This is a genomic window from Mycobacterium toneyamaense (assembly GCF_055384815.1).
Map to the genome: position 1 here is coordinate 3,049,396 of NZ_AP040333.1, position 57,671 is coordinate 3,107,066.

General features: G+C 67.0%; 43 protein-coding genes and 1 pseudogene (2 of these 44 only partly in view). 28 read left to right on the forward strand and 16 right to left on the reverse strand.

The genetic code is table 11. The annotated features are described in order from the left end of the window. The 6 genes from ripB to ACZ5IQ_RS14825 all read left to right on the forward strand — a co-directional run. A protein-coding gene (ripB, locus tag ACZ5IQ_RS14800; RefSeq protein ID WP_064981214.1) for an NlpC/P60 family peptidoglycan endopeptidase RipB crosses the window boundary here: on the forward strand, positions 1–664 show its 3' portion. 59 nt of this gene lie to the left of the window's left edge; only the last 664 of its 723 coding nucleotides appear in the window; its start codon lies off the left edge, out of view; it ends in the stop codon at positions 662–664. A gap of 149 nt (positions 665–813) precedes the next feature. Continuing rightward, a complete protein-coding gene (moxR1, locus tag ACZ5IQ_RS14805) occupies positions 814–1,962 on the forward strand; it encodes a chaperone MoxR1 (RefSeq protein ID WP_061000857.1) in 1,149 nt (382 codons plus the stop codon). Positions 1,963–2,015: 53 nt separating this feature from the next. Beyond that, positions 2,016–2,936, forward strand: coding sequence for a DUF58 domain-containing protein (locus ACZ5IQ_RS14810; protein WP_464481472.1), 921 nt, complete (start codon positions 2,016–2,018; stop codon positions 2,934–2,936). An 88-nt stretch (positions 2,937–3,024) separates the two neighbouring features. Then, entirely contained in the window at positions 3,025–3,777 is a 753-nt protein-coding gene (gene fabG1, locus ACZ5IQ_RS14815) for a 3-oxoacyl-ACP reductase FabG1 (protein ID WP_409429953.1), read from the forward strand. Positions 3,778–3,827: 50 nt separating this feature from the next. Next, entirely contained in the window at positions 3,828–4,637 is an 810-nt protein-coding gene (gene inhA / locus ACZ5IQ_RS14820; RefSeq protein WP_061000853.1) for an NADH-dependent enoyl-ACP reductase InhA, read from the forward strand. A gap of 84 nt (positions 4,638–4,721) precedes the next feature. Then, on the forward strand, positions 4,722–5,723 hold the full coding sequence (locus ACZ5IQ_RS14825) for a ferrochelatase (RefSeq protein WP_409429952.1): 1,002 nt from the start codon (positions 4,722–4,724) through the stop codon (positions 5,721–5,723). 148 nt (positions 5,724–5,871) lie between these two features. Here the strand turns inward: ACZ5IQ_RS14825 and ACZ5IQ_RS14830 are convergent, their stop codons facing one another. Next, complete coding sequence (locus ACZ5IQ_RS14830) at positions 5,872–6,708, reverse strand: hypothetical protein (protein WP_464481401.1); 837 nt, start codon at positions 6,706–6,708, stop codon at positions 5,872–5,874. Positions 6,709–6,767: 59 nt separating this feature from the next. On the opposite strand from ACZ5IQ_RS14830, the gene ACZ5IQ_RS14835 reads away from it, so the two are divergent. Genes ACZ5IQ_RS14835 through ACZ5IQ_RS14845 form a run of 3 tightly spaced genes read left to right on the forward strand, consistent with a single transcriptional unit; the run spans position 6,768 to position 8,770 of the window. Beyond that, entirely contained in the window at positions 6,768–7,199 is a 432-nt protein-coding gene (locus tag ACZ5IQ_RS14835) for an NfeD family protein (RefSeq protein WP_061000847.1), read from the forward strand. An 18-nt stretch (positions 7,200–7,217) separates the two neighbouring features. Continuing rightward, positions 7,218–8,405 (forward strand): SPFH domain-containing protein, encoded by a 1,188-nt coding sequence (locus tag ACZ5IQ_RS14840; protein WP_061000845.1) that lies wholly within the window; start codon positions 7,218–7,220, stop codon positions 8,403–8,405. 2 nt (positions 8,406–8,407) lie between these two features. Next, positions 8,408–8,770: a DoxX family protein gene (locus tag ACZ5IQ_RS14845; RefSeq protein ID WP_464481402.1), complete on the forward strand. Its 363-nt coding sequence runs from the start codon at positions 8,408–8,410 to the stop codon at positions 8,768–8,770. On the opposite strand, the gene ACZ5IQ_RS14850 is transcribed toward ACZ5IQ_RS14845, so the two are convergent. Both ACZ5IQ_RS14850 and ACZ5IQ_RS14855 read right to left on the reverse strand, forming a co-directional pair. Continuing rightward, entirely contained in the window at positions 8,767–9,237 is a 471-nt protein-coding gene (locus ACZ5IQ_RS14850; protein WP_464481403.1) for a nitroreductase family deazaflavin-dependent oxidoreductase, read from the reverse strand. The genes ACZ5IQ_RS14845 and ACZ5IQ_RS14850 overlap by 4 nt on opposite strands. Further along, entirely contained in the window at positions 9,234–9,953 is a 720-nt protein-coding gene (locus tag ACZ5IQ_RS14855) for a TVP38/TMEM64 family protein (RefSeq protein WP_464481404.1), read from the reverse strand. Before ACZ5IQ_RS14855 ends, ACZ5IQ_RS14850 begins: the two co-directional genes overlap by 4 nt. 223 nt (positions 9,954–10,176) lie before the next feature. Between ACZ5IQ_RS14855 and mutA the strand changes: the two genes are divergently transcribed. The 8 genes from mutA to ACZ5IQ_RS14895 all read left to right on the forward strand — a co-directional run bounded on the left by mutA (position 10,177) and on the right by ACZ5IQ_RS14895 (position 28,219). Beyond that, positions 10,177–12,015 carry a methylmalonyl-CoA mutase small subunit gene (gene mutA / locus ACZ5IQ_RS14860; protein WP_464481405.1) on the forward strand — a complete coding sequence of 613 codons (1,839 nt, stop codon included), beginning with the start codon at positions 10,177–10,179 and terminating at the stop codon, positions 12,013–12,015. A 2-nt stretch (positions 12,016–12,017) separates the two neighbouring features. Further along, positions 12,018–14,267, forward strand: coding sequence for a methylmalonyl-CoA mutase (gene scpA / locus ACZ5IQ_RS14865; RefSeq protein WP_133427698.1), 2,250 nt, complete (start codon positions 12,018–12,020; stop codon positions 14,265–14,267). A 10-nt stretch (positions 14,268–14,277) separates the two neighbouring features. Further along, complete coding sequence (gene meaB, locus ACZ5IQ_RS14870) at positions 14,278–15,252, forward strand: methylmalonyl Co-A mutase-associated GTPase MeaB (RefSeq protein ID WP_061000836.1); 975 nt, start codon at positions 14,278–14,280, stop codon at positions 15,250–15,252. 356 nt (positions 15,253–15,608) lie between these two features. Next, on the forward strand, positions 15,609–16,901 hold the full coding sequence (lipL, locus tag ACZ5IQ_RS14875; protein WP_061000834.1) for an esterase/beta-lactamase LipL: 1,293 nt from the start codon (positions 15,609–15,611) through the stop codon (positions 16,899–16,901). A 624-nt stretch (positions 16,902–17,525) separates the two neighbouring features. Then, a complete protein-coding gene (pks2, locus tag ACZ5IQ_RS14880) occupies positions 17,526–23,801 on the forward strand; it encodes a sulfolipid-1 biosynthesis phthioceranic/hydroxyphthioceranic acid synthase (RefSeq protein WP_464481406.1) in 6,276 nt (2,091 codons plus the stop codon). Positions 23,802–23,864: 63 nt separating this feature from the next. Beyond that, positions 23,865–25,334 carry a condensation domain-containing protein gene (locus ACZ5IQ_RS14885; protein ID WP_318984603.1) on the forward strand — a complete coding sequence of 490 codons (1,470 nt, stop codon included), beginning with the start codon at positions 23,865–23,867 and terminating at the stop codon, positions 25,332–25,334. A gap of 3 nt (positions 25,335–25,337) precedes the next feature. Beyond that, a complete protein-coding gene (locus ACZ5IQ_RS14890; RefSeq protein WP_464479994.1) occupies positions 25,338–26,750 on the forward strand; it encodes a hypothetical protein in 1,413 nt (470 codons plus the stop codon). 56 nt (positions 26,751–26,806) lie between these two features. Continuing rightward, positions 26,807–28,219: a hypothetical protein gene (locus ACZ5IQ_RS14895; RefSeq protein WP_318984605.1), complete on the forward strand. Its 1,413-nt coding sequence runs from the start codon at positions 26,807–26,809 to the stop codon at positions 28,217–28,219. A gap of 21 nt (positions 28,220–28,240) precedes the next feature. Here ACZ5IQ_RS14895 and ACZ5IQ_RS14900 read toward each other — a convergent pair whose 3' ends face one another. Further along, entirely contained in the window at positions 28,241–29,482 is a 1,242-nt protein-coding gene (locus ACZ5IQ_RS14900; RefSeq protein ID WP_464479995.1) for a glycosyltransferase, read from the reverse strand. 219 nt (positions 29,483–29,701) lie between these two features. Here ACZ5IQ_RS14900 and ACZ5IQ_RS14905 point away from each other — a divergent pair, with 219 nt between their 5' ends. Both ACZ5IQ_RS14905 and ACZ5IQ_RS14910 read left to right on the forward strand, forming a co-directional pair. Next, entirely contained in the window at positions 29,702–32,899 is a 3,198-nt protein-coding gene (locus ACZ5IQ_RS14905) for an MMPL/RND family transporter (protein WP_464479996.1), read from the forward strand. A gap of 149 nt (positions 32,900–33,048) precedes the next feature. Then, positions 33,049–33,888, forward strand: a complete 840-nt coding sequence (locus ACZ5IQ_RS14910) for an FkbM family methyltransferase (RefSeq protein WP_061000822.1) — start codon at positions 33,049–33,051, stop codon at positions 33,886–33,888. A gap of 60 nt (positions 33,889–33,948) precedes the next feature. Here the strand turns inward: ACZ5IQ_RS14910 and ACZ5IQ_RS14915 are convergent, their stop codons facing one another. From ACZ5IQ_RS14915 to ACZ5IQ_RS14925, 3 genes are all read right to left on the reverse strand, one after another. Beyond that, entirely contained in the window at positions 33,949–35,688 is a 1,740-nt protein-coding gene (locus ACZ5IQ_RS14915) for an AMP-binding protein (protein WP_073696517.1), read from the reverse strand. A 166-nt stretch (positions 35,689–35,854) separates the two neighbouring features. Further along, entirely contained in the window at positions 35,855–36,589 is a 735-nt protein-coding gene (locus ACZ5IQ_RS14920; protein ID WP_464479997.1) for a hypothetical protein, read from the reverse strand. A 45-nt stretch (positions 36,590–36,634) separates the two neighbouring features. Continuing rightward, positions 36,635–36,988, reverse strand: coding sequence for an XRE family transcriptional regulator (locus ACZ5IQ_RS14925; protein ID WP_464479998.1), 354 nt, complete (start codon positions 36,986–36,988; stop codon positions 36,635–36,637). Between the two features lie 134 nt (positions 36,989–37,122). Between ACZ5IQ_RS14925 and ACZ5IQ_RS14930 the strand changes: the two genes are divergently transcribed. Both ACZ5IQ_RS14930 and ileS read left to right on the forward strand, forming a co-directional pair. Then, a complete protein-coding gene (locus ACZ5IQ_RS14930) occupies positions 37,123–37,767 on the forward strand; it encodes a hypothetical protein (RefSeq protein ID WP_131808715.1) in 645 nt (214 codons plus the stop codon). Positions 37,768–38,059: 292 nt separating this feature from the next. Beyond that, entirely contained in the window at positions 38,060–41,206 is a 3,147-nt protein-coding gene (ileS, locus tag ACZ5IQ_RS14935; protein ID WP_061000817.1) for an isoleucine--tRNA ligase, read from the forward strand. Positions 41,207–41,222: 16 nt separating this feature from the next. On the opposite strand, the gene ACZ5IQ_RS14940 is transcribed toward ileS, so the two are convergent. Continuing rightward, positions 41,223–41,432, reverse strand: coding sequence for an RNA-binding S4 domain-containing protein (locus ACZ5IQ_RS14940; protein ID WP_061000815.1), 210 nt, complete (start codon positions 41,430–41,432; stop codon positions 41,223–41,225). A gap of 60 nt (positions 41,433–41,492) precedes the next feature. Here ACZ5IQ_RS14940 and ACZ5IQ_RS14945 point away from each other — a divergent pair, with 60 nt between their 5' ends. Continuing rightward, positions 41,493–42,830: a DNA polymerase IV gene (locus ACZ5IQ_RS14945; protein ID WP_464481473.1), complete on the forward strand. Its 1,338-nt coding sequence runs from the start codon at positions 41,493–41,495 to the stop codon at positions 42,828–42,830. Here ACZ5IQ_RS14945 and ACZ5IQ_RS14950 read toward each other — a convergent pair. Together ACZ5IQ_RS14950 and ACZ5IQ_RS14955 are read right to left on the reverse strand one after the other, a co-directional pair. Next, positions 42,827–44,860: an acyltransferase family protein gene (locus tag ACZ5IQ_RS14950; RefSeq protein ID WP_464479999.1), complete on the reverse strand. Its 2,034-nt coding sequence runs from the start codon at positions 44,858–44,860 to the stop codon at positions 42,827–42,829. The genes ACZ5IQ_RS14945 and ACZ5IQ_RS14950 overlap by 4 nt on opposite strands. Before the next feature lie 159 nt (positions 44,861–45,019). Further along, positions 45,020–45,943, reverse strand: a complete 924-nt coding sequence (locus ACZ5IQ_RS14955; protein ID WP_464480000.1) for an asparaginase — start codon at positions 45,941–45,943, stop codon at positions 45,020–45,022. A 141-nt stretch (positions 45,944–46,084) separates the two neighbouring features. On the opposite strand from ACZ5IQ_RS14955, the gene lspA reads away from it, so the two are divergent. From lspA to ACZ5IQ_RS14975, 4 genes are all read left to right on the forward strand, one after another. Continuing rightward, positions 46,085–46,696: a signal peptidase II gene (lspA, locus tag ACZ5IQ_RS14960; protein ID WP_464481474.1), complete on the forward strand. Its 612-nt coding sequence runs from the start codon at positions 46,085–46,087 to the stop codon at positions 46,694–46,696. Next, entirely contained in the window at positions 46,693–47,616 is a 924-nt protein-coding gene (locus tag ACZ5IQ_RS14965) for an RluA family pseudouridine synthase (protein WP_061000806.1), read from the forward strand. The genes lspA and ACZ5IQ_RS14965 overlap by 4 nt, the downstream gene beginning before the upstream one ends. Continuing rightward, on the forward strand, positions 47,613–48,554 hold the full coding sequence (rarD, locus tag ACZ5IQ_RS14970; RefSeq protein ID WP_464480001.1) for an EamA family transporter RarD: 942 nt from the start codon (positions 47,613–47,615) through the stop codon (positions 48,552–48,554). The genes ACZ5IQ_RS14965 and rarD overlap by 4 nt, the downstream gene beginning before the upstream one ends. A gap of 149 nt (positions 48,555–48,703) precedes the next feature. Beyond that, a complete protein-coding gene (locus ACZ5IQ_RS14975; RefSeq protein WP_346414682.1) occupies positions 48,704–50,383 on the forward strand; it encodes a glycosyltransferase family 39 protein in 1,680 nt (559 codons plus the stop codon). A gap of 572 nt (positions 50,384–50,955) precedes the next feature. On the opposite strand, the gene ACZ5IQ_RS14980 is transcribed toward ACZ5IQ_RS14975, so the two are convergent. The 3 genes and pseudogenes from ACZ5IQ_RS14980 to ACZ5IQ_RS14990 form a co-directional block, all read right to left on the reverse strand. Next, entirely contained in the window at positions 50,956–51,153 is a 198-nt protein-coding gene (locus ACZ5IQ_RS14980) for a hypothetical protein (protein WP_346414684.1), read from the reverse strand. A gap of 192 nt (positions 51,154–51,345) precedes the next feature. Then, a pseudogene (locus ACZ5IQ_RS14985) lies at positions 51,346–51,800 on the reverse strand (IS3 family transposase); the annotation flags it as partial. 208 nt (positions 51,801–52,008) lie between these two features. Next, complete coding sequence (locus tag ACZ5IQ_RS14990; protein WP_346414685.1) at positions 52,009–52,842, reverse strand: glycosyltransferase family 2 protein; 834 nt, start codon at positions 52,840–52,842, stop codon at positions 52,009–52,011. 331 nt (positions 52,843–53,173) lie between these two features. Here ACZ5IQ_RS14990 and ACZ5IQ_RS14995 point away from each other — a divergent pair, with 331 nt between their 5' ends. Next, the gene (locus ACZ5IQ_RS14995; RefSeq protein ID WP_406774528.1) at positions 53,174–54,475 is read left to right on the forward strand and encodes a UDP-glucose dehydrogenase family protein; all 1,302 of its coding nucleotides are present in this window, start codon (positions 53,174–53,176) and stop codon (positions 54,473–54,475) included. 26 nt (positions 54,476–54,501) lie between these two features. Here the strand turns inward: ACZ5IQ_RS14995 and ACZ5IQ_RS15000 are convergent, their stop codons facing one another. Genes ACZ5IQ_RS15000 through ACZ5IQ_RS15010 form a run of 3 tightly spaced genes read right to left on the reverse strand, consistent with a single transcriptional unit; the run spans position 54,502 to position 56,962 of the window. Continuing rightward, positions 54,502–55,299: an ABC transporter permease gene (locus ACZ5IQ_RS15000; protein WP_346414687.1), complete on the reverse strand. Its 798-nt coding sequence runs from the start codon at positions 55,297–55,299 to the stop codon at positions 54,502–54,504. Further along, complete coding sequence (locus ACZ5IQ_RS15005) at positions 55,296–56,033, reverse strand: ABC transporter permease (RefSeq protein ID WP_406774530.1); 738 nt, start codon at positions 56,031–56,033, stop codon at positions 55,296–55,298. Before ACZ5IQ_RS15005 ends, ACZ5IQ_RS15000 begins: the two co-directional genes overlap by 4 nt. Then, positions 56,030–56,962, reverse strand: a complete 933-nt coding sequence (locus tag ACZ5IQ_RS15010) for an ATP-binding cassette domain-containing protein (protein WP_464480002.1) — start codon at positions 56,960–56,962, stop codon at positions 56,030–56,032. Before ACZ5IQ_RS15010 ends, ACZ5IQ_RS15005 begins: the two co-directional genes overlap by 4 nt. Before the next feature lie 367 nt (positions 56,963–57,329). Between ACZ5IQ_RS15010 and ACZ5IQ_RS15015 the strand changes: the two genes are divergently transcribed. Beyond that, positions 57,330–57,671, forward strand: partial view of a TetR/AcrR family transcriptional regulator gene (locus tag ACZ5IQ_RS15015; RefSeq protein ID WP_464480003.1) — the 5' end (the start) only. The gene runs 366 nt beyond the window's last position; the window shows 342 of its 708 coding nt (coding positions 1–342); it begins with the start codon at positions 57,330–57,332; its stop codon lies beyond the right edge, outside the window.

The following is a 57,671-nucleotide window of genomic DNA, read 5'->3' on the forward strand; positions in this document are numbered from 1 at the left end:
GGCGCTCGCGTTCGGGCCTGCGCCGAGTGCGGTTGCCGAGCCCGACGGCGGGTGGGACCCGACACTGCCCATGCGGGCCAGCTCCGGCGCCCCCGGTGACCCGGTGGCCATCGCCAACGCGACGTTCCAGGCCAGCCAGCTCGCCCTGCAGACCACCCAGAACCTCGGCCAGAGCTTCCTGTCGAGCCTGGGCCTGGGCGGCAAGCCGAGCGGCGGTGGCGGTGGCAGCGCCACGATGATGCCGGGCGGCCGCGTCGGCGGTAAGCAGGCCATCGAATACGTCATCCGGCGCGGCGGCTCCCAGATGGGCGTCCCGTACTCGTGGGGCGGTGGCACCCTGACCGGTCCCGGGCCCGGCGTGGACTACGACGCCGGCAAGATCGGCTACGACTGTTCGGGTTTCACGCGCTACGCCTACGCGGGTGTCGGCGTCCAGATTCCCAAGTACTCGGGCGACCAGTACAACACCGGCCGCGCGATCCCGCCGTCGCAGGCCAAGCGTGGCGACCTGATCTTCTACGGCCCGGGTGGCAGCCAGCACGTCACGATCTACCTCGGCAACGGAAAGATGCTCGAGGCGTCCGGCAGTGCCGGCAAGGTGACGGTCAGTCCGGTCCGGACGGCCGGCATGTCGCCGCACCTGTCGCGCATCATCGAGACCTGATAATCACCTAAGTCCGTCGTGGCAACGTCGACGGATACGCAGCCGCCTGGAATAGTTGACTCCGGGCGCGCCGCTATATTGGCGGCTACCCGCTAGACCAGCGATTTTGTGCCGGACACCCGGCCGAAACAATTGTGGGAGGAAGCTAGATGACGTCACCGAGTGGGCCGCCCGACGGCGCCGGAGGCTACCCAGGCCCGGCACCCACGCAGGGTTACCCGCCCGGGGCGCACGCCGCCCCCGCCGCGCAGCAGCCCGTCAGCGCGTCGTTGCAGTCCGAGGTGCACACCCTCGAGCGCGCCATCTTCGAGGTCAAGCGGATCATCGTCGGCCAGGACCAGCTGGTCGAGCGGATGCTGGTCGGCCTGCTGGCCAAGGGCCACGTCCTGCTCGAAGGTGTGCCGGGTGTCGCCAAGACCCTCGCCGTGGAGACCTTCGCCAAGGTCGTCGGCGGCTCGTTCGCCCGTATCCAGTTCACCCCTGACCTGGTGCCCACCGACATCGTCGGTACCCGCATCTACCGCGTCGGCAAGGAAGAGTTCGACATCGAGCTCGGCCCGGTCATGGTGAACTTCCTGCTCGCCGACGAGATCAACCGCGCGCCCGCCAAGGTGCAGTCGGCGCTGCTGGAGGTCATGGCAGAGCGCAAGATCTCCATCGGCGGCAAGACCTTCCCGCTGCCCAGCCCCTTCCTGGTCATGGCGACCCAGAACCCGATCGAGCAGGAGGGCGTGTACCAGCTGCCCGAAGCGCAGCGCGACCGCTTCCTGTTCAAGCTCAACGTCGGCTACCCGTCGCCCGAGGAAGAGCGCGAGATCATCTACCGGATGGGCGTCAAGCCGCCGGAGCCCAAGCAGATCCTCACCACCGAGGACCTGCTGCGCCTGCAGGACGTGGCCGCCAACACCTTCGTGCACCACGCCCTCGTCGACTACGTGGTCCGCATCGTGACCGCCACCCGTGAGCCGGAGAAGTTCGGCATGCCCGACGCCAAGACGTGGATCGCCTACGGCGCCTCGCCGCGTGCCTCGCTCGGCATCATCAGCGCCTCGCGTGCGCTGGCGCTGGTGCGCGGCCGCGACTACGTCATCCCGCAGGACGTCGTCGAGGTCATCCCGGATGTGCTGCGGCACCGCCTCGTGCTCACCTACGACGCGCTCGCCGACGAGATTTCCGCCGAGACCGTCGTCAACCGCATCCTGCAGACCGTCGCGCTGCCGCAGGTGAATGCCATTCCGCAGCAAGGACATTCGGTTCCGCCCGTGATGGCCGGCGCAGCTGGGGCCTCTGGTCGGTGACCGCCCCCGGGTCTGATCGTTCGGCTTCGCCACAGACGGGCCGGTCCGTCGATCTGCCGTCACTGCAGCGCGGCCAGATTCGGGATCCCGAGCTGTCGGCCGCACTGCGCAAGCTGGAGCTCACCGTCCGGCGCAAGCTGGACGGTGTCCTCCACGGCGACCACCAGGGCCTGATTCCCGGGCCCGGCTCGGAGCCGGGGGAGTCGCGGCTCTACCAGCCCGGCGACGACGTCCGCCGGATGGACTGGTCCGTCACGGCCCGCACGACGCATCCGCACGTGCGGCAGATGATCGCGGACCGGGAGCTGGAGACCTGGCTCGTCGTCGACATGTCGGCGAGCCTGGATTTCGGCACCGCGGGCTGTGAGAAGCGTGATCTGGCGGTCGCCGCGGCGGCCTCCATCGCGTTCCTCAACAGCGGCGGCGGTAACCGGCTGGGCGCGGTCATCTCGAACGGCGACACCGTCCGCCGGGTACCGGCACTCTCCGGCCGGCTGCACGAGCAGGAGCTGCTGCGCGCCATCGCCACCACACCCAAGGCCCCGGCAGGGGTCCGCGGTGACCTGGCCGCGGCCATCGACGCCCTGCGCCGCCCGGAGCGGCGCCGCGGCATGGCGGTGATCATCAGTGACTTCCTCGGCCCCATCAACTGGATGCGGCCGCTGCGGGCCATCGCGGGGCGGCACGAGGTGCTGGGCATCGAGATCATCGACCCGCGTGACGTGGAGCTGCCGGCGGTCGGGGACGTGGTGTTGCAGGACGCCGAGTCCGGCATCACCAAGGAATTCACCATCGACGAGCAACTTCGGGACGACTTCGCCCGCGCCGCCCAGGCGCACCGCGACGAAGTGGCCCGCACGCTGCGCCGATGCGATGCCCCGCTGCTCACGCTGCGCACCGACCGCGACTGGATCGCCGACGTCGTCCGGTTCGTTGCGAACCGGCGCCGCGGTGCCATGGCAGCGGCTCGGTAGCTGTCAACACACAGAGTCCATTGGACGGCCCCGCCGTCGCGGCGAGCCGATTTCGGCCTGCACCGGCCGAGACGATAAGTTGACCAGCATGAGTGACAGTGCTGCCACTGAGGCTGCTCCCGGCCGTCCGGCCTTCGTTTCCCGTTCCGTGCTGGTCACCGGTGGTAACCGGGGTATCGGCCTGGCCATCGCGCAGCGCCTGGCCGCGGACGGACACAAGGTCGCGGTGACCCACCGCGGTTCCGGTGCCCCCGAGGGTCTGTTCGGCGTCGAGTGTGACGTCACCGACACCGAGGCCATCGACCGCGCGTTCAAAGAGGTCGAGGAGCACCAGGGCCCGGTCGAGGTGCTGGTGTCCAACGCCGGCATCTCGAAGGACGCGTTCCTGATGCGCATGACCGAGGAGCGGTTCACCGAGGTCATCAACGCCAACCTCACCGGCGCGTTCCGGGTGACGCAGCGCGCGTCACGCAGCATGCAGCGCAAGCGTTTCGGCCGCATCATCTACATCGGCTCGGTCTCGGGCATGTGGGGCATCGGCAACCAGGCCAACTACGCCGCGGCCAAGGCCGGCCTGATCGGCATGGCGCGCTCCATCTCGCGCGAGCTCTCCAAGGCCGGCGTCACCGCCAACGTCGTCGCCCCCGGTTACATCGACACCGAGATGACGCGGGCCCTCGACGAGCGCATCCAGGAAGGCGCGCTGGAGTTCATCCCGGCCAAGCGCGTCGGCACCGCCGAAGACGTCGCCGGTGCGGTGAGCTTCCTGGCCTCCGAGGACGCCGGCTACATCGCCGGTGCGGTCATCCCGGTCGATGGCGGCATGGGCATGGGTCACTGACCCGAAACTCTTTGGCTTACCCGAACTTTCGTTTAAAAGGAGTCAGCACAATGGCAGGTTTGCTCGAAGGCAAGCGGATCCTGGTCACCGGGATCATCACCGACTCGTCCATCGCGTTCCACATCGCGAAGGTCGCCCAGGAGCAGGGCGCCGAGCTGGTGCTCACCGGCTTCGACCGGATGAAGCTCATCCAGCGCATCGCCGACCGGCTGCCCAACCCGGCACCGCTGCTGGAGCTCGACGTGCAGAACGAGGAGCACCTGGCCTCGCTCGGTGAGCGTGTCACCGAGGTGATCGGCGCGGGCAACAAGCTCGACGGCGTCGTCCACTCCATCGGCTTCATGCCGCAGAGCGGCATGGGCATCAACCCGTTCTTCGACGCGCCCTACGAGGACGTCGCCAAGGGCATCCACATCTCGGCCTACTCGTACGCCTCGCTGGCCAAGGCGCTGCTGCCGATCATGAACGAAGGCGGCGGCATCGTCGGCATGGACTTCGACCCGACCCGCGCCATGCCCGCCTACAACTGGATGACGGTCGCCAAGAGCGCGCTCGAGTCGGTCAACCGGTTCGTCGCGCGCGAAGCGGGCAAGTACGGCGTGCGCTCCAATCTCGTTGCGGCAGGCCCCATCCGGACCCTGGCCATGAGCGCCATCGTCGGCGGCGCGCTGGGCGACGAGGCCGGCCAGCAGATGCAGCTGCTCGAAGAGGGCTGGGACCAGCGTGCGCCGATCGGCTGGAACATGAAGGACCCGACGCCGGTCGCCAAGACCGTGTGTGCGCTGCTGTCCGAATGGTTGCCCGCGACCACCGGCTCGATCATCTACGCCGACGGTGGCGCAAGCACCCAGCTGCTCTGATTCGATTTGTTTTCCGCCGAAACGGCGTTCCAGCAGGTTTCGACTGCCGGGACGCCGTTTCGCGTCTGAGGAGGGGACAAACCCGTGGATTTCGACGCACTGATGCTGTTGTCGTTCGGCGGACCCGAGGGTCCGGAGGACGTCCGCCCGTTCCTGGAGAACGTCACCCGTGGACGCAACATCCCGCCGGCGCGGCTCGACGAAGTGGCCGAGCACTACCTGCATTTCGGTGGCGTGTCGCCGATCAACGGCATCAACCGCGCGTTGATCTCGGAGCTTGAGGCGGCGATGCCGGATCTGCCGGTGTATTTCGGCAACCGCAACTGGGAGCCGTACGTCGAGGACACCGTCATCGCCATGCGGGACAACGGAGTTCGCCGGGCAGCGGTGTTCACGACGTCGGCGTGGGGCGGCTACTCGAGCTGTCGGCAATATGTCGAGGACATCGCGCGCGGCAGGGCTGCGGCGGGACCGCAGGCGCCGGAGCTGGTGAAGGTGAGGCAGTACTTCGACCATCCGCTTTTCGTCGAGATGTACGCCGAATTCGTTTCGCAGGCCTTGCATGCCGCGCCTTCGGGCGCGCGCCTGGTGTTCACGGCGCACTCCATACCGCTGGCCGCCGACGAACGGTACGGACCGCGGCTGTACAGCCGGCAGGTGGCGTATGCGGCGCGTCTGGTCGCTCAGGCCGTCGGAGTGGGCGACTACGACCTGGTGTGGCAGTCTCGGTCCGGCCCGCCACAGGTGCCGTGGCTGGAACCGGACGTCGGCGACCATCTCGCCGCGCTCGGGGACGCGGGCGCCAGCGCTGTCGTGGTATGTCCCATCGGATTCGTCGCCGACCACATCGAGGTGGTGTGGGACCTGGACAACGAGCTCGCCCAACAGGCCGCCGAGGCCGGAATCACGTTGGTGCGCACCGCAACTCCCAATGCCGACCGGCGTTACGCGAAGCTGGCGGCAGCGCTGATCGAGGAGTTGCGCACGAGCGCCGAGCCGGCTCGGGTCGACGGTGACGATCCCGTGCCCGGTTACGGCTGCAGCATCAACGGCGCACCCTGCTCGCCGCAGTGTCCCGGCTCGTGAGTTTCTCTCGCGAACTGACATGAAACTGTGCGAGGGCCCTCGCTCGGCGTAGGTCAACTTGAGCCGAATGCCGAGTAGCGAGCTGCCAAGACGCACGGTCAATTTCCGGCGACACGCCGCGGCCACGGCCGGTGCCAGTAGGGGACGCCTACCGCTCCCAGGCGGAGTGCAGGATCGCCGTCACGGCAGCCAGCCGTGCGGAGCGCACGATGTCGGTCAGCGGCCGCATGGCCTCACTGGCGATCTGCATCTCCGAGGCGCTCTGCAGACCGATGGGCGCCAGCCCGGCGCTGACCGTGACGATCGCGTCGATGTGGGCCGCGGTCTCGAGCACCCGCACCGCGCGCGCGGGGGCATGGTCGGGCAGCCGGTGCAGATGTCCGGCCTCGAGCAGCTGCTCGACCATCTCGCGCGGATCCTCGATGTCCGAACCCGGTTCGGCGCGCAGGCGGCCGAGGGCGTCGGCCGCGGACCGGACCGCGTCACGCAGCCGGTACTCCTCTTCGCCGAGGTCGAAGTACCCGGCCACGGGCGCGCTGGGCAGTGAATACACCGTCCAGGACAGGGCTTTGACCTCCGCGTCGTCGGTGTCGTCCTCGTATTCGAAATCGGGGACCAGCCCGACGGCCTCGCCGTAGTTGGAGGTGACGACGACGGCTTCGCCCATGTCGACGGCGTCCTGCTGGAACTGGGTGCCGGGCGTCAGGCCGCGGACATCCCCGGGTACGGGCAGTACCAGGTTCAGGGCCGGCTCCGAGCGTGCGGCGCCGGCCGCGTGCCGCAGCGTCTGCAGCAACGTGACGCCGCCGTAGTTGGTCAGATCGGGCCACGGCAGGCCCGTCCGGCTGGCCGCCACGGCGTCGTAAGCGGCGATGGAATGCCTTGGTGCCCACGGCGATAGCGCATCGAGGACATCGTCGGGTGCGGCCAGGCCGGCATGCCAGGCATTGGCCCACACCGTCAGCGAAACACTTGGACACCACATGATGCACGCAGTGTAAAGCGCTCCGGCCGATTAAGCCTGCAAGGCGCTACTCTGGTCGCATGCCGGTGCCGTTGCTGTGGCTCATCGTGGCGATCGGGCTTGCCGGTGCCGAAGCGCTGACCGGTGACATGTTCCTGCTCATGCTGTCCGGCGGTGCCCTCGCGACAGCAGGTCTGAGCTGGGCCACCGACTGGCCCATCTGGGCCGACGGCGTCTCCTTCCTCATCGTGTCGGTGCTGCTGCTGGTCCTGGTGCGGCCGGCCCTGCGCAAACGCCTGGGTGCCGCCGGTCTGCCCGAACCGGTGAAGGCCTTGGAGGGCAAGTCGGCGCTGGTGCTGGAACGGGTGACCCGCCATGAAGGACAGGTAAAACTCGACGGCGAAATCTGGACGGCCCGCCCGATGGCCGACGACGATGTCTTCGAGCCCGGCGATCACGTCACGGTGATGCGGATCGACGGTGCGACCGCGGTGGTCTTCCGGGCCATCTGAACGCAAGGGGAGCTGAAATTGACTGGTGCACTTGTCCTTCTGCTGATCCTGGTGGCGTTTGCCATCGTGGTGGTGGTCAAATCGGTGGCGCTCATCCCGCAGGCCGAGGCGGCGGTCATCGAGCGGCTGGGCCGCTACAGCAAGACCGTCTCGGGGCAGCTGACGCTGCTGCTGCCGTTCATCGACAAGATCCGGGCCCGCGTGGATCTGCGTGAGCGGGTGGTGTCGTTCCCGCCGCAGCCGGTGATCACCGAGGACAACCTGACGGTCAACATCGACACCGTCGTCTACTTCCAGGTGACCAGCCCGCAGGCCGCGGTGTACCAGATCAGCAACTACATCGTCGGCGTCGAGCAGCTGACCACCACGACGCTGCGCAACGTCGTCGGCGGCATGACGCTGGAACAGACCTTGACGTCGCGGGACCAGATCAACGCCCAGTTGCGCGGCGTACTCGACGAGGCCACCGGCCGGTGGGGCCTGCGCGTCGCGCGCGTCGAACTGCGCAGCATCGATCCGCCGCCGTCGATCCAGGACTCGATGGAGAAGCAGATGCGCGCCGACCGCGAGAAGCGCGCCATGATCCTGACCGCCGAGGGCACCCGGGAGGCGTCCATCAAGCAGGCCGAGGGCCAGAAGCAGTCGCAGATTCTGGCGGCCGAGGGCGCCAAGCAGGCGGCGATCCTGGCCGCCGAGGCGGACCGGCAGTCCCGCATCCTGCGGGCCCAGGGTGAACGCGCCGCCCAGTACCTGAACGCCCAGGGCCAAGCCAAGGCCATCGAGAAGACGTTCGCGGCCATCAAGGCCGGCCGCCCCACGCCCGAGCTGCTGGCCTACCAGTACCTCCAGACCCTGCCGCAGATGGCCAAGGGCGAGGCCAACAAGGTGTGGGTGGTGCCCAGCGACTTCGGTTCCGCGCTACAGGGTTTCACCAAACTGCTCGGGGCGCCGGGCGAGGACGGGGTGTTCCGCTACACGCCGTCGCCGGTCGAGCCGACGCCCGCGGGGGCGGACGACGACGCCGACGAGGTCGCCGACTGGTTCTCCACCCAGACCGACCCGGCCATCGCGCAAGCGGTGGCGAAGGCCGAAGCCGAGGCCCGCCGGCCGGTGCAGCAGCCGGGTTACGGCGCCCCGCAGACGCAGCCGCTCGAGGCTCGGCAGACCCCGGAAATCGACCCGCCCGCCGGGCAACACTCGAGGTGACCATGAGCGCACTGACCTCCCCGAAGACCTACACGGCCCTGGCGGTGCTGATGGCCGGTGACGCGGCGGCGTGTGCCGTGCCCGTCGCACCCATCGAGAAGGCGCTCAACGGAGTGCACTTCCCGCTCGAGTACCGCTGGATTCTCGTCGGTTCCAAAGCGGCAGCCGCTGTGGGTCTGCTTGCCGGACAGCGCAATTCGGCTCTGGCTCGGCTGACCACCGCGATGCTGGCGCTGTACTTCACGCTGGCCGTCGGCGCGCATGTCAGGGCACATGACAAGCCGGCCAACGCCGCGCCGGCCGTGCTGTTCCTGGCGCTGTTCACCGCGATGACGGCCAAGGGACTGCCCGAGCGCGAACGTTAGGACTGCAGCCGCAGTTCGACCATCGGCAGCGGGACGTCGCGGTCGCCGATCGGCCGGCCCAGCGTCTGTTCGAGCACCGGGCGGAACTGCTCCCAGTACTTGGGGTGGCGGGTCCGGTAGTCGCTGAGTGTCCGGTCGACTTCGGCCTGTTCGAGTACGCGTGCCGTGGCACGTGCGGGCGCGTGGCTGCCGATCTGGACCCGGACGTGTGGTTCGGCGCAGACGTTGCGGAACCACTGCGCCGTCGTCCCGAAACCCGAGGCGACCACGAAGCAGTTGTCGCGCGGTCGGTCGACGATTTCGAGTACGACGTAGCGCCGTTGACCGGAGCTACGGCCGAGGTGTTCGAGCATCAGCATGCGCGGGCCCAGCAGCGCCCCCAGCCGGGCGCGGTACAGCCAGATCGGGGCCCGCACCAGGTGGCGGTTCCGCAGAATCCGGGCGCCGAGGCCGGCGAGTGCGGTCACGGGCCCACGCTGTCGAGTGCGGCGGCGTGCGCACGGCGATGGAGCCGGATCTCGTAGATCAGTCCGCAGATCCCGATGGTCGCGGTGCAGGCCGACACCACCAGCAGCGACGGCCGAATCTGGCCGGTGAGGGCGTCGCCGAGGATGACGACGGCCGCGGTGCCGGGCAGCAATCCGAAGAACGTCGCGAACGCATACGGCACCAACCGGACCGATGAGGCGCCGGCAGCGTAGTTGAGCACCGAGAACGGCACCGCGGGGATCATGCGCATCGACAGGATCGCCGCCCACCCGCGTTCCTTGAGCCGTGCGTCGAGGCTGTCGATGTGCTTGTGCGAGAGCTTGCTCAACTGCCAGCCCAGCACCCGGACCAGCCAGAGCGCGATGAGCGCGCTCAGCGTGCTGGCGACGACGGCCAGCGTGACGCCGAGGGCGGAGCCGAACAGCAGGCCCGCGGCGAGGGTGAATGCGGTGCGGGGGAACGGCAGCACCGTGACGACGGTGTGCGCGACCAGGAACGCCAGCGGGAACCAGGGGCCGGCCGCGGCAGCCCAGTCGCGCATCTGCACCGCGCTGGGCAACGGCACCCAGATGGCAATTGCGACAAGAATCACAATCGCCGTTCCGATGCCCACGGCCCGCCGCAGCGGCATCTGTGCCGCAGTGGCTTGCACCGCAGACAGGACCGTGCGCAGCGCGCTGACAACGGAGTTCACGTCTTCCAAGGGTACGGGGCGACCGCCTGATCATCGCTGTCAGGAGCAGGTCCACGAGACGGTCGATGGCGCCGACCTGTCGCCGTCAGAGTGGTGGGCGTCCGGTGTGCGGTGGAGCTACTGGGTAGTAGCGACCTGCGTGATTTAGCCTGAAAATCAAGTGTGATAGGCATTTCTGCATGCAGTGCCATATGTCCGATGGCCGAAAGATTGGGAGTCGCCGGTGACTGTCGACGTGTCCACTGTTCGGGACCGCTACGCGCGGTGGCAGACGAACGTCGCCGGTGTGCTCGCCAAGAGCACGCGCAAGGCTGTCGAGGATCTGCCGGCCGATCCCGAGCGGTTGCTCGATTCGCCCACCTACGACGGCTTCCCGGTCCGTCCCCTGTACACCAGCCTGGACGGCCTGGCCGAGCCCGCGCTGCCCGGACACTGGCCGTTCACCCGCGGCGGTGACGCCCACCGCGACGTGCTCGCCGGCTGGAAGGTGGCCGAGTCCTTCCCGATCGCCAGCGATGCCGACGTCGCCACGGTCAACGGTGCCATCCTGCTCGCCCTGACCGACGGCACGAGCGCGCTCGAGGTCCGGGTCGGTTCGGGCGGCGTGCCCGTCGACCAGCTCGACCGCGTATTCGAGGGCGTCTTCCTGGATTTGGTTCCGGTGCTCCTGGATGCCGGTGCCGATCTGGCGGGTGCCGCCGACCAGTTGCTGACGTTGGTCAAGCCGTTCGACGCCGACCAGCGTGCCCGGCTGTCGATCGACCTGGGTGCTGACCCGCTGACCGCGCCGCTGTCCGGCCGCGCCGCCGCGGCCGAGGCCGAGGTCGTCGCCACCGCCGCGAAACTGACCGACTACGACGGGGGAGTGCGCGCCGTCACGGTCGACGCCGCCGCGCTGCACAACCTCGGCGCGAGTGCCTCGCTGGAGCTGGCGGGTGCCATCGCCGCCGGTGTCGCGTACCTGCGTCTGCTCACCGAGAGCGGACTGTCGGCCGCCGACGCGCTGCGGCAGCTCAGCTTCCGCTTCGCCGCCGACGACGACCAGTTCGCCACCATCGCCAAACTCCGTGCGGCGCGCCAGCTTTGGGCCCGCGTGGCCGAGGTCGCCGGCGCGTCGGACGCCGGCGCCGCGACCATTCACGCCGTCACCTCGAAGGCCATGATGTCGCAGCGTGACCCGTGGGTGAACATGCTGCGCACCACCCTCGCGGCGTTCGCCGCCGGCGTGGGCGGCGCCGACACCGTGCTGGTCGAGACGTTCGACGCCGCCATCGACGGCGGATTGCCCGGTACCGCAGTCACTTTCAGCCGCCGCATGGCGCGCAACACGCAGCTGCTGCTGCTCGAGGAGTCGCACCTGGGCCGTGTCGTCGACCCGTCGGGCGGCTCGTGGTTCGTCGAGGACCTCACCGATCAGCTGGCGCAGCAGGCCTGGGCGAAGTTCCAGGAGCTTGAGTCGCTGGGCGGTTTCGTCGCCGCCCGTGATCACCTGAGCGCTCAGATCGCCGAGGTCGCGGCCCGTCGTGCCGACGACATCGCCCACCGCCGTACGGCGCTCACCGGTGTGAACGAGTTCCCCAACCTCACGGAAACCCCGCTCGCGCAGACGGATTCGTTCCCCGGCGTCGTGCGCTACGCCGCGGCTTTCGAGGCGCTGCGCAACCGTTCCGACGCGTACCTGGCCAAGACCGGCAAGCGCCCGCAGGCCGTGCTGCTGCCCGTCGGCCCGCTCGCCGAGCACAACATCCGCACCACGTTCGCCGCGAACCTGCTGGCTTCCGGTGGCATCGAGGCCGTCAACCCCGGCACCGTTGATGTAGCAGCCGCCGCATCCGCCAGTGCAGGCCATGTCGCTGCTGTCCTCTGCGGCACCGACGCCCGGTACGCCGACGAGGCGAGCGATGTCGTCAAGGCCGCCCGCGCGGCCGGCGTCGCGCACGTCTACCTCGCCGGGCCGGAGAAGGCCGTCGCGGATGCGACCGACAAGCCCGACGAATACCTGACCATGAAAATCGATGCCGTCGAAGCGCTTTCGACCCTGCTCACCCGATTGGGGGCATGACCATGACCGCTTCCGACGTGACCACCATCGGCAGCTTCGCCGACGTCCCGCTGCAGGGCGAGGCGCCCGCCGCGCCCACCGCCGACGCCGTCGACACCCATGTCGCCGACGCGGCGCAGGCGCACGGCTACACCGCCGAGCAGCTCACCTGGTCGACGCCCGAGGGCATCGACGTCAAGCCGGTGTACATCGCCGAAGACCGGGACGCCGCGACGCAGGCGGGCTACCCGCTGGACAGCTTCCCGGGCACCCCGCCGTTCATCCGCGGGCCGTACCCCACCATGTACGTGAACCAGCCGTGGACCATCCGGCAGTACGCCGGGTTCTCCACCGCGGCCGAGTCCAACGCGTTCTACCGCCGCAACCTGGCCGCCGGCCAGAAGGGCCTGTCGGTGGCCTTCGACCTGGCGACCCACCGCGGCTACGACTCGGACCACCCGCGCGTACAGGGTGACGTCGGAATGGCCGGTGTGGCAATCGATTCCATCCTCGACATGCGTCAGCTGTTCGACGGCATCGACCTGGGCAGCGTCAGCGTCTCGATGACGATGAACGGCGCCGTGCTGCCGATCCTCGCGCTCTACGTCGTGGCCGCCGAAGAGCAGGGCGTGCCGCCGGAGAAGCTGGCCGGGACCATCCAGAACGACATCCTCAAAGAGTTCATGGTTCGCAACACCTACATCTATCCGCCGAAGTCGTCGATGCGGATCATCTCGGACATCTTCGGCTACACCAGCACCAAGATGCCCAAGTTCAACTCGATCTCCATCTCGGGCTACCACATCCAAGAGGCCGGTGCCACAGCGGATTTGGAGCTGGCGTACACGCTGGCCGACGGCGTCGAGTACATCAAGGCCGGGCTGGACGCCGGCCTCGACATCGACAAGTTCGCGCCGCGCCTGTCCTTCTTCTGGGGCATCGGCATGAACTTCTTCATGGAGGTGGCCAAGCTGCGCGCCGGCCGACTGCTGTGGAGCGAGCTGGTGGCCGAGTTCGGTCCCAAGAGCGACAAGTCGCTGTCGCTGCGGACCCACTCGCAGACCTCGGGCTGGTCGCTGACGGCGCAGGACCCGTTCAACAACGTGGCCCGCACCTGCATCGAGGCCATGGCCGCCACACAGGGCCACACGCAGTCGCTGCACACCAACGCGCTCGACGAGGCGCTGGCGCTGCCCACCGACTTCTCGGCCCGCATCGCGCGCAACACCCAGCTGCTGCTGCAGCAGGAGTCGGGCACCACGCGGCCCATCGATCCATGGGGCGGTTCGTACTACGTCGAGTGGCTCACCCACCAGCTCGCCGAGAAGGCCCGCGCCCACATCAAGGAGGTCGCCGAACACGGCGGCATGGCCCAGGCCATCGGCGAGGGCATCCCCAAGCTGCGCATCGAAGAGGCCGCGGCCCGCACCCAGGCCCGCATCGACTCCGGCGCCCAGACGGTGATCGGCGTCAACAAGTACCAGGTGGACGAGGACCAGGAGATCGAGGTCCTCAAGGTCGAGAACAGCCGCGTGCGGGCCGAACAGCTCGCCAAGCTCGAGCAGCTGCGCGCCGACCGCGACGAGGCCGCCACCCAGGCGGCACTGGCCGAATTGACCCGTGCGGCAGGCGAATCCGGTACTGCGGGCGAGGACGGCCTGGGCAACAACCTGATGGCGCTGGCCATCAACGCGGCCCGCGCCAAGGCCACCGTCGGCGAGATCTCCGACGCGCTGGAGAAGGTGTACGGCCGGCACCAGGCCGAGATCCGCACCATCGCCGGCGTCTACCGCGACGAGGTGGGGAAGACCGGAAACGTGAGCACCGCAACCGAATTGGTCGAGAAGTTCGCCGAGGCCGACGGCCGCCGCCCCCGCATCCTGGTGGCCAAGATGGGCCAGGACGGCCACGACCGCGGCCAGAAGGTGATCGCCACCGCGTTCGCCGACATCGGCTTCGACGTGGACGTCGGCTCGCTGTTCTCCACGCCCGACGAGGTGGCGCGGCAGGCGGCGGACAACGACGTGCACGTCGTCGGAGTGTCGTCGCTCGCGGCCGGGCACCTGACGCTGGTGCCCGCGCTGCGCGACGCACTGGCCGAGGTGGGGCGTCCGGACATCATGGTCGTGGTCGGCGGCGTGATCCCGCCGGGCGACTTCGACGAGCTGTACGAGGCGGGCGCCGCGGCGATCTTCCCGCCCGGGACGGTCATCGCCGACGCCGCGATCGGCCTGTTGGGCAAGCTCGCCGAGCGGCTGGGCTACAAGCTCTGAGGGGGCGGGCATGACGGCCCCGGTGCCTGAACTCGCAGCCAGGATCCGCGCCGGCGACCGGGCGGCGCTGTCGCGTGCCATCACGCTGGTCGAGTCCACCCGGGCCGACCATCGTGATGCCGCGCAGCAGCTGTTGCTCGAGCTCACACCAGAGGCGGGCAGCGCGCTGCACGTCGGCATCACCGGCGTCCCCGGCGTCGGCAAGTCGACGACCATCGAAGCGCTCGGTATGCACCTGATCGAGCGCGGACACCGCGTCGCGGTGCTGGCCGTCGACCCGTCGTCGACCCGTACCGGTGGGTCGATCCTCGGCGACAAGACCCGGATGGCGCAGCTGGCCGTGCAGCCGGAGGCCTACATCCGGCCGTCGCCGACATCGGGCACGCTCGGCGGGGTGGCCAAGGCCACCCGCGAGACCATCGTGCTGCTCGAGGCGGCCGGTTACGACGTGGTGCTGGTCGAGACCGTCGGCGTCGGCCAGTCGGAGGTGACGGTGGCCAACATGGTCGACACCTTCGTCTTCCTGACGCTGGCCCGCACCGGTGACCAGCTGCAGGGCATCAAGAAGGGCGTGCTGGAGCTCGCCGATGTCATCGTGGTCAACAAGGCCGACGGCGAGCACGCCATCGAAGCCAAGGCCGCGGCGCGGGAGCTGTCCGGGGCGATCCGGTTGATCTATCCGCGCGACACCCTGTGGCGGCCGCCGGTGCTCACCATGAGCGCACTGACCGGCGACGGTCTTGCCGCGATGTGGGACACCGTGCTCAAACATCGTGAAACACTCAGTGCCGCAGGCGAATTCGAGGCGCGGCGGCGAGCCCAGCAGGTCGACTGGACCTGGACCATGGTGCGCGACACCGTGCTCGACCGGGTGCTCTCGAATCCGGCGGTCAAGGCGAATCGCGACGAGGTGGAACGCCAGGTGCGCGAGGGTGAGCTGACGCCGGCGCTGGCGGCACAGCGCATCATCGACCTCGCGAATTGACGCCTGCCGCGCCCGTTCCGAGATTGCGGGCGAGTTTGCCGGCGCAATATCGGAACCGGCCTGCCGGGTATTCGGGCGGGCCGTTGGCGAAACGAAATTCGGGACGGACCAGCCGCCGGCCCGAGTTGCGGGCGAAACGCGATCATGGCAATTCGGCTATCGAAATAGTGCCAGGTTTGGTGGTCGGACCTCTGGATTCGCGATCATGGCGATGACTCCGCAACGGGTTACGCCGGCGTAAGTGTGATCTTGAAGTGGATATGCCGGACACGCCCAACCTGTGTATCCAGACTATTTAGCTAACAGATTGATAACGTCGGAGATGATCTGCGGCAGGCGCACGTCATCATTTGGTAATGACCAACGCAATTCGCCGGGAGCGCAACGTCGCGCCTCTCCGGTCCGCCGGCGGACCTCTTCCGCAGGGTGTTCACGGTGCCGCTGACCCGAGTTTCGCAACTGTGGTGCGGGCCTTTTCCGCCATGTTCCCCAGCCGATTCCTGGGCGGCGGCGCCCTCTCGGTGTACCTCGACGGCGTTCCCGTCGTCGACGTGTGGACGGGGTGGGCCGACCGGTGGGGCACCCGGCGGTGGGACGCGGACACCGGCGCCATGGTGTTCTCGGCGACCAAGGGCCTGGCCTCGACCGTGATCCACCGCCTGGCCGATCGGGGCCTGATCGGCTACGACGTGCCCGTCGCCGAGTACTGGCCGGCCTTCGCGGCCAACGGCAAGGCCGGCGTGACGGTGCGCGAGCTCATGCGGCACCGCGCCGGGCTGTCGCAGCTCAACGGCGCCACGCGCGACGAGCTGATGGACCACCGCCTCATGGAGCAGCGGTTGGCGGCGGCACCGATGAGCTGGATGAAGGGGCGACCGGCGTACCACGCCATCACCTACGGCTGGCTGTTGTCCGGGCTGGCCCGCGCGGTGACCGGGCAGAGCATGCGTGAGCTGTTCCGTACCGAGCTCGCCGAGCCCCTCGGCATCGACGGTCTGCACCTGGGCCGGCCGGCCGCCGACGCGCCCACGCAGCCGGCGCAGATCATCGGCCCGCAGTTCCGCATCCGCAATCCGCTGTTCGACGTGGTGGCGCCGCACGTGGCGAAGTTGCCGTTCTCTGGCGGCTTCGGCTCGATGTACTTCACCGGCATGCGGTCGATGGCCCAGGGTGACACGCCGCTGCTGGATTCCGAGATGCCGGGCGCCAACGGCGTGGCCACGGCGCGTGCGCTGGGCCGCGTGTACGGCGCACTGGCCAACGGCGGCCAGATGGACGGCCTGCGGTTCCTGTCGGCCGGTACCGTCGCGCAGCTGCGGGGGACCGGCAGCGTGTTCCCCGACCTCGGCCTCGGCCTGCCGATGGATTTCAACCTCGGTTATCACGGGCTGCCGTTCCCGGGCCTCATGCCGGGGTTCGGCCACGTCGGCCTCGGCGGGTCGCTCGGCTGGGCCGATCCCGATCGCGGCCTGGCTTTCGGCTTCGTGCATAACCGCCTGTTGACGCCGCTGATGGTTGCGGATCAGGCTGGTTTCGTAGCACTTGGGGCAATGGTGCGACACGGTGCTGCGCAGGCGCGCAGCAACGGTTTCTGCCGGGTCGCGGAGTTCGGTGCGCCGTACGCGGATCCGGCCCCGGTTGCGGGCTGACGGAGTTTGCGCGCGCGAGATATGCGGCCGCATCGGAGGCGATGCGGACCGCCCTCAGCACCGGACTTTCGAATACGCGCAGATGTCGGGCATGTTGATTTTTTGCCCGTATCGAGCGGAGTTCGTCACACCCGATATTTCATACCATGCGTATCGATCATTGCCGACAATACGATTTTATGGCCACAGCCTGTAGTTCTGCGATTTTCATTGTGTTGCTCGAATTTCAATAACCATATCCACGCAAACATTTGCCCTGTCGCGGCGTCCGCGTGCGCACGGTGCTGGGGTGAACGATGTTCGCTACGGACCGCTATGCTTCCGGCCCGTGGCTGGTTCGAAAAGGCTCCGAACCAAACCCCTGCGCAACGGCGCGCCGGGCGGGTTGGGTCTTCCGCGGCGAGTGTGCTGCGGATATCCGCTGCTGACGGTCACCTGGTAGCGATTCGACCGAAACGGGTAGCCCCGAATCGGCGGATCAGTTAATTTGACCCGGTAGGATTTCGAGCCAGTTTGTTTAACGCGGCAAAGACGATTTCGCGGAGATTTTTGAGCGCGGTCTGCAAAGCCACCCGGCACTGCGTGTCGGGGTCGGGCCGGACTGCACGGAGAGGCGGTAACTAAGTGGGTGGGTCACCGACGACACCCGTCGCGATCATCGGCATGGCATGCCGGCTTCCTGGCGGCATCAGTTCGCCGGACGAGCTGTGGGAAGCCCTGCTGCGCGGTGACGACCTGGTTACCAAGGTTCCCCTGGAACGATGGGACGCCGAGGAGTACTACGACCCGGAGCCCGGCGTGCCCGGCCGGTCGGTGTCCAAGTGGGGCGGTTTCCTCGATGACGTTGCCGGCTTCGACGCCGACTTCTTCAACATCAGCGACCGTGAAGCCACCGCGATCGACCCGCAGCACCGCCTGATCCTCGAAACCTCTTGGGAGGCCGTGGAACACGCGGGCATCGATCCCGCCACCCTGGCCGGCTCGCTCACGGGCGTCTTCGTGGGTATGACCCACGGCGACTACCAGCTGCTGGCCGCCGACGCCCACGCCATCGAGGGCCCGTACGGCTTCACCGGTAACAACTTCAGCCTGGCCTCGGGGCGCGTCTCGTACCACCTGGGTGCGCACGGCCCGTCGTACACGGTCGACTCGGCCTGTTCGTCGAGCCTGCTCGCCATCCACAACGCGTGCCGCAGCCTGCACGACGGCGAGAGCGACGCCGCCCTTGCCGGCGGTGTGTCGATCATGCTGGATGCGCGCAAGATGTCCTCGGGTTCGGCCCAGGGCATGCTGTCGCCGACCGGCCACTGCCACGCCTTCGACGTCGCCGCCGACGGCTTCGTCTCCGCCGAGGCGTCGGTCATGTTCATGCTGAAGCGCCTGGACGACGCGCAGCGCGACGGCGACCGCGTCCTCGCGGTCATCCGCGGCACGGCGAGCAACCAGGACGGCCACACGGTCAACATCGCGACCCCGGGCGCGGACGCCCAGGTCGCCGTCTACCGGCGGGCGCTGGACCTCGCCGCCATCGATCCCGCCACCGTCGGGTACATCGAGGCGCACGGCACCGGAACTCCCGTCGGCGATCCGATCGAATACTCAAGTCTGGCAACGGTTTACGGCAAGCAGGGGCCCGTCGTGCTGGGCTCGGTCAAGACCAACGTCGGGCATGCGCAGTCGGCGTCGGGTGCGGTCGGTCTGTTGAAGACCGTCCTGGCCCTGCAGCACGGCGTGGTGCCGAAGAACCTCTACTTCAACGAGATGCCCGCCGAGATGGCGGCCATCGACACCGGGCTGTTCGTGCCGACGGACCTCGTGCCGTGGCCGGCTACCGCCGACCACCCGCGCCGCGCCGCCGTGTCCGCCTACGGCCTGTCCGGCACCAACGTGCACGCCGTCGTCGAGCAGGCGCCGGCCGAGTCGTCGCCGCGCGTCGTCGGGTCCGAAGGACAGGGGCTCGGCGGCAAACTGCTGTTCCCCGTGTCGTCCACCTCGGCCGAGGAGCTGCGCCGCACCGCCGGCAAACTGGCCGACTGGGCCGCCGCCCAGGGCGAGGCCCTCGACCTGGCCGACACCGCCTACACACTCGCGCGGCGCCGCGCCCACCGGCCGGTGCGCGCTGCCGTCCTCGCCGAGGACGCCGCCGGCCTGATCCAGGCGCTCCGCGACGTCGCCGACAGCGAGACCCCGTACCAGGCCGCGGCCGGTAAGGGTGACCGCGGCCCGGTGTGGGTGTTCTCGGGTCAAGGCTCGCAGTGGGCGGCCATGGGCGCCGGCCTGCTGGCGGCCGAGCCCGCATTCGCGGCCGCCATCGCCGAGATCGAACCGCTCATCGAGGCGGAGTCGGGCTTCTCGATCACCGAGGCCATCACCGCCGGTGAGACGGTGACCGGCATCGACCGCATCCAGCCCGCCGTGTTCGCGATCCAGGTGGCGCTGGCCGCCACGCTGCGGTCCTACGGTGTGCAGCCCGGCGCGGTCATCGGCCACTCGATGGGTGAGTCCGCAGCCGCCGTCGTCTCCGGCGCCCTGTCGCTCGAAGACGGCGTGAAGGTGATCTGCCGCCGGTCGAACCTGATGCTCAAGGTGTCGGGCTCGGGCGCCATGGCCTCGGTGGAGCTGCCCGCCCAGCAGGTGCTCTCCGAGCTGGGCGCCCGCGGCGTCAGCGACGTCGTGCTCGCCGTCGTCGCCTCGCCGCAGTCGACCGTCGTCGGTGGTGACAAGGACGCCATCCGCGCCCTGGTCAAGGAATGGGACGAGCGTGGCGTGATGGCCCGCGAGGTCGCCGTCGACGTCGCGTCGCACACCCCGCAGGTCGACCCGATCCTCGACGAGCTCGCCGAAGCCCTCGAGGACCTCGAGCCCGACGAGCCGGCGGTGCCGTACTACTCGGCGACGCAGTACGACCCGCGCGACCCCGCCGACTACGACGCGGACTACTGGGTCGACAACCTGCGCCACACCGTGCGCTTCGGTGCGGCCGTGCAGGCCGCGCTCGACGACGGCTTCCGGGTGTTCATCGAGCTGGCCCCGCACCCGCTGCTGGTGCACGCGGTCAACCAGAACGCCGCGCACCAGGACATCGGCATCGCCGCCCTGGCCGCGATGCGTCGCGAACAGGACGTGCCGAACGGTCTGCGCGATGTCGTCGCCGATCTGCACACCGCCGGTGCCGCCATCGACTTCTCGGTGATCTACCCGGACGGCGTGCTGGTCGACGTACCGCTGCCGACCTGGACCCGCAACCACCTGATCCTCACGCGTGATCCGCACGAGCAGGCCCCCGGCGGTGCGTCACTGGCGGTGCACCCGCTGCTCGGCGCACACGTGCGGCTGCCGGAGGAGCCCGAGCGGCACGTCTGGCAGTCCGACGTGGGCACCGGCGTGCAGCCCTGGCTGGGTGACCACCAGGTGCACAACGTCGCGGCGCTGCCGGGTGCGGCGTACTGCGAGATGGCGCTCGGCGCGGCCCGCGAGGTGCTGGGCGAGGCCTCCGAGGTCCGCAACGTGTCGTTCGAGGCCATGCTGCTGCTCGAGGAGGAGACCGCCGTGTCGGCGGTCGCCACGGCCGTCCCGTCGGGCGACATCGACTTCCTGGTCGAGACCTACCAGGACGGCGAGCAGGTGCGCCGTGCGGCCGCGACGCTGCACGCCATCGAAGACGACGCCTCCCGGCCGAGCTACAACCTGGCCAAGCTGGTCGCCGCCCACACCGAAGACGTCGACGGTGGTGACCTGCGTGCCTGGTTCGCCGAGCGGGGCATCCAGTACGGCCCGGCGTTCTCCGGTCTGACCGCTGCGCACACGACCGCGGGCACCACGGTGCTCGCCGCGGTCGCGCTGCCCGGTGCCATCCGGTCGCAGCAGAGCGCCTACACCGTGCACCCGGCACTGCTCGACGCCTGCTTCCAGGCGGTGGCCGCGCATCCCGATCTGCACGGCGACACCACCGGCGCGCTGATGCTGCCGCTGGGCGTCGGCAAGCTGCGGGCCTACGAGTCGACCCGCAACGCGCACTACTGCTACGTCAAGCTCGTCAGCCTCTCGCCGACCGCGGTCGAAGCCGACATCGACGTGCTCGACGAGAACGGCGCGGTGCTGCTGGCCGTGAGCGGCCTGCGGCTCGGCACCGGCGTGTCGGAGGAGGGCCAGCGCGAGCGGCTGCTCAATGAGCGCCTGCTGAACATCGAGTGGCGCAGCCAGGACGCGCCCGTCGCCAACGTGGTCGATCCGGGTCGCTGGCTGCTGATCTCGGCCGCCGCCGACGCGGACAGCCTGACCGAGAAGCTCTCCGAGGTGCTGCAGTCCGACGAGGCCGACGTCTCCACCATGGCGTGGCCGGCCGACGCCGACCACGCGTCCAACCTGGAGTCGCTGCAGGAGACGCTGACGGCCAAGCCGTTCAAGGGCGTCGTCGTCGTCACCGGTGCCCCCGACGGCCCGGCGGCCTCGGCGTCGCTGTCCACCGCACAGCGTGGCGTGGCGCAGGTCGAGCAGCTCGTGCACATCGTGCGGGGTCTGCCGGACGTGCCGGGCCAGCCGGCGCGGCTGTACGTGCTCACCCGCGGTGCCCGCACCGTGGCGCCGGGCGACGTGGCCAACCTGGAGCAGGGCGGCATCCGCGGCTTCATCCGGGCCATCGGCATGGAGTACCCGGCGATGCGGCCGACGCAGATCGATCTCGACGTGCAGGCCGACGTGGCGCACGTCGCCGCCGAACTGCTGTCCGGCTCCGAAGAGGACGAGACGGCCTGGCGGTCGGGCGAGTGGTACACCGCGCGCCTGAACCTGAGCCAGCTGCAGCCCGAGGAACGTCGCACCACCGTCGTGCGGCCCGAGACCGACGGTGTGCAGCTGCAGATCCGGACCCCCGGTGACCTGTCGTCGGCGGAGCTGGCGGCGTACGAGCGCGTCGCTCCGGGACCGGGCCAGATCGAGGTGTCGGTCGCGGCGTCCAACCTCAACTTCGCCGACGTGCTGGTCGCCTACGGCCGGTACCCGAGCTTCGAGGGCCGGCTGCCGCAGCCGGGCGCGGACTTCGCCGGTGTGGTCACTGCGGTCGGCCCGGGTGTCACCGATCATCAGATCGGCGACCGGGTCGCGGGCATCTCGCTGACCGGTGCCTGGAAGACGTTCGTGACCTGCGACGCCAACCTGGCCGTGAAGATTCCGGACGACCTGCCCGAGGGCAGCGCGGCGGCGGTGCCCAGTGCGCACGCCACCGCGTGGTACGGCCTGCACAACCTGGCCCGTATCCAGGCCGGCGACAAGGTGCTGATCCACTCCGCCACCGGTGGTGTGGGCCAGGCCGCCATCGCCATCGCGCGGGCCGCGGGCGCCGACATCTACGCCACCGCCGGTAGCGAAGATCGTCGAAACCTGTTGCGCAGCTGGGGAATCCAGCATGTCTACGACTCGCGCAGCACCGCCTTCGCCGAGGAGATTCGTCGCGACACCGACGGCTACGGCGTCGACGTCGTGCTGAACTCGCTGCCCGGTGCGGCGCAGAAGGCCGGTGTCGAGCTGCTGACCTTCGGTGGCCGGTTCGTCGAGATCGGTAAGCGCGACATCTACGGCGACACCCGGATGGGCCTGTTCCCGTTCCGCCGGAACCTGTCGTTCTACGCGCTCGACCTGGCGCTGTTGACGCTGACCAACCCCGACATCACGCGCGGCATGCTCGAGACGATCTTCGGGCAGATCGCCGACGGTGTGCTGCCGGTGCCGGACACGACGCACTACCCGCTGGCCGAGGCCGCCACCGCGATCCGCGTGATGGGCGCGGCGGGCCACACCGGCAAGCTCGTGCTCGACATCCCGCACACCGGGGAGTTCGAGGCGGTGCTGTCGCCCGAGCACGCTCCGGTGTACCGGGCCGACGGTTCCTACATCGTCACCGGCGGTCTGAGTGGCCTGGGCCTGTTCCTGGCCGACAAGCTGGCCGCGGGTGGTTGCGGACGCATCGTGCTCAACGCGCGTTCGGAGCCGAGTGCGGCGACCGCGAAGGCCATCGAGGCCGTCCGGAGCAAGGGCGCCGAGGTCGAGGTGGTGCTGGGTGACATCGCAGCCGCCGACACCGCCGCGCGTCTGGTCGCCGCGGCCGAGTCGACCGGCAAGCCGCTGCGCGGCGTGCTGCACGGCGCCGCGGTGGTCGAGGACGCGACGTTGCCGAACATCACCGACGAGCTGATCGAACGCGACTGGGCGCCGAAGGTGTACGGCGCGTGGCACCTGCACGAGGCGACGGCCGGGTCCGAGCTGGACTGGTTCTGCTCGTTCTCGTCGGCTGCCGCCATGGTGGGCTCGCCCGGACAGGGTGCGTATGCGGCGGCGAACAGCTGGCTGGACGCGTTCACCCAGTGGCGCCGCGCGCAGGGGCTGGCGGCGACGGTCATCGCGTGGGGTGCCTGGGCCAAGATCGGCGCCGGGCAGGGCATGGCGGCCGACGAGGCCATGGCGATCGATCCGGAGGACGGCGCCTACGCGTTCGACGCGATCATCCGTCACGACCGCGCCTACGCCGGCTACGCGCCGGTGGCCGGGGCCGACTGGCTGGTGGCTTTCGCTCAGGCCAGCAAGTTTGCGGAGTCGTTCGCCAACATCGGGCGGGGTGGTGCGGGCACCAGCGAATTCCTCGCGGAGTTCCACGCCCTGTCGGAGGAGGAGCGGCCGGCTCGTCTGAGGCGCCTGATCACCGACGCTATGTCTATGATACTTAGGCGATCTGTCGATCCCGACCGTCCGTTGGCCGAGTACGGCCTCGATTCGCTCGGGGCGCTGGAACTGCGGACACGTATCGAAGCTGAGACGGGAGTCCGGATCGGTTCGTCGGACATCACGAATGTCCGAGCACTGGCAGAACGCCTGGGGGAGGCGATTTCGACGGCGATTTCGACATGACGGGTCAGAGTAGGGCGTCACAGAAGCCGCGCGCTGAATTCACCGAAGCACAGGAGAGTGAACATGGTTGCGATTAGGACCATCCATGACTGGATGGGTTCCTCGGGTGTTCTGACTTCCTGGAACCCTTCGTCTGCATCGCTTGCCAAGCTGCGCAACGCACCGGTCAGCCCGGTGCCGGTCAGCTACCAGCAGAGCCAGCACATCCGCGCGTTCCGTTCGCACGAGCGCAACGGCACGGACATGGCCCGGCTGAACATCGCCGCATGGGACATGCCGGGCAAGTGCGACGTCCGGGCCATGACGCACGTCATCAACGCCTACGTGCGGCGGCATGACACGTTCCACAGCTGGTTCGAGTTGACGGAAGACGACGTCGTCGTCCGCCGGACGGCGAAGAGCCCGCGCGACATCAAGCTGGTGGCCACCGAGCACGGCGAGATGAACGCGCAGCAGTGGCGCGACCACGTCCTCGCGACGCCCGATCCGCTGCAGTGGGACTGCTTCCACTTCGGCATCATCCAGCGCGACGACCACTTCACCTTCTACTTCAGCATCGACCACGTGCACACCGATGCGCTGCTGATGGGACTGGTGCTCGTCGAAATCCACCTGATGTACGCGGCTCTCGTCAGTGGCGCCCCGCCGATCCCGCTGGCCGACGCCGGCAGCTACGACGACTACTGCATCAAGCAGGCGGAGTTCACGTCGGCGCTGACGCTCGAGTCGCCGGAGGTCAAGGACTGGATCAAGTTCGCCGAGGCCAACGACGGCACCCTGCCTTGCTTCCCGCTGCCGCTCGGCGACCCGTCGGTGCCCTGCGGCGGTGAGATGCTGACGGTTCGGCTGATGGACAAGCACCAGTCCGAGCGGTTCGAGTCGGCCTGCCTGTCCGCGGGTGCCCGCGTGATCGGTGGCGTCATCGCGTGCGCGGCGCTCGCCGAGCACGAGCTGACCGGCCGGCCGATCTACAACGTCATCACCCCGACCACGACGCGCCGCACCCCGGCCGAGTTCATGACGACGGGCTGGTTCACCGGCGTCGTGCCGATCAGCGTCCCGGTGGTGCCGGAGTCGTTCGGCGACACCGCCCGCGCCATGCAGAAGGCGTTCGACGCCGGCATGGACCTGGCACACGTCCCGTTCGAGCGCGTGCTCGAACTGGCCGAGGGCAAGGTGCCGGGCATTCGCAAGGCCGACCCGGGCGTGCCGATGGTGTCGTACCTCGACACCAACCTGCCGCCGCTGTCGCCGGCGATCATGAACGAGTGGGAACGGCTCAACGGCCGCGTCTACAGCGACGCCCGCTCGGCGTACCAGATCGGCATCTGGGTGAACCGTTCCGAGAAGGAAACCTCGGTCACCATCGCCTACCCGGACAACCCCATCGCCCGTGAATCGGTGGACAAGTACCTGCACGCGATGCGCGCGGTGTACCTGCGGGTCGCCGACGGCGGTTCTGGTGCGGGACGTTCGGAAGCCTTGCGCCACAACGGTTGCCGCAGCGAACTGATTCGAGCTGTGAAGGGCTGAGTTGTGACGACCTCCACGCGCCCGCCGCGCGTGCCTTTGTTGCGCCGCTGGTTGGCAGACAACAACGACGGTGATGAGAGCCGCGTGCTCGACTACGTCGACCAGGCGATGTTCCTCGGCCTGCGGGCCACCGGCCAGGCCGCTGTCATGCAGTGCGTCTGGGTGTACGAGCATCCCGTCGACATGGAGGGCCTGCGCCGGTTCCACTACAACTTCGGTCACGGCCTGGCCGGTCGGCGCATCGAGCCGTCGATCCTGCCGTTCGGCCGGCACCGGTGGGTGTCATCGCTGGGGCCGCCGGCGCCGCTGCGGGTGTACGAGACCGTGCGTCCGCGGGCCGAGCTCGGCGACTTCCTCGACGAGCATGCGCAGATCCCCGTCGACCCGGAGTTCGGCCCGGCCTGGCACATGGGTGTGCAGCCGCTCGACGACGGCGCCACGGTCGTCAGCCTCGTCGGTTCACACTGCATCGGCGACGGCGGCGGTGCCATGCTGACGGTGTTCGAGTCGGTGACGGGCCAGCTGCGCGACCTCGGTCTGCCGCAGCCGCGGACCAGGTCGTCATGGCAGGCGTTGCGTGCCGATTTCCGCCAGACGTTCCGTGACCTGCCGGAACTCGGGCGCTCGATCAAGTCGGCGGCCAAGCAGGCTTACCAGAAGCGCAGCGAGCTGCGGCGTTCCGGAAAGTCGGCGGCAGCCCACCTGGATGAGGCCAGCGCCAAGGAAAACCTGTTGGTGCCGGCGATCTGGGCGTTCATCGACGCCGCGGAGTTCGACGCGCGTGCCAAGGCGCTCGGCGGGAACAGCTACGCGCTGATCGCCGGGTTCGCGGCGCGGTTGTCCGAGCGGATGGGCCGGTTCAGCGAGGCCGAGGGCGTGGTGCCGCTGGTGGTGCCCATCAACGACCGCACGCTCGAGGACACCCGTGCCAACGCGGTGCTGATCGGTGATGCCCGCGTCAACCCGAAGGGCGTCGCCGACGATCTGACGGAGACGCGGGCGGTCATCAAGGAAGCCCTGCGCAAGATGCGCGAGGAGCCCGACGAGAAGTTGGAGCTGCTGCCCCTGACGCCGTTCATCCCGAAGCGGGCCGTCATCCAGGCCGCGGACATCGCGGTCGGGTTCGGTGAGCTCCCGGTGTTCTGCTCGAACCTCGGTGTGCTTCCGGACGATCTGGCGCGTGTCGACGGGACGCCCGCCGAGTACGTCATGGCCCGCGGGGTCGACGGTCAGGTGCCGCGTGCGGTCATGGAGCACCGCAAGGGCATCCTCACCGTCATCTCGATGCAGCTGATGGGCCGGGTGTCGATGGCGGTCATCGGCTACCAGCCGGGCGCCGAGAACACCAAGGCGACGTTGCGTGCGCACGTGGAAGGGACGCTGGCCGAGTTCGGCCTCACCGCGGTCTACGAATAATCCGCGTAATCCCAAGTTCGACAACCGAATAACCGAAGTGAAGGGCCAGGTCTATTTTGTCCACTGATACCCGGTCGAACGGAACCGGCCGCGGCCGGTTCGCCAAGCTGCCCCCGGAACTGGATCGTCCGCAGGACCGTCTGGACTACATGGACGAGGCGACCTTCCTGTCGTACCGGGCCAGCGGTCGGGTCCAGGTCATGCTGGCGCTGTGGTTCTACGAAGGACCCGTCGACCTCGACGGCCTGCGCCGCTTCCACGAGAACTTCGGCCGGAGCCTGGCGGCCCGGCGCATCGAGCGCTCGCCGCTGCCGTTCGGCCGGGCCCGCTGGGTGGCCGCGCCGGCCGTCGAGCGCCCGCTGGACATCGTCGAAACCGCCCGCCCGCGTTCGGAACTGACCGACTGGCTGGAGGAGCGGTCGCAGATCCCGATCGATCCGGAGCACGGTCCCGGCTGGCACCTGGGCGTCCAGAAGTTCAGCGACGGTTCGACGGGTGTCGCGCTGGCGCTGTCGCACTGCCTGATCGACGGCACCGGTGCGGTGGCCGCGATCATGGAGTCGGTGCTCGGGCAGGGCCGCGATCTGGGTTACGCCCAGCCGGGCTCCCGCACGCGCTGGCAGGGTCTGCGCGCCGACCTGCGTCAGGCGCGGCGGGACTGGCCCGAGGTCCGGCGCACGGTGGTGGCCGCCGCCAAGATGCTGCACCGCAGGCGCCACGAAATCTCCAAGTCCGGTGACACCCGGCCCGCGGTGACGGCAGGCAACCCCGACGAATACGTGCTGCTGCCGTTCGCCGGCACCCACATCGACGTCGAGCAGTGGGACGCCAAGTGCGCCACGCTCGGCGGCAACACCTACTCCCTGGCCGCGGCGTTCGCCGCCCGGCTCGGTGTGCGGATGGAACGGCATCGCAAGCACGACAACAACATTGCGCTCATGGTGGCCGTCAACGACCGGACCTCGATGGAGGACACCCGGGCCAACGCCATGGCGTTCGCCAACCTCACCGTCGACCCGACGCACGTCGCCAAGGACCTGACGGATCTGCGGGGCGCGCTGCGTACGTCCCTGTCGACGGCCAAGGAGCAGCCGGACGAGTCGTTCATCCTGCTGCCGCTGACGCCGTTCATCCCGCTGCGCGCGGTGAACAAGACGGCCGACCTGGTGCTCGGCGACATGCCGGTGACGTGCTCCAACTTCGCCGAGCTGCCGGACCTGATGTGCCGCCCGGACGGCGTCAACCAGGCGACGTTCCTGAACTGCTGGGGCGTCGAGCAGAAGGTCAAGCGGGCCGACATCGAGCGGCCCGGCGGCCTGCTGGTGGTCGCGTCCGGCCGCTACAACGGGCGGGTGAACCTCGGCATCGTCGGCTACCAGGTGGGGGCCGAGAACAGCCGGGCCATGCTGCGCGAGCTCGTCCGCGAGACGCTCGAGGAATTCGACCTCACGCCGCTGACCATCTACTGACGGGCGGTCCCGCCCAGGCCCCTAACAGGCCTGGGCGGCCTTTTCCAGCAGATCCGCGGTGCGTGCGACGCTGTCCGCGGGCTTCGTCATGCGCGCGGCAGCAGCCCGCACCCGCTCGGCGCACTCCGGCTGCAGCGCGGTGCGCAGCGCGGACTTCAGCGACGCCGGCGTGGTCTTCGAGAACCGGCGTGACGCGCCAAGCCGCAGCTTCTTGACCTGCCCGGCCCACACCGGCTGGTCGGCACTGACCCACAGCACGACCGTCGGCACGCCGGCACGCAGCCCGGCCGCGGTGGTACCGGCGCCGCCGTGGTGGACCAGGGCCCGGCACAGCGGGAACACCGCGGCGTGGTTGACGGCACCGACCAGCTTCACGTGGTCGCCCAGCGTGGTGGTGTCCGGCAGATCCCAGACGCCCGAGCTGATCAGCGCCCGCTCGCCGAGCTCGGCACACACCGCGTCGATCATCGCGACGGCCTCGGCGGGGGATTCCACCGGCATACTGCCGAAGCCGAAATAGATGGGCGGCTTGCCATTTGCGATCCACGCCATCACGTCGGCGTCGGTGTCGGTCTGCAGCTCCATCGACATGGACCCGACGAGGGGCTTGGCGTCGCCGTATTCGGCCGCCAGGCCGGGGAACAACACCTCGTCGTAGGCCTGGATTTCCAGGGCCCCACGGTCCTCGATACGGCGGACGGCCCGCACGGTGGCCGGCGGCAGCCTCAGGGTACGCCGCTGGATGTCCTCGGCTTCCTTGAGCATGCGCCAGTGGAACCATTCACCGACCGCGAAGCCGCGGCGGATCAAGGGCAGCGGCAGCGGTACCGGCAGCACCTGGCTGTTGGGGCGGAACGGGAAGTAGTGCAGCGCCGCCAACGGGATGTCGAAATGCTCGGCGACGTTGGCGGCCACCTCCTGGTAGGTGGTCCCCGCGAGCAGCAGATCCGCGTCCGCGGCGACCTCCGTGAGGGTGGCGCTCATGTCCTGCCAGCCCTGCGTCATGTAGTCCCGGAGTTCGCGGACGACGCTCACGGGGTTCTTGAGGCTCAGATGGTCGCGAAAGATGTCCGCATCCAGTTGCTGCTGAGAATCCACACCGTAGCTGGCGGGCTCGGGAAGCCCCGCCGAAGCGACGAATGAAACCAGGTTCGGCGGCACTGCCATACGGACTTCGTGGCCGCGACGCAGCAATTCTCTGGCCACGGCACCGCTGGGCTCGATGTCTCCACGCGTGCCATGGATGGCGATAGCAAACTTCACAGGACGCCAAGCATAACGGTCTGCCGCTGATCTCCGCATTGCTGGGGCATGGATGGCAACGAGGACGCCCGGCACCCGGAGGTGCGGCACAGGAGAGATGACTTCGTCAGTGGCACACCCGATTACAGCACGGCGGGGCGCGGGCGGCTCTCCGGCGGCTTCGATATTGAGGTGCCGGTCGGTGCATCAGATCGGTTTGCGGCGTGTAGCCTGTCGGGGATGCTGAAACGTGCCAGGCCAAGCGGTGCTTTGGCACATGCGGGTTTCGCCGCACTCGGCAAGTTCGTGGTGCGGCGCCCCGTCGTGGTCTTGGCGTCCTGGGTCGGCATCGCGATCGTCCTTTTTCTCGCACTTCCGACGTTGGTCGACGTCGCCAGCCGCCGCCCGCCGCCGTTCCTGCCGCCGGATTCGTCGACGCTGATCGCCAGCAACGCGATGAAGAACGCGTTCCGCGAGGCCGACGCCGGCAACATCGCGGTCGTCCTGCTGACCAACGACAAGGGCTTCAGCAAGGAAGACGAAGAGGTCTACCGGCGCCTCGTCGACAAGCTCAACGCCGACAAGACCAACGTCAGGTCGACGCAGGACTTCATCCACATTCCCGAGCTGCGCCAGGTGATGGCGAGCAAAGACGGGAAAGCGGTGCAGCTGCCCGTCAGCCTCGTCGGAAGCATGGGCACCGGCCCGGGCCAGCTGGCGTTCCGCAATGCCAAGAAGACCATCGAAGAGGTGGTCAAGGGCAGCGACCTGACGCTGAACATCGTGGGCGCATCCGCCACGTTCCAGGACATCAACGACATCGGTGCCCGCGATCAGCACATGATCGAGACGGCCACCGGCATCCTCGTCTTCTCGATCCTGATCATCGTGTACCGCAGTGTGGTCGCGATGTTGCTGCCGCTGGTCACCATCGGCGTCTCGCTGATCGTCGCGCAACAGTTGGTGGCGGGGCTGGGCCTATTGGGTCTCGCGGTGGGGCCCCAGACCCTGGTGCTGATGACCGGCATGATGATGGGCGCCGGGACCGACTACGCCATATTCCTGTTCAGCCGATATCAGGAGTTCATCAGACAGGGCGTCGCCACCGATGCCGCGCTGGTCTCCGCGCTCACCTCGATCGGTGAAGTCATCGCCGGCTCGGCCGGCACCGTCGCCATCACGTTCCTGGCGCTCTCGTTCGCCACCCTCGGGGTCTTCGCCACCATCGGACCGGCGCTGGCCGTGACCGTGCTGGTCGGCTTCCTCGCGTCCGTGACCATGCTGCCGGCGCTGATCGTCCTGGTCGGGCGGCGCGGCTGGATCAAGCCGCGCAAGGACATGACGGGCAAGTTCTGGCGGCGCTCGGGCGTCAACATCGTGCGCCGTCCGGTCACCCACCTGGCCGGCAGCCTCGCGGTGCTGCTGGCGCTCGCCGGGTGCGCCACGATGGTCCGGTACAACTACGACAACCGCAAAGACCTCGACCCCGACGCGGCGAGCAACGTCGCCTACGAGGCGCTGAACAAGCACTTCCCGATCAGCACGACGATGCAGCAGTTCATCCTGATCCAGTCGCCACGCGACCTGCGGGCGCCGAAGTCGCTCGCCGACATGGAACAGATGGCGCAGCGCGTCGCGCAGCTGCCGCACATCGACGCCGTTCGCGGTATCACCCGTCCCACCGGTGACGTGCTGGAGCAGGCCAAGGCGACCTACCAGGCCGGTGAGGTCGGCAGCAAGCTCAAGGACGCCTCGAACCTCATCAACGGCAACGACGCGCTGCTGCAGAAGCTCGTCGACGGCGAGTACCAGCTCGCCGACGCGCTGAATCAGATCCGCACGCAGGTGCTCGGTGGGATCGGCCCGGTGCGGCAGATGCTGACCCAGATGTCGGCGCTGCAGAAGCAGTACGGCGGGTCGAAGACGCTGGACGATCTCGACAAGTCGGCCAAGATGGTGTCCCAGATGACGTCGTTGGGCGACGCCGTGGGTGGGCAGCTGGTCCGCGTCGGGGATGTCTACAAGTGGTCCGGAAAGGCCCTCGAGACGCTCAACGCGACGCCGTTCTGCAACTACTACCCGGCGTGCAACGACCTGAAGATCGGGCTGCAGAACGTAAACGAGGGCAACGACCCCGAGACGGTGCAGAAGGTCATCAACCTCGGTCACATGCTGCAGCAGTACAAGAGCGACCCCGGCATGGACGACAAGGTGCGCGGGATGGGCACCAACATCGAGAGCATCACGAGCCTGCTCAAGCAGCTGCGCCTGTACGACACCGCGGATCTGGAGCGGCGCCTGCAGCAGGCGGTCGACGGCGTCAACCTGCTGGCCGATTCGAGCAAGCAGCTCGCCGACGGTGTGAAGTTGCTGGTCGACCAGGTCCGGGGGATGGGCGGCGGTCTGAACCAGGCCTCGTCGTTCCTGCTCGGTATGCGCCGCGATGCCAACACCCCGCAGATGGCCGGTTTCTACGTGCCACCGGAGATTCTGAGCCGCAACGAGTTCGAGAAGGCCGCGACGCTGTTCGTGTCCCCGGACGGACACACGGTGCGCTATCTGGTGCAGACGGCGCTGAACCCGTTCGGTACGGAAGCCATGGACCAGACCAACGCGATCGTCAAGGCGGCCCAGACGGCGCTGCCCAACACGACGCTGTCCGACGCGAAGGTGTCGATGGTCGGTCTGTCCGCGGTGAACCGCGACATCCGCGACTACTACAACAGCGACATCCAGTACATCGTCATCGTGACGCTGATCGTGGTGTTCCTGATCCTGGTGCAGCTGCTGCGGTCGGTCGTGGCACCGCTCTACCTGGTGCTGTCGGTGGTGCTGTCGTACGGCTCGGCGCTGGGCATCGGCGTGGTGTTCTTCCAGTTCATCCTGGGCTACGACATCTCGTGGAGTGTGCCTGGTATCGCCTTCCTGGTGTTGGTGGCGGTCGGCGCCGACTACAACCTGCTGCTGATATCCCGAATACGTGACGAAGCGAAATGGGGCGTGCGCTCGGCGATCGTGAAAACGGTCGCCGCGACCGGCGGCGTCATCACCTCTGCCGGCCTGATCTTCGCGGCGTCGATGCTCGCGATGACGGTCAGTAGCATCCTGGGCGCCGTGCAGCTCGGCTTCATCATCGGTGTCGGCCTGCTGCTGGACACGTTCATCGTCCGTACGGTGACGGTGCCGGCGATGGCGGCACTGCTCGGCGACGCCAACTGGTGGCCGTCCAAGTCGCCGCGACGCAAGCGGGAAGAGGCCGAGGAGGCCGAGGCCCTCGCCGCCACCGAACGGCTGCTGGCCGAGCGCAAGGCCCGCCGGGAGTCCGACGAGGTCGAACTCTGCCCGGAGTGCGGTTACGCCGCCACGTGTGATGCCTGCCAGATGACGACGGCCTTCGAGGCGGCCGGAGCGGTGCAGCACCGCGGCTTCTTCGGCTGAGCCGATATCGAATTCCGGGAAATTGAACTTTCTCGTCAATAAAGCTGGTTGAATTCCTGCTGTCCGGTGGGGGGATTTAGACGTCGATTTGTGCGAAGGGCCCGACGCGATCGCACCGCGACTCTAAAGAACAGGATATTCGATCAGCTATGGATCTCCGGAAATTCGCTGACTCATTGCGGCCACTCCCAGGATGGATCGGGGGTGGCATTCTCGACTGGTATCAACTCGGGCTCAGAAAGCCGCGAGACGCGACCACTTATTACGGGGCCACCGTGCATTGCGACCCCGTCGACTCGATACAGCGGAGCATCATCTACTACGGCGTGTGGGAACCCGCCATTTCGCGAATCATCGAAAGCAGTCTGGCTCCGGGCGATCTGTTTGTCGACATCGGCGCGAACATCGGCTACGACTCCATGCTCGCGGCGACGAAAGCCGACGTCGTGGCCATCGAGGCGGCACCGCACATCTACCGGAAGCTGCTGCACAATCTCGACCGCAACCCCGAACTCGCCGACCACATCCGCCCGGTGAATGTGGCGGTTTCCGACCGTGTGGGCGAACTCGACCTGTATGACTTCGGCCCCCGAAACATCGGTGCCACCACCACCTTGCCGTCGCGCCGCGGGAAGAAATGCGCGACAGTCGCAGCGGCTCCGTTGCTGGATATTCTCTCGGCCGAGGAATTGGCACGTATCCGGCTGATCAAGATGGATGTCGAAGGTGCTGAAACAACCATTCTCAACGACATTTTCGACCATATCGATGCGTTTCCCGAGAATATGAGCATCATCTTCGAGGCCAATCCCGAAGACGACCAACCCGCATTCGATGTGCTGTTCAAGCGAATTCAGCAAAACTTCGTGGCATACGAAGTGGAGAACGGTTACAGCAATGCGTGGTATCTGAAATGGAGAGAACGCCCGCTCACCGAGATTCGAACCACCCCGGTCCGGCGAACCGATATTCTCCTCACCCGCGCCTAGCGCAGGATCAGTCCACCGCGAATCCCGGGCCGCGCTACGCAGCCCGGGACCGGAGGTGGATCACGCGTCCAGGCGCGCCAGTTCACCCTTGCGGTACAGCTCGGTGCAGGCCTGGCGGCGGATCTTGCCGCTCGTGGTGATCGGGATCGAGCCCCGGCCGACCAGCACCAGGTCGGCGGCATTCACACCGTGCACCTGGGAGATGGCCGAGGTGATGTCGTGCTTGACCTGTGCCAGGTTCTCGCGGACCTCGTCCTCGGTCTCGCCGCGCTTCTTCATCTCGATGACGACGGCGAACTGTTCGACACCGTCCTCCTCGAAACCGACGGCGGCGGTACGGCCACCCGAGACCGCGCTGACGGTGGCCTCGATGTCGTCGGGGTACAGGTTGCGGCCGCGGATGATCAGCAGGTCCTTGATCCGGCCGATGATGAACAGCGAGCCTTCGGAGATGAAGCCGAGGTCGCCGGTACGCAGCCAGTACTCCGACGGGGTGCCCTCGGGAGCGTCCTCGAGTACGCCGCGGAAGGTCTTCTCGGTTTCCTCGGGCTTGTTCCAGTAGCCGGCACACACGTTCTCGCCGTGCGTCCAGATTTCACCGACGGTGCCCTCGGCAGCCTCGCGGCGGGTCTCCGGGTCGACGATGCGAACCAGGGGGGAGGGCGAGAAGCCGTAGCTCACGAGCGGGCTGCCGGACTCGACGCGCTCGACGATGCCGTCGGCAAGCTTCTCGGTGTCGAATTCCACGACCGTCGGCGGCTCGCCAGATTCGCGGGATGCCACGTAGAGGGTCGCCTCGGCCAGGCCGTAGCTCGGGCGGACAGACTTGCCCGGCAGCCCGAACTTGGCGAAGCGCTGGATGTAGCGCTTCACGGTGGTCGGCTGTACGCGCTCGGCGCCGCTGAAGACCGTCAGGACCGTGCTCAGGTCCTTGCCGGCCATGTCCTCGTCGGTGGTCCGCGCGGCGGCCAGGTCGAAGGCGAAGTTCGGCGCGGCGGTGATGACGTTCTTGTGGCTGCCCATCAACTGCATCCAGCGGGCGGGCTTGACCAGGAACGAGATGGGGCTGGTCATCACGGTGTGCCAGCCGCCCAGGATCGGCGTGCACACGCCGAGCAGCAGGCCCATGTCGTGGTACAGCGGCAGCCATGTCACCACGGTGCTGCCGGCCGGCGCGACCTTGCCCCACTCGGAGAAGAAGACCGCGATCATCTGCTCGTAGTTGGCCGAGACGTTGCGGTGCGAGACCATCACGCCGGCGGCGGTGCGGGTCGAGCCGGAGGTGTACTGCAGGTACGCGGTCTCGGGCCGAACTTCGCGGCGGGAGAACGGCTTACGACGCGTCTCCAGGTCCAGTTCGTCGACAGCGAGGACGACGGGGCTGCGGCCGTCGTCGTTCGGCGTCGCGTACTGCGCGACGGCGTCCTTGCTGGCCGCGGTGGTCAGGGCCACGACCGGCTGCGCATCCTTCATGACCGAGATGACGCGCTCGTCGTGGTGGCCCATGATCGGCTGGGTCAGCGGGACGGCGATCATGCCGGCCTCGAGGGCGCCGAGGAAGCCGACGACGTATTCGAGGCACTGCGGGGCGACGATCACCACGCGGTCGCCGATCTCACCGTGCTGGCGCAGTTCGTGCGCCACTGCGACGCTCTGCTGGTACAGCTGAGCCCAGGTGAGGGTCTTGGCCACGCCATCGGGGTCGGTGTCGTAGTCCATGAACGTGAAAGCCACGTCGTTGGGTTGCAGGCTGGCGCGCTCGCGCAGGACGGCCGGCAGAGACGACTCGATCACGGACACTTCCTCCTCGGGGATGTTCGGGCAGGGGTGAAGGCCGGGTGTCGTCGAAGGTGGTGAAACACAGTCAAACTGACACCGGGTGCCGGATAGCAGAGTAAGGCATCCTCGCAGATTTTGACGGATCGGGCCTTTTGCTGACGAGTCTCCGACGGTCAGCGCTGGAGGCTCAGTGGGCCGCCTTCGAGAACCACTTGGTCTTGATCAGCCACGAGTGCGCGGACGCCAGCGCGAAGACCCCGCCGCACATGCAGGCGAAGACCCAGACGAACTTGCCGTCTTCGAGGGGCTGCAGCTCGGGCACCAGCGATGTCAGGATGCGGGTGGCGCAGGCCAGGATGCCGCTGGCGGTGGCGAACAGATAGATGTTGGCGATGCGCCGCGAGTCGGGGTTCTTGCGCAACACCAGCAGGGCGCGGCCGCCGAACACCAGCAGGTAGGTCAGGGTGCCGCACAGCACCAGCCAGTACGCGGCCAGCCAGCCGTCGGTGGGCATGGTGAACAGGTCGGGGGAGTACTCGCGACCGGCCACGCTCATCGAGAAGAGCGCGAGCAGCACCGGGATGCACAGGGTCGCGGGCCGCTCGATGTACTGCGTGAACATCTTCTGCATGGCGGCGTCGTCGGCCAGGCGGCCGATGGCGTTGTAGACGATGGCCGAGGCGGCCACGATGTAGCAGTCATGTCCGAGGTAGGCGGGCAGGTTCCACACACCGGTTGCCGAGTGGATGGCGCGGCCCAGGGTGTCGGCGGCCATCGGGGACATCAGGGCGACGGCGGCGGCCTGCAGCGCGATGTTGAGGGTCGCTGCCACTTCCCAGCGGCACGACCAGGTGACGCGACGAATCCACAAACTCCACGCCATACAGGCGAGAGTGATGGTTATGAGCAATGTGAGAGCCATGGTTGGAGCCTTTGCCAGCGCCTGCGAACGCTCAGATTCTACTGGTCATAGCGGCGGCGCATCAGCACGTCGCGTCATTTCCGACAACTTTGTGGCGCGTTTGGGGACCGCCGGCGCCGCCGTGGCAACCGCGAGGGGTGCCGATTGGATGTAGTTGATGACCTCGTCGTGGCTCATCAGGCCGAACCGAACCTGCAGGTCGGGATAGCTCAACCGGAAGTGATCGGCCACCAGGCGGAGCTCTTCCGCGTTGGGATAGTCGGCCTCGTTGATTCGCCGGTAGTACGTACTGCTCGACGTTCCGAGCGCACCGTAGATCTCCCTCGCTTCGACGTCGCCGTCGAAGATGTAGTCGAGCAGCGCCTTGAGCTGTCTGCCGTTCTGGTCTGTTCGGGGCACTCTGCCACGATAGACCCTTCCCCCCTTTGGTTGCTAGCAACTGTTTTTGCGACACATAAGCCGTAATTGACATGGGCGTCACAGTTTCGGGAGCTATGTCCCAAATTTGGGAATCGTGTTGTAGTCTGCATCACATGACTCTTGCGTACGCCGGTGAGTTCGACGCCGTTCTCCCTTCTGCTGCTGCGGCGACGATGCATGTCGCCGACTACGAGTTCGGCGGCTTCGACACCGCCGGTACTGCGGTCGACATGCGGCGCCTCGAGGCCCCGCTGTCGCCGGTGATCACCGCCGAGCTCGAGGGCGCGGTCGAATACCTGGGAGTCGATGCCGAGGTGCTGCTGATCGCCGCCCTCGGCCGCGCGATCGAACGGGTCATCGGGCCCGGCCGAGCCGCGGTCGACGTTGCCGCAGCGAAGGAACGCTCCGGCGGCGGCCTGGCCGTGATCCGGCGGCTCGAGGTGGACGCGGTCTCCGCATCGGACGTCGACGCCACCGCGATGGTGCAGGCGGTCCGCGGCGCCCTGGCGGCCGCCGCGGCCGACCCGAACGACGTTGCCGACGTGTTGTTCAGTTACGGCATGTCCGCCATCGACGGCGAGCACCCGGGCCCGGCCCACACGCTCGAGGTCCGCGCGTTCCACGCCGACGACGCCTTGCACGTCGACTGGTGGTACGCCCGGCACCAGTTCGAGCCCTACACCGTGGAAGAACTCGCCGAGCAGTTCTCCTACGCCGTCATCGAGCTCGCCTCGGAGGCCCTGCCGGTCGCGGAGTAGTCCGGCGTGATCCGCGGCGGCCCGCGCCCGTTAGAATCGCTGCATTCGCATCGATCCGGCCATCACCGGGGAGCATTCGGAAGAACGGCCGGGGCCATCAACGCCGCGGCTCAGTAGAACCGAACGGGTGGGCCCGTCATCGCCTGCAGTTGAGCGGCGCACGCGTGCGACCTTCCGGGGTCGGCGGTGCGCAAGCGGGGTGGTACCGCGGCACTCGCGTCCAGACGCGAGATCGTCGTCCCCGTGCCTGGAACTGAGCACCGTTTGGTGCTGACGGCACTGGAGACCAGACGTGAGCGCGTACCCCAAGACCGCCAGTGGCACACCGAATTTCCCCGACCTCGAGACCGAGGTTCTGGAGTTCTGGGCCCGTGACGACACCTTCCGCGCCAGCATCGCGCGCCGCGACGGCGCCCCCGAATACGTCTTCTACGACGGTCCGCCGTTCGCCAACGGGCTGCCGCACTACGGCCACCTGTTGACCGGCTACGTCAAGGACATCGTTCCCCGGTACCGCACCATGCGCGGCTACAAGGTCGAGCGCCGATTCGGCTGGGACACCCACGGCCTGCCCGCCGAGCTCGAGGTGCAGCGCCAGCTCGGCATCTCCGACAAGGCCCAGATCGAGGCCATGGGTATCGGCGCTTTCAACGACGCGTGTCGGGCGTCGGTCATGAAGTACTCGAACGAGTGGCAGTCCTACGTCACGCGCCAGGCCCGCTGGGTCGACTTCGACAACGACTACAAGACCCTGGACCTGACGTTCATGGAGTCGGTGATCTGGGCGTTCAAGCAGCTGTGGGACAAGGGCCTGGCCTATGAGGGCAACCGCGTGCTGCCGTACTGCTGGAACGACGAGACGCCGCTGTCCAACCACGAGCTGCGGATGGACGACGACGTCTACCAGAGCCGGCAGGACCCGGCGCTGACCGTCGGGTTCGTCGCGACCGACGGCCCGGTGGCCGGTGCCCGCCTCCTGGTCTGGACCACGACTCCGTGGACCTTGCCGTCCAACCAGGCCGTCGCCGTGCACCCCGAGGTCACCTACGTGCAGGTGGTGGGCCCCGACGAGCAGAACTACGTGCTGGCCGAGCCGCGGCTGGCGGCCTATGCGCGCGAGTTCGGCGAAGAGCCGGTGGTCGTCGGCACCTACCTCGGCGCCGAACTGCTGGGCACGCACTACCTGCCGCCGTTCGCGTTCTTCGTCGACAGCGACAAGGCGCAGAACGCGTTCCAGGTGCTGCAGGGTGATTTCGTCACCACCGAGGACGGCACCGGCATCGTCCACATGGCGCCGGCCTACGGCGAGGACGACAAGGCCACCTGTGACGCCGCCGGGATCGTCGCCGTCACGCCGGTGGACTCCACGGGCCGGTTCGATTCGACGGTGCCCGACTATCAGGGTCAGCAGGTCTTCGAGGCCAACCCGCAGATCATCAAGGACCTCAAGAACGGCACCGGCCCGGCCGCGGTCAACGCAGCGGTCCTGCTGCGCCACGAGACCTACGAGCACTCCTACCCGCACTGCTGGCGGTGCCGCAACCCGCTGATCTACCGCGCGGTGTCGTCGTGGTTCGTCAAGGTCACCGAGTTCCGGGACCGGATGGTCGAGCTGAACCAGCAGATCACCTGGTACCCCGAGCACGTCAAGGACGGCCAGTTCGGCAAGTGGCTGTCCAATGCCCGCGACTGGTCGATCTCGCGAAACCGATACTGGGGCAGTCCGATTCCGGTGTGGAAGTCCGACGACCCGGCCTACCCGCGCATCGACGTCTACGGGAGCCTCGACGAGCTGGAACGCGACTTCGGCGTCCGCCCCGACAACCTGCACCGGCCCTACATCGACGAGCTGACCCGGCCCAACCCCGACGATCCGACCGGCAAATCGACCATGCGCCGCATCGAGGACGTCTTCGATGTCTGGTTCGACTCGGGCTCGATGCCCTACGCGCAGGTGCATTACCCGTTCGAGAATCAGGACTGGTTCGACGGTTCGGCGAGCGAAGAAGCTCACTTCCCGGGCGATTTCATCGTCGAGTACATCGGCCAGACGCGCGGCTGGTTCTACACCATGCACGTGCTGGCGACCGCGCTGTTCGACCGCCCGGCCTTCAAGACCTGTGTGGCGCACGGCATCGTGCTGGGCAACGACGGCCAGAAGATGAGCAAGTCGCTGCGCAACTACCCGGACGTGTCCGAGGTGTTCGACCGCGACGGTTCGGACGCCATGCGCTGGTTCCTGATGGCCTCGCCGATCCTGCGGGGCGGCAACCTGATCGTCACCGAGCAGGGCATCCGCGACGGTGTCCGGCAGGTGCTGCTGCCGGTCTGGAACGCGTACTCCTTCCTGGCGCTGTATGCACCGAAGAAGGGCACGTGGCGCACGGATTCGACGCACGTGCTGGACCGGTACATCCTGGCCAAGCTCGCCGACCTGCGGGACACCCTCACCGAGTCGCTCGACGCGTGCGACATCTCGGGCGCCTGCGAGCAGCTGCGCCAGTTCGCCGAGGCGCTCACCAATTGGTATGTGCGCCGGTCCCGTTCGCGGTTCTGGGAAGAGGACGCCGACGCCATCGACACGCTGCACACCGTGCTCGAGGTGACCTGCCGCCTGGCCGCACCGCTGCTGCCGCTGGCCACCGAGAAGATGTGGCAGGGGCTGACCGACGAGCGTTCCGTCCACCTGACGGACTGGCCTGAAGCGGGTGTGGTCCCGGCCGACCCCGAGCTGGTCGCGGCGATGGACCGCGTGCGCGAGGTGTGCTCGGCGGGTTCGTCGCTGCGCAAGGCCAAGAAGCTGCGCGTGCGGCTGCCGTTGCCGAAACTGACTGTGGCCGTAGATAATCCGTCGGCCCTCGCGCCGTTCAAGGATCTCATCGCCGACGAGCTCAACGTCAAGGCCGTCGAACTGTCCGACGACATCGACGCCTACGGCAAGTTCGAACTGACCGTCAACGCGCGCGTCGCGGGTCCGCGCATCGGCAAGGACGTGCAGGCCGCGATCAAGGCGGTCAAGGCCGGGGAGGGCGTCGTCAACCCCGACGGCACGCTGACCGCCGGCCCCGCCGTGCTGCTGCCGGCGGAGTACAGCTCGAAACTCGTTGCGGCCGAACCGGACTTCACCGCGGCGCTGCCTGACGGTGCGGGTCTGGTGGTGCTCGACGCCACCGTCACTCCCGAGCTGGAAGCCGAGGGCTGGGCGAAGGACCGGATCCGCGAGCTGCAGGACCTGCGCAAGGCCACGGGCCTCGACGTGTCCGACCGCATCACCGTGACGTTCGCGGTGCCGGCCGACAAGCAGCAGTGGGCGACCACCCACGCCGACCTGATCGCCGGCGAGATCCTGGCCACCGGTTTCACCGTGGTGGATGCGGGCGAGCTGGCCGACGGCGCCGACGTCGGTGACGGCGTCCGGGCCGCGATCGCGAAGGCCTGACGGCCCCGGGCGCGGGTCAGCCGCTGACCCGCGCCGACTGCCCCTCGAAGGTCACGGTGTCGCCGGGACGCAGCTGCCGTCCGCGCCGTGTCTCGACCTGGCCGTTGACGCGCACCATGCCGTCGCCGATGACCGCCTTGGCGTCGGCGCCACTGTCGATGAGGTTGGCCAGTTTGAGGAACTGCCCCAGCCGGATCGATTCGTCACGGATCGGCACGTCGTTCATGCCGAGAAGGGTATCGACATAGCATTGGCCACTGTGGATCGCTGGGTCCTGCACCTCGACATGGACGCCTTTTTCGCGTCCGTCGAGCAGCTGACCCGGCCTACGTTGCGGGACCGCCCGGTGCTGGTCGGCGGGCTCGGTGGTCGTGGCGTGGTGGCCGGGGCCAGTTACCAGGCCCGCAGATTCGGCGCCCGCTCGGCGATGCCCATGCATCAGGCCCGGCGGCTCGTCGGTGCGTCCGCCGTCGTGCTGCCGCCGCGTGGCGCGGTGTATTCGGTGGCCAGCCGGCGGGCGCTCGACGCGGTGCGTGCCGTGGTGCCGGTGCTGGAGCAGCTGTCGTTCGACGAGGCGTTCGGTGAGCCGGCCGAGCTGGTCGGTGCCGAGCCCGACGAGGTCCGGCAGTTCTGTCAGGACCTGCGGGCCGCGGTGCGCGCCGAGACGGGGTTGGTGGCCTCGGTCGGCGCCGGTTCGGGCAAACAGGTCGCCAAGATCGCGTCGGGTCTGGCCAAGCCCGACGGGGTCCGGATCATCAGTGGCGACGAGCAGGGCTCGCTGTTGGCGGCGCTACCGGTCCGCAAGCTGTGGGGAATCGGGCCGGTAGCCGAAGAGAAGCTGCACCGGCTGGGCATCGAGACCGTGGGCGCGCTGGCGGCGCTCACCGATGCCGAGGCCGCCGACGTCCTCGGCGGCACCGTCGGCCCGGCGTTGCACCGGCTGGCCCGCGGCATCGATGACCGGCCGGTTGTCGAGCGCGCCGAGGCCAAACAGATCAGCGCCGAATCCACGTTCCAGGTCGACCTGACGACCCTTGACCAATTGCGCGAGAGGATCGGGCCCATCGCCGAGCACGCGCACCGCCGGCTGCAGCGCGACGGGCGCGGTGCCCGCACCGTCACGGTGAAGCTGAAGAAGTCAGACATGAGTACGTTGACCCGCTCGGCCACGTTGCCGTACGCGACGACCGACCCGTCGACCCTGGCGGCGACGGCCCGCCGGTTGCTGCTCGATCCCATCGAGATCGGTCCGATTCGCCTTGTGGGCGTTGGATTTTCGGGCCTGACCGACGCCCGGCAGGAGTCCCTGTTCCCGGAGTTGGAGATGGCGGACGATGCCGAGGTCGCCACCTCGGCAGGTGAGGCCGGCCCGCTGAGCGCCACGCCGGCCGAATCCCCGTGGCGCGTCGGCGATGACGTGCGGCATCCGGATCACGGCCACGGCTGGGTGCAGGGCGCCGGGCATGGCGTCATGACAGTGCGATTCGAGACCCGGGCCAGCGGTCCCGGGGTGGCCCGCACCGTCGCGGCCGACGATCCGGAGATCACCCGCGCCGACCCTGTCGACAGCCTGGACTGGCAGGACTATCTGGCACAGCTGCCGACCGACGACGGCACGAACTAGTCGTGGTGGGGCCGCAAGCCGTGCCCTCGATCCGGCAAGCCGGTGCCCGTTACCGCCATATCGGCCGGTCCCGGCTCGACATGTTCGTCGTCCGCGCTGAGCAGCGGCATCAGGCCCGCAGCAACCACTGGCGCCAGTTGGACGCTCACGTCGGTCGTGAGGTGATGCCCGTCTCGGTAGACGAGGGTGTCACCGAGGATGGCCGGACAGACGGTGTCGTTGCACAAGTAGTCGGTGTAATCCAGATAGCCGAATGCGCCCCTGGCCGCCAGATCCTGTTCGGCCAGGCGGACGCGCGCGTCCAGCGCCTTGCTGTGCGGAAGTGCGCACCGCTGGGTGTCGGTGGGGAAGAGACCCAGGCAGTACGACGGCGGGACACCGGTTGACGGGGTGTCGGCGATCATCGCTACGCGCGATCGCGTCGGCAACTCGTCGAGGGTGTCTGTGAGTGCTTTCCGCCAGCGCGCTGTTGCGTCCGTGGTGTCGCGCATGTAGCTGGCGCCCCAGCCTGCCAGCAAGATCAGCGCGGGCTTGGTGTCGGCCAGGCTGTCGAGTACTCCTTCGCGCCACTGGTCGCAGCGCGGGTAGTGGGCGATGTGGATGTGTGCCGAAGGGCAGTGGCTCTTGGTGCGGTTGTCCAACCGGATCAACCCCTGGTCGGCCAACTTTGACAGCGCCGGATACCACTGTGCGGCATGGGAATCGCCGAACAGGACGACGAGCGGCGCCTGGGGGTTGGTGCCCACCGTGCAGCCGGCCGGGTCGGTGGCCCATTCGTCACGGTGGCAATGGTTGGCATAGATGACGGGTTGGGCACTTTCGCTGGCAGACAGCCGGGGATTCAGATTGCTCGGCACATACGGGGTGCCGGCGGGTTTCAGGCTCAGTTGGGTATGTGCTGCGGGTCGGCCCGCGTCCAACGTCGGGCTCTGTAAGACGGCGACAGTGAGAACCACGGCGCAGACAGCGGCCATCACGCCGGCGGTCGCGGTGAGCGTGCGGCGCGGGCGGGCCGCGTTCAGCCATGTCAGATGCTGGCCCGGTTGCTCGACGTAGCGGTAGAGCAGCCACGCCAGCGGGACACAGGCCGCGACGATCGTGACACGCAACCACAGGGGCGAGGTGTGCATGTAGCCGGTGGCGGCGACGGGCAGCACGAGCAGGGGCCAGTGCACGAGGTACAGCGAGTACGAGACATCGCCGATCCAGGTGAGCGGGCGCAGGCTCAGGAGTGCCGCGGGTCCCCGGCGGACGGGGCCGGCCGCGATCAGCAGCGCGGTGCCGAGCACCGGCACCGCCACGGCGTCGCCGGGGTATTCGGTGGCGGTGGAGAACAGCACACCGCTGCCGACGATCGCGGCCAGCCCGGCCCAGCCGGCGACGGCACCGACGCGGTCACCGAAGACGCGGCCACGAGTCAGCAGGATGAGCGCGACGAGGCCGCCGACGCCGAATTCCCAAATCCGTGCGAACAGGATGAAGAACGCGTTCGGTTGCGAGAAGCCGGTCAGCCACACGCACAGCGCGAACGATGCCGCGACGACCGCGGCGATGGCAGCCACGCGACGGCTGCGCAGCTTGACCAGGCCGAACAGCCCGACGAGCAACGCCGGCCACAGCAGGTAGAACTGTTCCTCCACGCCGAGCGACCAGTAGTGCATGAACAGCGACGGCGTCTTGTCGGCGAGGTAGTCGGTCGCGCGGTAGGCGAACAGGACGTTCGGCACGTAGAACGTCGCGGCAATGGCGTCCTTGACGACATACCCGAACTGCAGGGGAGACACCCAGCAGGCGGCTGCGGCCACCGTGGCGACGATGACGGTCAAGGCGGCCGGCAGCAGCCGTCGCACCCGCCGGGCATAGAACGCGCCGTACCGGATATGCCCGCGCTGGCGTAGCTCGCTCAACAGGTGCGTGCTGATCAGGAATCCGGAGATCACAAAGAAGACGTCGACACCGACGTAACCGCCGCCGAATCCGGGGAGCTCCGCGTGGAACAGCACGACGAGGGCCACCGCGATCGCGCGCATGCCCTGAATGTCGAGGCGTTTCTGCGGTTGGTGTCGGCTACCGAGCGCCGTCAATTCCAATGTCTTTCCCCCGGGAGTTGGGCGTGGGGGAAATTATCATTGGTTCGTCAATTTCGCGCTCGTCGACGGGCAAGTCGTCCACCCAGTGGGACAGTTTCGTCAAACCCATTCAGCGAACACGTCGGCGACGGGCATGTCCGCGGCGAGTGCCGCCATGAGCAACACCCGGGCCTGGGCGGCGCGCAAGCTGCCCGCGGACACCGCCCCGGCGTCCAGCAACGCCCGCCCGGGACCGTAGCCCGATGTGACGCGCGCGCCGGGCACCCGTGTCGCAATCGCCACCGCAACACCGGCGGCGCACAGCCGCTGCACCTCGGCGAGCACCTTGGACCCGGCATTGCCCGAGCCGAGTGCCTCGAGTACCAATCCGCCGGCGCCGGCTGCCGCAAACGCGTCCATCGCCAGCGCGTCGCTGCCGGCGTACGCGGCGACGATGTCTACCCGCGGCGCGGACGCCGCCGACAATGCGCCGAGTCGTGGCCGCTGTTTGACGCCGTCGGGAATGAACGAGCCGTCCTTGACCGACCCGACCGCGGTGCCGAGCAAACCGTGCCCGGCCTTGGTGACGCCGAGGGGCTGCCACACCTGGCCCGCCATGCTGACCAGCACCCCGAGATCGCAGGCGGACGCACTGGCGGCCACGGTGATCGCGTCCCGCAGGTTTGCCGGGCCGTCGGCATCGGGTGCGTCGCTGCTGCGCATGGCGCCGGTCAGGACCACCGGCACGGCACCGTCGTACGTGATGTCGAGCCACAACGAGGTTTCTTCCATGGTGTCGGTGCCGTGCGTGATGACGATCCCGTCGGCGTCACCGGCGGCACGCACCGCGGCAGCGATCCGGTCCCAGTCGGCCGGCGTCAGTTCGGAGCTGTCGACCGACATGAGGTCGACGGTGTCGACCTGCACCCCGGTGCCCAGGTCGTGGACCAGGTCGGTGGCACTGCGGGTCGGCCGGGCTATTCCGTGTTGGTCGGTGCTGGTGGCGATGGTGCCTCCGGTGGCGATCACAACGACGCGAGTCATGGGCGGAATTGTTCCTCACGGCGTCTTTGGGATGATGGGGGAGTGACTGATGAATCCACGGAGCCGGAGGCGACCTCGGGCGGGGAGCCGGAGGCGACCTCGGGCACCGGGCCGGAGACGGCTGAAAGCGCCGAATCTCCCGTGACCGCGCCGCCGCAGGCCCAGCCCGTCCCGCGGCGGCTGCGGCTGCTGTTGATGGTCGCGGCGCTGGTGCTGGGGCTGGATGTGCTGACCAAGGTCCTGGCGGTGAAGCTTCTGGTGCCAGGTCAGCCGGTCGAGATCATCGGCGACACCATCACCTGGACGCTGGTCCGCAATTCCGGGGCGGCCTTCTCGATGGCGACCGGGTACACCTGGGTGCTGACGCTGATCGCCACCGGCGTGGTGCTGGGCATCATCTGGATGGGGCGGCGCCTGGTCTCGCTGTGGTGGGCCCTCGGGCTGGGGATGATCCTCGGCGGCGCGGTGGGCAACCTGATGGACCGGTTCTTCCGCTCGCCGGGGCCGCTGCGCGGCCACGTCGTCGATTTCCTCTCGGTCGGCTGGTGGCCGGTGTTCAACGTCGCTGATTCCGCGGTGGTGTGTGGCGCGATGTTGCTGGTCGGCCTGTCGATGTTCGGCATCGACTTCGACACCGAAGGCAAGCAGGCGGAAACCGAAGATTCGGCCGAATCTACTGATACGCAACAGGGTTCGCCGGCATCCCCGGCGCCGGCCGCCGCGGCCGCCGACGAGGCCGAAACCGGCCGATGAGCAGCCGTTCGATGCCGGTCCCCGAAGGACTGGCCGGGATGCGGGTGGACGCGGGCCTGGCTCGCCTTCTCGGGTTGTCGCGGACCGCGGTGGCCACGATCGCCGAAGACGGTGGCGTCGATATCGACGGTGCGCCGGCGGCGAAGTCGGACAAGCTTGTCGCGGGCTCCTGGCTGGAGGTCCGCCTTCCCGAGGCGCCGGCGCCGCTGGAGAACACGCCGCAGGACATCGAGGGCATGGCGATCCTCTACTCCGACGATGACATCGTCGCCGTGGACAAGCCGGCCGGGGTGGCGGCACACGCGTCGTTGGGCTGGACCGGCCCGACGGTCCTCGGCGGACTGGCTGCGGCCGGTTTCCGGATCAGCACCTCGGGCATCCACGAGCGACAGGGCATCGTGCACCGGCTGGACGCCGGCACATCCGGCGTGATGGTGGTGGCGCTGTCCGAGCGGGCGTACACCGTGCTCAAGCGGGCCTTCAAGCACCGCACCGTGGAGAAGCGCTACCACGCGCTGGTGCAGGGCCATCCGGACCCGTCCAGCGGCACCATCGACGCGCCGATCGGCCGTGCCCGGGGCAACGACTGGAAGTTCGCCGTCACCGAAGGCGGCCGGCACAGCGTCACGCACTACGACACCATCGAGGCGTTCGTGGCGGCCAGCCTGCTGGACGTGCACCTGGAGACCGGTCGTACCCACCAGATCCGGGTGCATTTCTCCGCACTGCACCACCCGTGTTGCGGTGACCTGACCTATGGCGCCGATCCGACGCTGGCGAAGAAGCTCGGGCTCGATCGGCAGTGGCTGCATGCGCGCTCGCTGGGGTTCGCCCATCCGGCCGACGGCAGGTGGGTCGAGATCACCAGTGAGTACCCGGCGGAATTGCAGCACGCTCTGGATGTGTTGCATCGGCAGTGACCACTACCGCGACGGCCACTTCGAACCAGAACCGGGGATTGCTGCTCGGGCTCGGCGCCTACGGCTCGTGGGGTCTGTTTCCCGCGTTCTTCCCGCTGCTGAAGCCGGCGAGTGCCTTCGAGGTGCTGGCCCATCGCATCGTGTGGACGGTGCTGCTGATGTTCGTGGTGCTGGCCGTCGGTCGCCGCCTGGGTGACCTGCGCCGGTTGTCGGGCCGCACCTGGGGACTGCTGGTGTGTGCGTCGGCGCTGATCTCGCTGAACTGGGGCATCTACATCTACGCGGTCAACAACGGCCACGTGGTCGACGCTGCGCTGGGCTATTTCATCAACCCGCTGGTGAGCGTGGCGCTCGGCGTTGCGCTGTTCGGTGAGCGGTTGAATCGCGCGCAGGCGGCGGCGCTGGCCATCGCCGTGGCCGCGGTGATCGTACTGGCGGTGCAGACCGGTGAAATCCCGGTGATCGGCCTCGGCGTGGCGGTGTCCTTCGGTGTGTACGGCGCGGTCAAGAAGGTCGTGCGCGCTGACCCGCGGGTCAGTGTCGGCGTCGAAGCCGGGGTGGCCGCGCCGTTCGCGTTGGCCTACCTTGTCGTCCTCACCATTGCGGGGCAGGCGACGGTTCCCGCGCTGGGCGCGGGCCACACACTTCTGATGATGTTGTGCGGCCCGGTGACGGCGCTGCCGTTGCTGATGTTCGCCGGTGCGGCGCAACGGCTTCTGCTGGTCACCATGGGCCTGCTGCAGTACCTGACGCCGGCGTTGCAGATGGCGTGGGGCGTCATCGTCGGGCATGAGCCGATGCCGGTGGGCCGGTGGGCAGGCTTCGTGCTGATCTGGCTGGCGCTGGCAGTGCTCACCGGCAGCGCGATCGGCAGGAGGGTCGGTGGCAATTCGGCCGTCGCCGTCGATCCGGTAGTTGCTCTGTCGTCATTGCCCTGAAGAGACTCTTGGGCGATGAGACGACGGCATATCGGTCGATAGCGGTAGGCCGAAAGCAGTGCCTCACACATCGTCCGGGCGGCGCGCTCAGGCGGTAGCCGGACGGGTCGGACGGGTACTGTCGTCGTCTGGGAGATTCGGGTCAGGGCATGGCCGGTTATCAGGGGAGCGCCAATTTGAGCACGCGTTACGAGGGTGGACGCCAACGGTGTGAACGCTTGTTCGGGAGATTTGCGGCGTATCGGCTGACGCCCGCGGTGGCGGTTTGGCTCGTCGTCGCATTGATCGTGCTCTTGGTGGTACGCGCGATGGTGTCGACTTCGCTGTCTCACGATGACGCGATCACCATGCTGTCGGCGACTTGCAATCAGGGGCGCTATTCGCAATTCATTCCCATTGGTCAATGGGTATCTGTGCAGACCTGGCAGGACTATTGGAGTCTGCGGAATCCGGGATGTTTCGACCGGATTCGCACCGATCTGGCGCATTTTGACATCCATCCGCCTTTGTATTTCTGGCTGCTGCACATCTGGTTCTCGTTTTTCGGTGTCTCGATCCCGGCCGCAGCCATGCTGAACGTTGTGCTTGTTGTCATGACGGCACTGCTGCTCTTTGCGGTGTGCCGGGTGCTCGAGATCCCCACCTTCTTAGGTGCGGCCGCTGTGTTGACGTGGGCACTCTCCATGGCGGTCCGAGCGAGCGCGGTCGCTATTCGCCAGTATGCGTTGCTCGGCTTGTGGTCGACGCTACTGTTGTTGTTCGTCTGCTTGTGGTTCACCCGCCACAAATTCGGTTACCTGGTCGCACTTGCCCCTGTCATTGCCTTGGGCCTGCTGACTCAGTACTTGTTCGTCGTCCCTGCCGGGTTTGCCTTGCTGCTCGTCGGTGTCGCCATCGTGGCCCGCCGGCGGTACTGGGAGTTTGCCGGTCTGGTCGCCGTCGGCGTCGTCGCCGTCAGCGCGTTCGGCATGGGAAACCCGGGGTTCTGGGAGTCATTCCACCGTGGCGGGGAACAGGCACAGCATTTTTCCTGGCCCATGCTCGGGGTCCGGATCGTGGCGTTGCTCGGCCCGCTGTACGAGGCGTTTGCGCCGATCGATCCCGCGTACCAGTCGTACGGTGTCGAGATCGGCGCCGTCGTGGGCGGTGTCCTGACAGTGGTGGTGGTCTCGCCGATTCTGTGGATCGCCGCCAAGTGGGTGGTGCGTCGTCACGGCGGCTGGCATGAATTCGTTCCGACTGCGTCGGCAGTGCCATTGCAGATGTTCTTCAGTTGCTGGCTGGCCATCATCGCGCTGTACGTCTCTTTCATCAGCCCGGTGCATTCCATGCGTCCGCTCTATTTGTACTTCATCACCCCATTTCTATTCGTCGGGCTTGCGGTGTCGGCGCGGCGTTCGCACGTGGTGGCTGTGGTGCTGTCGGTGCTCCTCGTATTCCAGTTTGTCGGGGTAACGCTGGCTACCGTGCACGCCGGCTATCGCTACACGCAGACAACCGCGCTAGTGCCGGCATCCGACGCCGCGATCGTGATCGATTCGGATCGGCGTGGAGTTGTACCGCCGACATTGTGGTCGGTTCCGCCTGACGCGGTGACTTTCGTAGCCAGCCAGGACGAATTGATCAACCATTTTCCGGATCTGTCCAGCCTCTCGAATCGACACGTCTATTACGTGAGTAGGGTCTTGCCGGCGGACCCGTATGGGAATTCAATTGCGAAGCGGAATGAAATACTCCAGAAGTTCGCCGATCGCGGCTATGCTTCCGCGCATCTGGGCGCCAACCAACTGTTAGGCGGCGCTGACGTATACCGGCTCGTCCGCTGGTAGCAGCATCTGCTTTGCCTACGGCTAGTGTTCACTGCCAGAGGAGGTCAACGCTTGAATTACGAGGGTGATAGTTGATTCAGGTAGTAAATGTTGCGGGACGCCGCTAATCGCGGTTGGTAGTGCGCCGAACGTTCTTACTCAGGTTCGGTCTCCCAGACGTCGATCACGGCGTTTAAGTCGGCATTCGATTTTACTTTCGTGAAGACCGCCATCCGACCGACCGGGAAGAATTCTGCCACATTCTCCAGAATGTGGTAATGCGGTCTGTTGATGTAGTCGTCGACGACGACTTGCCACCCGTGTGTATCCCGTAGCAGGTTAAAGCATTTCGCGGCGCAAGCCACTCGAAAGCGCCCGTCTACTAACACCAAATCTGGTGGCACATTTATGAATCGCGGATCCGAATAGCGTCGGTACAGTGCTAGGCGCTGCTCATCTGCGTGGCCGTATGGCCGTCCCCAAGGGCCCGTGCGGCCTATATCCGCGTATACCAGTTGTTGGTTTTCGCTTTCAAGTCCGGCTGCCGCAATTTTTGCGCCGACGAGACGGAGGAAGTTGGGGTCGGACTCGACTCACACCATGTTGACGCCGCGACTGGCGGCTTGGATGGTTGATCCGCCGGTGCCGTACTCAAGATACGACTTCGCATTATTCAGTTGGTCAATAAACCATTTAGTCGATTCGGCGCTGTCGAAATGCGGATTATCGGGTACCGACAATTTAGACCAGTTTTGACGTGCTTTAAATACCCAATATTCGGCAGAATGCATTTATCCCCCTATGTACAATTTCTTACCACGGACATGTCCGCGGTGGTGCACGACCTCCATTCTAGGGTCGCACCTGCACTTGATGTGCCGATTTTTGCGAAATCGTGCCGCGACTCCCGATGGATTGCGTCGACCCCATCTGCGAGGTCTTCGGGTCCCAGGAGGGTAAAGCCAAACCGCGGGCTGAATAGTGATCGTCGCGACCGGCGAGTACGATGACACAGCCTGATTCAAAGCGGCTACCGTCGGCGAGAACTTATCCGCGATAAGGTCGAGTGGCCCACAATAGGAGTTGAAGTAGACGCCTTTGATGGCGCAGGACCGAGTTGAGAGTTCAGGCCACGCTTCTTGACGAAGCTTGACCAGATGCGCTCCTGGGAGCATAACCGCGCTGCCGGTTCTTGCCAGCGCGGATTCCGCGCCCTGGTAATTGGTCGGCAGTGAATCAGTATCCGAAGGCTTGGTCGTCGGCGTCGATGTCGCGGGCGGCGTTGATCAAGTGCACATCGCCCCAAATTCGCTGCGTCACAGGCGCTTTTGTGCCAACTATAGATCGCCTGGATGGAGACCCTAAGAACCGGCAGGTTCGCCTCGACGGGCACGCCGTCATCGGCAAGGTTACCGGCCAGAGGCTCCGCCGGTGCGGGCCACTGCGGTAGCGTCGACTCGAAGCTTGGCGGGAACGGCTGTGGCAAGAGGTTGATCGTTTCACTGAGGACGGATCCTCACAGTTCAAGAGACAACCAAACCGGGGTTGTCCCATCACGGGGTCACCACGCTACGAAAGTACCCGCCTCTCGGAAATATCGGTTGTTCATGTCGCAAGCGCCCGAGCAAGTTGCATGTTAAGCCACGTCAGCGATAGTTACCCGTGACCCAGGCTTTGAACCCATGCTTTCCGAGCAGGTAACGCAGAGATTCGTACTGTTGCTTCTTACGTTTCTTACCGCGCACATCGATGTAGTGGTGGACCACTTCGATTGAAGGGTCGAACCAGCGTTTGATGCCCTTCTTCTCCAATCGGATCGCCAGATCCTGAGCCCCATGGTTGCGCATGTTGATGTCATAGCCGCCGATCGATTTGTACGCATCGGCATAGATCAGCATGTTGCCCTCGTGCAGCCAGAAAGTCTCCTGAGCTGTTGGTGCATCCAGCACGTTCGGATAGTTCTTGACGATTGGCCGGACCGCCTGCTGAATCGTGCGGGCCAATTTGGGACGGTTGCGGATCCGGTCGAGGACTGGGGGAATCGCCGTCATGTGCGTGTGCAAACAAAACGCTGGGCCGAAATTGTAAGGTTCCTGACTTCCGTCGGTGCGGCTTACCAGCCCGCCTATCGCACCCACGCCCTTGTCGACGTAGCGAGCGGCAACCTGGCGCGCCACGTCGGCGATGTTCTCGGTCTCCAGATCCATGTCGGCATCGATGAAGTGGATGAGCTCGTCGCCATCGATCACCTTGAGGACTTGATTGCGGTTCGCTGTGCAGCCCTGGTTTTGCGGGGCGACGATCATCTGCACCTGACCGCCAAACTCCTTGACCACCTCGACACTGTCATCAGTGGACCCGTCATCGAACACATATATGCGGTCGTAGCCCTGTACCAGCACCTGTGGCAGGAGCTTGCGTAGGTGGTGGCCCATGTTGTAGTTGGGAATCGCGGCAATGACCGGCAACTCGTTCGACATTACGGTTAGTGTCCCTTCCGTACTGCGTCTCAAATGACGCCTACGCCAAAATGTTTCGGGGTGCCAACGACGCCGCCGGGCAAACCGTTGCATGGCCTCTCTGTGGCCTCTCGCGCCATGCGCAAACCTACCATCCGACTGACCACCACCTCGCGACAAGCTGTGAGGTGTGGTCAGCAGACAATGCGCTTCGGCAGTTCGACGTCGGTCGTACGGTAGCCTCACAGCGATCGGCCGTGTTAGCTGGCAATTGGAAGCGCGCGTCGGGCGAGCTCGGCCCTCAGGGCTCGCTATACCTCGATGACAGCAAGCAGAAGCAAGGAGATCAGTCGTGCGGCTGACAGTATTCGGTATGGGGTACCTCGGACTCACCCACGCTGTGTGTATGGCTGAATTGGGCCACGAGGTGCTCGGGGTCGAGGTAGATCACGACAAGGTTGCCAAGCTTGCGAATGGCGAAGTGCCGTTCTACGAGCCTGGACTGGCGGCGCTGCTGAAAAAGCACCTGGAATCCGGCCTTTTGCGTATCACCACCAGCTATCAGGACGCTGCGGATTGGGGGGCGCTGTACTTCATCGCGGTCGGTACCCCACAGAAGAAGGGCGAATCGGCTGCAGACTTGCGATACGTCGAAGCTGTTATCGATGGACTCGCTCCGCTAGTGCGCAGCGAGGTGTTGATCCTCGGCAAATCCACTGTGCCCGTGGGCACATGCGCGAAGCTCGTTGACCGAGCCCGCGCTCTGTCCACGGAGGGCGAGATCGAAATCGCCTGGAACCCTGAGTTCCTCCGCGAAGGCTATGCCGTGCATGACACATTGACCCCGGATCGGATTGTGTTGGGCCGTACCGAAGGTGGCCGGGCTGAGACACTGACCCGCGAGGTGTATGCCACGATTCTTGAGCGGGATACACCGTTCATCGTGACGGACCCGGAGACCGCCGAACTGGTCAAGGTATCCGCCAACGCCTTTCTGGCTACCAAGATCTCCTTCATCAATGCGATCGCCGAGGTATGCGATGCTGTAGGCGCGGATGTGAGAGCAGTCGCCGACGCGATCGGTTATGACGCGCGCATCGGCCGCCGTTTTCTCAACGCGGGTCTAGGCTTTGGCGGCGGCTGCCTTCCCAAGGACATCCGGGCTTTTATGGCGCGTGCTGGCGAACTAGGCGCCTCGGAGGCCCTAATGTTCTTGCGTGAAGTGGACAACGTCAACATGCGGCGTCGTACACGTATGGTCGAGGTCACTAGAGCTGCCTGCAACGGGTCGCTCCTGGGTGCGAACATCGCGATCCTGGGCTCGGCGTTCAAACCGGATTCTGATGACGTCCGTGACTCGCCTGCACTTAATGTCGCTGGTCAACTACAGCTGCAGGGTGCTTCGGTCACGGTGTACGACCCGAAGGCGATTGAGAACTCCCGCAGAGTGTTTCCGACGCTTTCGTACGCGAACTCGGTTCGTGGCGCATGCGAGAATGCCGACGTCGTCCTGGTATTGACCGAGTGGTCTGAGTTCACCGAGATTAACCCGGCTGAACTCAGTGCCATCGTGCGTCGTACCACCGTGATCGACGGCCGGCTCTGCCTGGACCGTGAGTGGTGGACCAAGTGCGGCTGGCGCTATCTGACTTGACCCGTCAGGTCAGATAGCGACTGGAATCAGTCGCCAAGCTGTCCTGTCTCAGCAGCTTGCCGGTAGTTACGCGCGGCAAGGGGGCCGAACAGCGCGCTGAGAACAACGATCCAAGCAACGGAAGCCGCGAGTGGCAGCCAGAATGCGCCAGCGCCTTGCGACAGCTGGCTCATGGCCTGAATAGCCGGGGCGACGGGCTGATATTGGGCAAGGGGACGCAGTAACGCCGGGAGTTTGGCGACCGGAATGATCGCTGCGAACGCTAAACCCATGCTGGCAGTACCTACCCATGCCAGGATTGTGCGGCCTTGGTCGTGTAATGCCAACGTGATCACGATCATCGCATAGACGACGACTACGAGACTCGGAACAGCGAGGTATGCGAGCAGTTCGATGATGTTGCCGCCAAATCGGAAGCCGAGTGCATAGCCAGTTGCCAGGATAAGTGCGCTCCCGGCGAAAGTGCGCATGGATTCGGCGAGCAGCGTCCCGATCAGCGCGCTCGCTCTTCGGACGGGCATGATCCACAGCCGGGTGAGCAGGCCGCTCTCTCGATCATGAGGCATAGTCATCCCGGCGCCCACACAACCGGACATGGCACCCGCAACCGCGCACACCGGGATCAGTACGTCAAGGCCGCTGTTGCCGGTGAGGCGGGTCATCGAGGTTCCGACTAGCAGACTATAGGCGACCAATAGAACCGTGGGAAACAGCAGCGCTTGAAGGGGCACGGTTGGGTAGCGCCGCCACTGTATGAGCAACCGGCTGGCGAATATCCAACTTTCGGTTAACAGCGAAAATTGCCGCGTTGATTGGGTATTCACTGGGCCCGCCTTTGCAACCGGAGTGCGAACATGCCGAAGACAATGAGAAGCCCAACGCACCATGCGAGGCTGACGAGCAGATTGCCTTGGTGCACGTGACCGCTGGTGAGGCCGCGCAGCGTTTCGGTGATCTGAGAAATGGGTTGGTAACGGACAAAGGGTTGTACCCAAGTGGGGAACGATCCCAGCGGAGCGAGTCCGGTCGAAAGCAGGACCAATAGCAGCTGGGGCACCATAAGTAACTGGCTGGCAACTTCGGTCCGACCAGCCTTACTGCCTGTCGCGTCGGCGCCCAGCGACAGCGCCAAGGTGAGAGTGAGAGCCAGACCGAAAAACGCTGCCACATAGCCAATGCCGCCAGCGAATCGGAATCCGAACACTGATGCTGCAGCGATTGATGCAACTGTCGCGAGTGCGCCACGTATGATGCAGTAGCTCATTCGGGCCAAGAGTGGCGCGTATTGGGAAATGGGGAGAGTGCGTAGTCGAACACCCATACCACTGGCCTTTTCGTGCGCCGCCCGATCGGTGGTGGTGAGCGCCCCAAATAACATAGCCTGAACAACCACGGCAGGCAGTACGTACTGCGCGTAACTCATTCCGCCGGTGTTGATCACATCGCGCAGCAACAAGGTTAGGCCAATTAAGCCCAGCAACGGAGCCACCGCTGCGAAGATCAAATCTACCCGACTTCGGCTGACGATTCGGGCAGTAAGAATTGTCGGCGCGTTCATGCCGTGGTCGCCGGGGTGGTGAGGTGGAGGAACACCTCGTCGAGTGAGGGCCGGCGCAGCGAGATGTCGATGAGTTCGACGCCGATCTCGTCCATCCGGCGGAAGACCTCGGTCAGCGTCGCGACGCCGCCCGGCGCCGGGACGGACACCGTCGTCGCGTCGGTGTCGACCTCGATCTCGTCGAAATCCGCCAGGGCCGTGGCGATGCGCGGCAGGTCGTCCGGGTTGAGGGGCGTCATCTCGCAGTAGCTCGAGCCGGTCTGGCGCTTGAGCTCATCGGCCGTCCCGCGGGCGACGATCTGACCGCCGTTGAGGATGACGATGGAATCGCTGAGGATGTCGGCCTCCTCCAGATACTGCGTCGTCAGGAGGACGGTGATGCCCTGAGCCTTCATCGAGGACACCAGATTCCACACGTCGCGGCGGCTGCGCGGGTCCAGGCCGGTGGTCGGCTCGTCGAGGAACAGCACCTTCGGCGGGACGACGAGGGACACCGCGATGTCGATCCGGCGGCGCATGCCACCGGAGTACCCGCTCACCTGGCGGTCCGCGGCGTGCCCCATGTCGAATTGGGTGATCAGTTCGTCGGCCCGGCTGCGGGCTTCGCCGCGGCGCAGGCCGCGCAGGCGCCCGAACAGGACGAGGTTCTCCCGTCCGGTCAGCCGGAGGTCGAGGGCGGCGTCCTGTCCGGTGACGCCGATGGACTGGCGGACCTTCGCGGGTTCCTTTGCCACGTCGTAGCCGGCGACGATCGCCTGTCCCGAGCTCGGCTTGAGCAAGGTGGACAGGATCTTGACCGTCGTCGTCTTGCCGGCGCCGTTGTGTCCCAGCAACGCACACACAGAGCCCGTGGGGACGGAAAAGCTCACGTCGCGGAGTGCGGGAACGGACCCGCCAAAAGTCTTGGCGACGTTAATGAGCTCGATCACGGACTCATACGATACAGAGAGCGACCGTGCATTCAATTCGCACAGCGCCCGCCGCGATGTGGACATCATCACTATGCGGCGCCGGGTGAGGGCCGCATCCGGCGCCCGATTCGGTTGCCGGATCTCTACGTCGGCGACAAATTTTCAGGCAAATAGGTAGCGGGACTCGTCGCCGTCACCGAATGGGCCGCCCGTCGACCGCGGGACACGACGCCGTCTGTGCCGGTCACCGGACGGAATCGACCGCACGGCCGGGCCGCGCGGGGCAAGTCGGCCGGCCGATGGCGAGGTTGCGGTTGACCACGTATCAGCTATGTCTTAGAGTTTGCTGAATTCGTAAATATCCCCTTCTGTGCGAGGACGTGGCATGGTGCATCTCGATGTTCTCCCAGTGAAGGCAGGACGGCGCCGGGGTCGGCCGGCAGGCACCGATTCGGCACAGACACGGGCGCGTATTCTGGGCGCCGCGCGCGAGGTGATCGCGGTCCGTGGCTACCACGCCACCACCATCCAGGCCATCGCCGAGATCGCGGAGTTGAGCCGTCCCACGCTGCACTACCACTTCCAGACGCGCGAGGACATCTACCACTGCCTGCTGAACGAGATCGCCACGACGATCGACCTCTGCATCGCCCGCGCCGGCGCGGAATCCACTCTTCCATCACAGATTTCGGTGCTCGTCACCGAATTCCGCAATGCCGGCGTCCAT

Coding starts and splice junctions, on each gene's coding strand:
- moxR1 (WP_061000857.1), top strand. CDS start 814: ATGACGTCACCGAGTGGGCCGCCCGACGGCGCCGGAGGCTACCCAGGC.
- fabG1 (WP_409429953.1), top strand. CDS start 3,025: ATGAGTGACAGTGCTGCCACTGAGGCTGCTCCCGGCCGTCCGGCCTTC.
- inhA (WP_061000853.1), top strand. CDS start 3,828: ATGGCAGGTTTGCTCGAAGGCAAGCGGATCCTGGTCACCGGGATCATC.
- ACZ5IQ_RS14830 (WP_464481401.1), bottom strand. CDS start 6,708: ATGTGGTGTCCAAGTGTTTCGCTGACGGTGTGGGCCAATGCCTGGCAT.
- ACZ5IQ_RS14835 (WP_061000847.1), top strand. CDS start 6,768: ATGCCGGTGCCGTTGCTGTGGCTCATCGTGGCGATCGGGCTTGCCGGT.
- ACZ5IQ_RS14845 (WP_464481402.1), top strand. CDS start 8,408: ATGAGCGCACTGACCTCCCCGAAGACCTACACGGCCCTGGCGGTGCTG.
- scpA (WP_133427698.1), top strand. CDS start 12,018: ATGACCGCTTCCGACGTGACCACCATCGGCAGCTTCGCCGACGTCCCG.
- meaB (WP_061000836.1), top strand. CDS start 14,278: ATGACGGCCCCGGTGCCTGAACTCGCAGCCAGGATCCGCGCCGGCGAC.
- lipL (WP_061000834.1), top strand. CDS start 15,609: ATGACCAACGCAATTCGCCGGGAGCGCAACGTCGCGCCTCTCCGGTCC.
- ACZ5IQ_RS14885 (WP_318984603.1), top strand. CDS start 23,865: ATGGTTGCGATTAGGACCATCCATGACTGGATGGGTTCCTCGGGTGTT.
- ACZ5IQ_RS14905 (WP_464479996.1), top strand. CDS start 29,702: ATGCTGAAACGTGCCAGGCCAAGCGGTGCTTTGGCACATGCGGGTTTC.
- ACZ5IQ_RS14910 (WP_061000822.1), top strand. CDS start 33,049: ATGGATCTCCGGAAATTCGCTGACTCATTGCGGCCACTCCCAGGATGG.
- ACZ5IQ_RS14920 (WP_464479997.1), bottom strand. CDS start 36,589: ATGGCTCTCACATTGCTCATAACCATCACTCTCGCCTGTATGGCGTGG.
- ACZ5IQ_RS14930 (WP_131808715.1), top strand. CDS start 37,123: ATGACTCTTGCGTACGCCGGTGAGTTCGACGCCGTTCTCCCTTCTGCT.
- ACZ5IQ_RS14940 (WP_061000815.1), bottom strand. CDS start 41,432: ATGAACGACGTGCCGATCCGTGACGAATCGATCCGGCTGGGGCAGTTC.
- ACZ5IQ_RS14945 (WP_464481473.1), top strand. CDS start 41,493: ATGGACGCCTTTTTCGCGTCCGTCGAGCAGCTGACCCGGCCTACGTTG.
- ACZ5IQ_RS14950 (WP_464479999.1), bottom strand. CDS start 44,860: ATGCGCGCGATCGCGGTGGCCCTCGTCGTGCTGTTCCACGCGGAGCTC.
- ACZ5IQ_RS14955 (WP_464480000.1), bottom strand. CDS start 45,943: ATGACTCGCGTCGTTGTGATCGCCACCGGAGGCACCATCGCCACCAGC.
- ACZ5IQ_RS14965 (WP_061000806.1), top strand. CDS start 46,693: ATGAGCAGCCGTTCGATGCCGGTCCCCGAAGGACTGGCCGGGATGCGG.
- ACZ5IQ_RS14975 (WP_346414682.1), top strand. CDS start 48,704: ATGGCCGGTTATCAGGGGAGCGCCAATTTGAGCACGCGTTACGAGGGT.
- ACZ5IQ_RS14980 (WP_346414684.1), bottom strand. CDS start 51,153: ATGCATTCTGCCGAATATTGGGTATTTAAAGCACGTCAAAACTGGTCT.
- ACZ5IQ_RS14990 (WP_346414685.1), bottom strand. CDS start 52,842: ATGTCGAACGAGTTGCCGGTCATTGCCGCGATTCCCAACTACAACATG.
- ACZ5IQ_RS15005 (WP_406774530.1), bottom strand. CDS start 56,033: ATGAACGCGCCGACAATTCTTACTGCCCGAATCGTCAGCCGAAGTCGG.